Genomic DNA, 56,180 nt, shown 5'->3' with positions numbered 1-56,180 from the left:
ACGTCATGGCGGCATGCGGTTGGGATGGGCTTTGACGTCCACCGGCTGATCCCCGGCGACGGCGTGTGGCTGGGCGGGGTGCTGATCCCGCATGACCGCAAGCTCGAAGGGCATAGCGATGCCGATGTCGTGCTGCACGCGATCACCGATGCGCTGCTGGGGGCGATCGGCGAGGGGGATATCGGCCAGCATTTCCCGCCGAGCGATCCGCAATGGCGCGGGGCGGCGTCCGACCAGTTTCTCGCCCATGCGCGGGGGCTGGCGGAGGGCAAGGGCGGGCGGATCGACCATGTCGACTGCACGGTGATCTGCGAGGCGCCCAAGGTGGGGCCGCACCGCGAGGCGATCCGCGCGCGGGTGGCGGAGATACTGGCGCTTGACGTGGATCAGGTCTCGATCAAGGCAACGACGACCGAGAAGCTGGGTTTTACCGGGCGCGGCGAAGGCATCGCCGCGCAGGCGGTTGTGAGCGTGCTGATGCCGCGCAGGATGAGGGACTGAGCATGGCGGATACGGTGTTCGACGATGCGGATGGCGCGCTGTTCGCGCTGGCATCGCGCGTGATCGCCGAGAATTGCCGCGCCGGGCGCTTCGTCACCACTGCGGAAAGCTGCACCGGCGGGATGGTGGCGACCGTCATCACCGATGCGCCGGGCAGCAGCGCAGTGTTCGACCGCGGGTTCGTGACCTATTCCAACGCTGCCAAGACGGCGATGCTGGGCGTGCCGGAGCAGTTGCTCATCGATCATGGCGCGGTGTCCGAGGCGTGCGCGCGGGCGATGGCGCTGGGCGCGCTCGATGCGAGTGCGGCGGATGTCGCGGTGGCGATCTCCGGCGTTGCCGGGCCGGGCGGGGGCAGCGAGGCGAAGCCGGTGGGTATGGTGGTGTTCGGCCGCGCGCTGCGCAGCGACCCGTCCGGCCGGGTGTGGACCACCACGCGACGCTTCGGCAGCGACCTCAGCCGCGCCGAGATCCGCCGTCAGGCCGCGCTGTTTGCGCTGACGCTGCTGCTGCCGGAGAGCGACGCGCTGGCGTAAAGCGCCGCCGCGCGCTCCTCGAAAGCGCCGATCATGCGGCGCAGCGCCTTGTCGAACACTTGCCCCGCGAGCTTTTCGAACAGGCTGTTGCGAAAGGCGAAATCGACGGTGAAATCAACCTCGCAGCCGCCGCCGGGCGCGGGGCGGAAGTGCCATTCGTTGCTGAGATGCTTCAAGGGGCCGTCGAGATAATCGACGCGGATTTCGGCAGGATGGCGCTTGTGGACGCGGCTGGTGAAGCGTTCGCGCAAGCCCTTGAAGCCGACGATGAGGTCGGCGATCATCTCGGCCTCGTTGTTGGCGCGGACGCGCACGCCGGCGACCCAAGGCAGGAATTCGCCGTAGCGGCCGACATCCGCAACCAGATCGAACATCTGGTCGGGCGTGTAGGGCAGATGCCGGATTTCGTGGTGGCGGGGCACCTCTACCCTGCCCTGCCGCCCGCCAGCCGTGCCTCTCGCGCCGCGCGCATCTGCGCAAAATCCTCTCCGGCGTGGTAGCTGGAGCGGGTCAGCGGCGACGATGCGACTTGCAGGAAGCCCTTGGCGCGGGCGATCTGGGCATAGGCGTCGAAGGATTGGGGCGTGACGAAATCCACGACCTTGGCATGGCGGGGGGTGGGCTGGAGATATTGGCCCATCGTCAGGAAATCGATGTCGGCGGAGCGCATGTCGTCCATCACCTGATGCACCTCCATCCGCTCTTCGCCCAGGCCGAGCATGATGCCCGATTTGGTGAAGATCGACGGATCGAGCCGCTTGACCGTCTCCAGGAGGCGCAGCGAGGCATAGTAGCGCGCACCGGGGCGGATGGTGGGATAGAGCCGGGGGACAGTCTCCAGATTATGGTTATAGACGTCCGGTCGCGCCGCGACGATCGCCTCGATCGCCGCCATCGGCTTGTTGCGGAAATCGGGGGTGAGGATTTCGATGGTGGTGGCCGGCGTGGTGCGGCGCAGCGCCTCGATCACACGCACGAACTGGCTGGCGCCACCGTCGGGCAGATCATCGCGGTCGACCGAGGTGATGACGATATGTTCGAGACCGAGCCGTGCGGCGGCGGTGGCGAGATTTTCGGGCTCCTGACGGTCGACCGCGCGCGGCATGCCGGTCTTGACGTTGCAGAAGGCGCAGGCGCGGGTGCAGGTGTCGCCCAGGATCATCACCGTGGCGTGCTTCTTGGTCCAGCATTCGCCGATATTCGGGCAGGCTGCTTCTTCGCACACCGTGTTGAGATTGAGGTCGCGCATCAGGCGGCGGGTTTCGGCAAAGCCGGTGCTGGTCGGGGCCTTCACCCTGATCCAGTCGGGCTTGCGGGTGCGGGGTTCACGCGGGCGTGCGGGGTCTGCTTCGGCCATGTGCGCGCACATAGGCGCTTGGCCCACGATTGTCATCATCGCCTGCTTGCGATAGCGGGAGCCCATGCCAGAGTTCAAAGCCCTGCTGGAAGGCTATCACCGTTTCCGCTCAAACGGTTACGTCGACCAGAAAGCCCGTTTCGATGCGCTGTCCTCCGAAGGGCAGGCACCGCCGGTGATGATCATTTCCTGCTGCGACAGCCGGGTCGACCCGGCCACCGTCTTCGACACAGTGCCGGGACAGGTGTTCGCGCTGCGCAATGTCGCCAATCTGGTGCCGCCCTATGAGACCGGCGGCGGCCTGCATGGTGCGTCTGCCGCAATCGAATTCGGCGTGCTCGGCCTGGGCGTCAAGCATATCGTCGTGCTGGGGCATGGCCAGTGCGGCGGCATCAAGGCGGCACTGGAGGGTGGCGATCTGGGCACCGAAGGGCCGAGTTTTGTCGACAAATGGATGACCATTGTCAGCGATGCGCGCGACCGGGTGCTGAGCGCGTGCGATGGCGACTGCCAGCTGGCGCTCGAGCAGGAAGCAATCAAGGTCAGCCTCGCCAATTTGCGCACTTTCCCCTTCATCGCCGCGCGCGAGGCAGCGGGGCAGATCAAGCTGCATGGCGCCTGGTTCGCGATCGTCTCGGGCGAGATGCATGTGCTGGACGAATCCAGCGGCCTGTTCTCCCCGGCGTGACGATGGACGCCGCGCTCCTGGCCGCGCTCGACAGCGCCTGGGCACTGCTGGCGGAAGGCGCGCGCAACCGGCGCAGCCCGGTGCACGTGCCAGTGGTGGCCAGTATCGACGGCGGTGGATTGCCGACGCAGCGCGTGCTGGTGCTACGCGAGGCCGACAGGGCGCGGGCAATGCTGCGTTTCCATACCGACGCGCGCTCGCCCAAGACCGGCGAGCTTGCCGACGGCGCGGCGGTGCATGTGCTGGCCTATCATCCCGAGGAAAAGGTGCAGTTGCGGCTGGGCGGCACCGCGCAGGTGGTGCGGGATGGGGCTGAGGTCGATGCCATCTGGGCTGAATCGACGCGCTTTGCCCGGCGCTGCTATCTGGCGGAGGCGGCTCCGGGAACCCGGCTGGCCGGACCGGCGTCGGGACTGCCGGCAGCGGTCGAAGGGCGTGAACCGGATGAAGCGGAACTGGTGCCGGCGCGGGTAAATTTCGCCCTGCTGAAGATTAGCATCAGCCGCGTCGACTGGCTGTACCTGGCCAACAGCGGGCATCGACGAGCGGTGTTCGAGCGGGACGGCGACGCGTGGCTCGGGCGGTGGGTGGTGCCTTAGGGCTTTGAATTTGAGCGGCACGTCAAGCCGATGAGGACAGGGTCGGGCACCCATTCTGCGCCTCTGCGCCTCTGCGTGAAAACATCTGACTTTCCCCCTGAGCGCCTTCCTGCCGAACCACCGTCGAAGAATCTCAAACAAAGGCACGAAGGCACGAAGCCACGAAGAATGAAATGGGCTTCACGCAGAGGCGCGGAGGCGCTGAGGATGTGCTATCGAATGTAAAGCGGCGCTCCCAAGCCAAGGTTGGGGTTGTGGACCCGCTGATTCAGATGACACCCTGCACTATCGGTCGCTTTGATGGCCGCCCACCATGTGGTATGATATTGGCATGAACATCGCACGCAAATGGGATGGCCCGCGTCAGGTGCTGCTGACCATCGAGGACTATATGTTGCTCGAACGATCGGGCGAGCTGGCCGAATATGGCCGCACCGAGCTGATCGAAGGGGTGATACTGGCGATGAACGCACAGTTTCGGCCGCATGCGCGGGTGAAGGGTGAGTTGGCTTTTCGTTTTCGCCTTTTGCTCGATGCTCGGACCGATGGCCTGGCGGTGCTGACCGAGGCATCGGTTGCAGTTCCGCCGCGGAGCATGCCCGAGCCGGACGTTGTCTTGACGACCGAACCCAATGGCGACGGCCCTATCCCTGTCGAGTCGGTGCGGCTAATTGTCGAAATCTCCAACGACACGCTGACGTTCGATCTGGGCGACAAGGCGGCATTGTACGCTGGTGCAGGGATTCCGGAATATTGGGTGGTGGACATCGACGGCCAGCGGGTGACGATCCAATCCGGTCCTGCATCGGACGGCTATGCTCTGAAGCGAGAAGTGCGCTTTGGCGAGTTGCTGGTGTCAGATACGATTGAAGGATTGGCCATAGCGAGCGAGGGCTTGCGCTGAGCAGGCAGTGGGCGGGATGCAAGAGTCCTTACGCTGCAAACGGTAGCCGGTCGACGGATTGCTCCGCTAAGGCAACGCAATGCGTGCGATCCCTGACAGTTTTCCAGCCGAACCGCTCGCGCAGGTCGATGCGCTGCTCGATTGTGTCGAGCGGGACCATGATGCCACGATATTGATCGCCATCGAAAGTGGCAGCAGGGCATGGGGCTTCCCCTCGCCAGACAGCGACTTCGATTGCAGGTTCATCTATGTGCGGCGACCGGACGACTATCTCTCACCATGGGCACCGCGCGACGTCATAGAGATGCCGATGATCGGTGACATGGATGTCAACGGATGGGATTTGGGCAAAGCGCTCAAGCTGATGCTCAAAGGCAATGCGGTCATAATCGAATGGTTGATGTCACCCATCGTCTATCGGGGCAACCGGGACTTCCGCAATGACCTGCTATCGTTGGCGCATGCCCACGCCGACCGCGAGTCCATTGCGCGGCACTACCTCCATCTCGGCGTCAGGCAGAGGAACACCTATTTTGCCGACGGCAAGGAGGTGGCACTCAAGAAGATATTCTATGCCCTCAGGCCAGCTGCCGCGTTGCGGTGGATGCGGCTGCACCCGGCCGCCACGCTCCCACCGATGCACTTTCCCACTTTGCTGGCCGAGAGTGAGCCGCCCGCCGGGATCGTTCCGATTGTCGAGGACTTGCTTGCGCGCAAGGCGACGACCAAGGAACTCGGCACCGGACCCTTGCCCCCGCCGATCAAGCTCTTCATCGATGCGGAATTCGACGCCGCGGCGTCGGCCTTTGTGCGATCGCCGACGCGCTCGTCAGCGGCGGCGCGGTCGGAGATGGCGCACTTCTTTGCGAAGTGGGTCTCCGGCCGTCCGGGCTGACAACACAAGGTCTTATCGCGTCAGCCGCTTGTACGTCCCCCTGCCCGGCTTGAGCGCGTCGTCGCCGAGGCGGCGGACCTTGTCTTCCTCATAGCTCTGGAAATTGCCTTCGAACCATTCGACATGGCCGTCGCCTTCGAAGGCGAGGATGTGGGTGGCGAGGCGATCGAGGAAGAAGCGGTCGTGGCTGATGACCACGGCGCAGCCGGCGAAGCTTTCCAGCGCTTCTTCGAGTGCGGCCAGCGTTTCGGTGTCGAGATCGTTGGTCGGCTCGTCGAGCAGCAGCACATTGCCGCCTTCCTTGAGCATCTTGGCCATGTGGACGCGGTTGCGTTCACCGCCCGAGAGCAGGCCGACCTTCTTCTGCTGATCGCCGCCCTTGAAGTTGAACGCGCCGACATAGGCGCGGGTCTGCATCTCCTGCTTGCCGATGGTCATGAGTTCGTGCTTGCCCGAGATTTCTTCCCAGACATTGTTGTTGGGGTCGAGCGCGTCGCGGCTCTGGTCGACATAGCCCAGGCGCACGGTCGGGCCGATGTCGATGCTGCCGGTATCGGGCTGTTCCTTGCCGGTGATCAGCTTGAACAGCGTGGTCTTGCCCGCGCCATTGGGGCCGATGACGCCGACGATGCCGCCGGGCGGGATGGTGAAGCTGAGATTCTCGAACAATGTCTTGTCGCCATAGGATTTGGAGACATTGTTGACCTCGATCACCTTGCCGCCGAGGCGTTCAGGGATCTGGATGAGGATCTGCGCCTTGCCGATGGTGCGGTTTTCCTGGCTCGCGACCAGCTCGTCGAACGCGCGGATACGGGCCTTCGATTTGGCCTGGCGGGCCTTGGGCGACTGGCGGATCCACTCCAGCTCGTCCTTGATCGCCTTCTGGCGACCCGCATCTTCGCGCGATTCCTGTTCGAGGCGCTTGGCCTTCTTCTCGAGGTAGGTCGAGTAGTTGCCCTCGTACGGATAGTAGCGACCGCGATCGAGCTCGAGGATCCAGTTGACGACATTGTCGAGGAAGTAGCGGTCGTGGGTGATCATCAGCACGTTGCCGGGATAATCGACCAGATGCTTCTCCAGCCACGCGACGGACTCGGCATCGAGGTGGTTGGTCGGTTCGTCGAGCAGCAGGATGCTTGGCTTTTCGAGCAGCAGGCGGGTCAGCGCGATGCGGCGGCGCTCACCGCCCGACAGGTCGGTGACCGGCCAGTCGCCGGGCGGGCAGTTCAATGCTTCCATCGCGATTTCGAGCTGGTTGTCGAGCGTCCAGCCGTCGACCGCGTCGATCTTGTCCTGCAGCTCGGCCATTTCCGCGCCGAGCGCGTCGAAATCGGCGTCTTCCTCGGCCATTTCCATGCCGATCTGGTTGAAGCGTTCGACCATGTCGGCGACGGCACGGACGCCGTCCATGACATTTTCCTTGACGGTCTTGGTCGGGTCGAGCTCGGGCTCCTGTGCCAGATAGCCGACGGTGATCCCCTCACCTGCCCAGGCTTCTCCGGTGAATTCGGTATCCATGCCGGCCATGATCTTCATCAGCGTCGACTTGCCGACGCCGTTGGGGCCGACGATGCCGATCTTGGCATCCGGGTAGAATTGCAGGTTGATGTTGCTGAGCACCGGCTTGGGCGCGCCGGGGAAAGTCTTGGTCATGTTCTTCATGACGAAGCTGTATTGGGCGGCCATGGTCATCCTTTCGGCGTAGATCGGGAGAAGCGCGCGGGGCGCGCTCGAAGGTTGGCGGAGCCGTTAGCCGAGGGGCACGGGCAAGGCAACGGGCGCGGATGCACGCGCCATGGGTCGACGCGGCCGGATGCGGGCGAGCGCTAGCCGGCGATGTCGAGCCGGTGCACGTCGATGCCGATGGCAAACACCCGCGTGACGCCGCCCGAGCGGACCACGCGGATCTTGTTGACCGCGCGGCCGATGGCTGCCGGCTGCCAGCTCTGCCCGCCATCCAGCGTTTCGAACCCGCCGGCGACGCTGCCGACCCAGCCGCGGTTCTCATCGAGGAAGCCGATGCCGAATTCGCGGATGTCGGCGCCCTCGGCGAGCGGCAATTCCTGCCAGCTGCGACCGCCGTCGACCGTCTTGACGATCACCCGGCGCGGGTTGGCGGGATCGTAGCTCTGGACGGTGGCATAGCCGATGGTGGCGCTGGGCCAGGCCATCTTCCAGATATTCTCGAGCGGGCGGCCGGACTGGTAGACCATCGTCCAGGTTGCGCCGCCGTCTTCGGTGGCGAGGATGGCGGCTTGCGCCTGCTGAATGTCGGGCGAGGTCGCCGCGGCGATGAAGCCGCGCTGTTCGTCGAGGAACTTGATGTCGAGGATCATGCCGATGCGGTCGGAAAGATCGGTGAGCGCCCAGCTTTCCCCGCCGTCGCTCGACGACAGCACCATGGCATTGCCGCCGACCCGGCCGGCGGCGTGGATGACGTGGCCGGTGCGCAGCTCGCCCTGATAGATGCGGCGGACCGGCAGGATATCAATCGCGCAGACGCCCTTCATCCGCTCGATGCCCGCAACCCGGACCGGCTGCCAGGTCACGCCGCCATCGTTGGTGCGGTAGAGCGGGTTGGTGTCGGTGACGCCGGGATAATAGTCGGTGCCGACATTGCCGATATAGCCATGATCGGCATCGACGAAGCCGACCGCGCGGACGAATGTGCCCGGCTGGTCGTGGACCAGCGTCCAGCTCTCCCCGCCGTCGGTCGTGCGGTAGAGTTTGCCGGCGCCGTTGCCGTACCAGCCGACATCGGGCGATACGAAGCTGATATCGTCCTGCTTGCCGCGATAAGGCTCGGTCGGCAGCTTGCGCCAACCCGGCGCCGCCTGCGCGCGCGCGGCGGAGGGCAGCAGGGTCGTGGCGGCGGCGCCGGCGGCCAGAAAAGTGAAGGTGCGGCGGTCGATCTGGCTGGTGGTGGGCATGGTCGCGGACAGTCCGGTCTTGGGGGGAGATCGGTGCGCATCTGTTTCGAAAAACAGCGCAATTGGCAAGAGCATCGAACGACGATAGGAGCTTGCCGCATGATCAAATCGCCATGGACGCTGCCCGCCGCAGCCATCGCCCTTGCCCTCACTGCTCCGGCCTTTGCCCAGGATGCGGCGGCGCTTGCCCAGGCCCGCGATGCTGCGCTCGCCGATACGGTGGCGCTGGATTTCGTCGAGGATCTGACCACCGAGGTCGGTCCGCGCCAGGGCGGCACCGAGGCCGAGGCGCGGGCACGCGACTGGGCGGTGGCGCGGCTCCGCGCGATGGGCTTTGCCAATGTCCGCGCCGAGCCGTTCATGATGCCGACCTGGGTGCGCGGCGAGGAGCGGGCGAGCATCATCGCCCCCTATCGACAGCCGCTGGCGATCACCGCGCTCGGCAACAGCGGCGCCACGCCCGCGGCCGGCATGGAGGGCGAGGTGGTCGGCTTCCGCAGCCTCGCCGAGTTCGACGCGGCGCCGGACAGCGCCATCCGCGGCAAGATCGTCTACATCGGCCATGCCATGCGCGCGACACAGGATGGATCGAGCTATGGCGCATTCGGTCCGGTGCGGTTCAACGGGCCCGACCGGGCCGCGCGGCGGGGCGCGGCGGCGATCGTCATCCGGTCGGTCGGCACCGACAGCCATCGCAATCCGCACACCGGCAACACCAATTTCGGTGAAGGCGTGACGCCGATTCCGTCGGGCGCCATCTCCAACCCGGATGCCGACAATCTCGAACGCATGCTCGACCGCGCGACAAGCCCGGTGCGGATGCGCCTGCTGCTGACGCCGCGCAACATCGGCCAGCAGCCGTCGGGCAATGTCATCGCCGAGATTCCCGGCAGCGATCCGTCCGCCGGGGTGGTGGTCGCCGCCTGCCACCTCGATAGCTGGGATCTGGGCACCGGCGCGATCGACGATGGCGCGGGTTGCGCGATCATCGCGGCTGCCGCCAAGCGGGTCGAGGCGATGGGCCAGCCGCGCCGTACCATCCGCCTGCTGATGGCGGGTGCCGAAGAGGTCGGCGTGTGGGGCGGCCGCGCCTATGGCGAGGCGCACGGCGCGGAGCATCATGCAGCGGCGCTCGAATCCGATTTCGGGGCCGGACGCATCTGGCGCGTGGATTTCCGCTTGCCCGGGGCGGCCAGCGCGCTTTCTGACCGCATTGCCACCGCACTGGCGCCGATCGGCATCGCCCGCGGGCGGGAAGCGGCGAGCGGCGGCGCGGACGTCGGCGCGCTCGCCCGGCTGGGCGTGCCGCTGATCGACCTGCAGCAGGACGGCAGTGACTATTTCAACCTGCACCACACGCCCGACGATACGTTCGACAAGATCGTGCCCGCCGATCTTGCCCAGAATGTCGCGGCATGGACGGTGACACTGGCGTTGCTGGCCAACGCGCCCGAAACGCTGGACCGCGAGGCGCAATGAAGCGCGTCGTCCTCGCGGCGGCGTTGCTGGCGGTTGCAGCCTGCTCGGGGCAGCCTGACGAGGCCGAGGTCGCCGATCCTTCCAAGCTGAGCGAGGATCTGGAGGCGCGCGCCAAGGAGATCGAGGCGCGCGCCGATGAGGCAGTGCGCGAGGTCGAGACTGAGGCAGAAGAAGAGATAACCGCAGCGGCCGAAGCCGAAGACGCCGAAGACGGCGAAGACGGCGAAGACGGCGAAGACGGCGATGAGGCGGCGCAAGCTGCGCGCTAGTCATCCGCAAGCGAGATTCGCTGCGTTGACGTGATCCCCTCTCGTCGCCCCGTGCTTGACACGGGGCAAGGCTTTCTCTGGCGCCGTTGCCGAGGAAGCCAAGCCCCGCATCACGTGCGGGGCGACGGTGGTTGTGATGCGTTTTTCAGGTCCAGGGGCCTAGGCGCGATGGCCTATGTTTGGAAGAGCTGTGGCACTCCCTCGAAAGCAGGTATCCGGCTGCGGGAAAAGTACCGCGCCAACCGCCCCTGGATTCCCGCTTACGCGGGAATGACAATGTGGTTGGATCGATGAGCCGTCATCCGACACATCACGCTCCAAGCTGCCGGTGCATGAACTTCCGATTGCAACCGCCGGCCACTGCTCCTAAGGCCCGCTGCGTCGGGGAGTAGCGCAGCCTGGTAGCGCATCTGTTTTGGGAACAGAGGGTCGCAGGTTCGAATCCTGTCTCCCCGACCATCCTTGCATCGTCCGAAGAGCAGACCGCCGGCCCGGGCCGTCAGCCGGCGAAGGCGCGTGCCCGGGCGAGCAGCCGTTCGGCCTGCACCAGATGCGGGCGATCGACCATTTTGCCGTCGATGCCGACGGTGCCGACATTGCCCGCGGTTTCGAACGCCGCGACGATGCGGTGCGCGAAGGCGACCTCGGCCTCGGTCGGCAGGAAGGCTGCATTGATGATCGGGACCTGCGCCGGGTGGATGGCGAGGCGGCCGGTGAAGCCCTCGGCGCGGGCGCGTTCGCTGGAGTCGCGCAGGCCGGCGTCATCGCGGAAATCGGCGTGTAGCGTGTCGATGGCCTGGACGCCGGCAGCGTGCGCGGCGAACAGCGCCAGGGTGCGTGCATGGAAAAAGGCGTCATGAAAGCGGCCATCGGCGTGGCGGTTGCCGGTGGCGCCGATCGCCGTGGCGAGATCTTCCGCGCCCCAGCTGATCGCCGAGAGCCGTGCCGGGCGCCGATCGGCAAAACCCGCCAGCCTGAAGACGGCACGCGGCGTTTCCGTGGCGATAGCGTGGATGGCAATGGCGCTGTTGCCGCCGGCGGCATCGATCATCGCGGCAAGGCGCTCGACATCCTCGGGCCCTTCGGCCTTGGGCAGCACGAGCCCGGCGGGGCGGCAGCCGACGATGCTGGCGACATCCTCTGCCGCATAAGCGCCGTCGAGCGGATTGATGCGTACCCAGAGCGCCGGGCCATCCGCCGGTGCTGCGCCGAGAAAGGCCGCGGTGAGATCGCGGGCGGCAGCCTTGTTGGCAGGCGCGACCGAATCCTCGAGATCGATGATGACGGCATCGGCGCCGCAGGCTGCGATCTTGCCCAGCTTCTTCTCGCTGTCGCCCGGAATGAACAGCCAGCTGCGCGGTTCGATCATGCTCGGGCCTTTCGTGCGACAGGCGACCGTGGTGGGCCCGGCAGGACTCGAACCCGCAACCTAGCCGTTATGAGCGGCCAGCTCTAACCATTGAGCTACAGGCCCCGCCCGGTCAGGCGGCTGCCCTAGCGGAGCGAGCGGGCGATTGGCAAGCAGCCGCGTCATCGTGCCGCTGGCGTGTCGCCGCGATGATGGTGTCGACATCGACCGGCCGGATACCCCGCCGCGCGCAATGATCGAAGACGATGTCGAACCAGCGATAGAAACCGTCGAGATCCGCCTGGCTGCGGACATAGGGGGTGTGCCCGACCGCCAGAGAGGGCGAATGGAAGCTCATCGTCAGCAAAGGCAAGCCGAGCGAGAGGGCGACATCGATGGCATCACACGCCTTGCGGGCCGGCACGCCTTCGGGTGTCAGCGGCACCCGCTCCATCCAGCCGGCGTGGGACAGGAAGGAGCGGAAACTCGGCAGCTGATCGAGCCTGGGATAGGTGGCGCGCGCTATGCGGCGCAGCCGGCCGGTGAACATGGTGGTCAAGGGGATCTGGACGATTGCGTTGCCGGGGCCGCAGCGCCGCGGGAAGCTGCCGTCGCGGCGGAAATCGGGGCCGCCATCGCTGCGATAGTCGAAATGGCTGCGGACCGAGCTGTCGATCGCAAACCCTTCTTCCGCCAGCAGTTCCAGCGTGTTCGGCCCGATGCCGTAGCGCCCTGCGCGATAGCAGACCGGCGCATGGCCAGTCCGCTCGGCAATGGCGGCGCGGATATGCCGGAGCTTTGCCTGTTCGACGCTGCGCGGCAGGTTGCCGACATAGGAATTATGGCGGTTGACCGCCTCGACGAACGGCGGCGTGACCCAGGGGTGGAGGTGGGCACCGACATCCCCCTGCCCAGTCGTCAGCACCGTACCCAGAAAATCGGCTGCCGCATCATCGTCGATGACCGGCTGGTCGACATAATAGAGGGGCTTGACCCCGGCCTGTTCGAAATAGCGCTGGCCGGTGATCAGCGCCCGGGTCGCTTGCGTCGACGTGCTACGCCGGTCGAGATCCGCTGCCCAGTCGAATTCCTCTTCGGTATCGACCGTTACCGAGAAGCGGGTGCCGAACGTGTCGGGAAAGGCGATGGTCGATTGTGTCACGCTGTGCCGCTCAAATCATGTCCCCGTCCTGCCCCGGGCCCGGCACTCGCGGGCAACGGCAGGCACGCCTGATGCGACTAGACCGCCGCCTCCGCCGCCTGTCTTGCCACCGCCATGTTTAAACTTGCTGAATCGCCGACAAATTCAAGTGTCATGTCATGACATTGCGCGAGCTGCATGGCCAGCGACCGGTTGGCGGTTCTGCTCGCGTCGTACGCCCGCTCTCCATCGGCGGCGTCGACCCGCATTTCCAGGGTGCAACGGCCGGGGTCTGCCTGGGCCGCCAGCCGCAGCCGCAGCGGCGCCTCGTCATCGCCGCGCAGGGCCCGGGCGATCTGGTCGAGCAGCAGCATGCACTGGGATTGCTCCATCGGCAGCAGCAGATTGGGGTCGAACGGATCGAGCCACACCTCGGGATGGCGCGACGCGAACGCTTCCATCACCGACAGCGCCGGGGTGATCGCGTCGACGGCGGTGTACGTCCCGCTTTCCAGCTCCGCGGCGAGCGCCAGATCCTCTATCCCCCGGGCGAGTTGCTGTGTGTCGCGCAGGATGACCTGGTTGAGGCGATGATAGGGCGTGGGGACCGGACCGAAATATTGCCCGTCGATGAGTTGCGCGAAACCGGACATCGCGTTGAGCGGGGAGCGCAGCTCATGCAGCATCTGGCGGACAGTGTCCGACCGCTCCGACGAGCGCAGGTCCGGCGTCAGGCTGGTATGGGGGTCGGCCAGCGACAGGGTGCCGGCATAGCCGGTGAACCGCCCGCTCAGTCGATCGAACACCGGCTGCGCGTCGATGGCCCAGACGCCGCTCCACGGGCTGCCGGCGCTGACGCCGAGCCGCCCCTGACGGATGTGGCTGCGCTTGGCAAAGGCGCGCGCGACGCCCGCGTCGACACCGGCGCTGCCCGGTTCGGCGACATGCGCCAGCGACATGCCGACGAAGGCCGCGCGCGGGACGCCGTCGATGGCCCGGACAAGTCCATCACCATCGGTGACGAACTGGATGGCCATTGCATCGTCATGCGCCAAGGCGGCAACCGGTGCGTCTTCGACCGGGCGACGGCTGCGCCAGCTTTCGATGCGCTGGACGAGTCGGGCGATCTCGCTGCCATTTGCGATTGGCGGATCGGCGGGCGGCGGGGGCTGTGCTGGCGATGGCGCGGCAATGTCTGCCGCCTGACCGGTGGCCGGGATCGGTTGGGCGGCGGAGCCGATGGCAAAGTCCGTGCGGCCCATCCGGGCGAGCAGATTTCCAAGCAGCGGCGAGATGTCGCTACGCTGCCGCAGGCGGCTGCGCGCCAGCGGCCCGATGTCGGCCACAATCTCTGTCCAGTCCTGATCGGAGAGCGTGACGCGATCGAAGAATGCAGTGACGACCGGCGCCGGTTCCGAGGCGAGCAGCACGGCCAAGGGCGCGAAACGGCACCGGCCGGCGATGGCGCGCGCCGAGGCAGCGCGCGCCGCGATCGAGACATCGGCACGCAGCAGAGACAGGGCGGCAAGCCCGCGTGCGGCAACGGCAGGCGGCATCGCTGCACCATCCTGCGCCAGCAGATCGGCGATCTGCATCCAAGTGGCGGCCGATCCGGTTCCAGGCGCACCATTGCGGCCGAGAATGGTCGCCAGCCGGTCGTCGAAGCGCAAGGAGGATCCGCCTGTTTCCATGGCGCAGCGTTATCGTGAATCGGGGATTTAGGATAGCGCCGCAATCGCCGCGTCACACTATGGGACAATTGCATCGCGCGGAAATATTATTATGATCGGTGCGGCGATCAGGACCGGAAATTAGCAATGACAGCAAGCAAATTCGACGACATCGATGTGGCGATCCTGCGCGAGTTGCAGTCCGATGGCCGCATGACCAACGTCGAGCTGGCGCAGCGCGTGGGGCTGACCGCCCCGCCCTGCCTGCGCCGGGTCCGCGCGCTGGAGGAAGCGGGGGTCATCCGCAGCTATCATGCCGCGCTCGATGCGGCCGAGCTCGGGTTCAGCATCACTGTATTCGCCATGGTCAGCCTGCGCAGCCAGGCCGAGAGCGATCTCGAAGCGTTCGAAGCGCATGTCGCCGGACTCGATGAAGTGCGCGAATGCTATATGCTCAACGGCGAGATCGACTTCATCCTGAAGATCGTGGCGCGCGATCTGCAGAGCTTCCAGCGATTCCTCACGTCGCGCCTCACTTCCGCGCCGAACGTCTCCAGCGTGAAGACCTCGCTCACCATCCGCCAGTCGAAGCATGTCGTCGGCGTGCCGGTGACCGGTTTTTGATCCACCAGTGAAAAATCGCGCCGGGGCGGGCAACGCCCCGGCGCGATTCATGAACGTCCCGCAGATAGCTTAGCTGGCGGTCGGTGCCGGCGCAGCAGCGGGTGCAGCGGCTGCGGGGGCCGGGCTCTGTGCCTGGATGTACGCGGCCCACAGCTTGGCCAGCGGTGCCCGAACGCCTTGTACTTGCGCGAGCGCTTCGAGCGCGCCTGCTATATTGCCTTGCCGCAATCGCGCCTGTCCGAGTCGTAGGTTGATAAGGTCAGCGTCTGCGTCCGGCTTGGCCAGCGCGACCATCAACAGCTCTTCAGCTTTTGCAAAGTTGCCGTAGGTGTAGTAGCTGTGAGCAACACGGCTAGCGAGCCGCGACCCCGGATTGGTTCTGGCGCGCGCCTCGGATGTACCGAGGGAGGTTCGATCCTCTCCGATATTGTCACGAGCATTCTGTTCTATTTCGCAAAAATTGCGATCATTACCGCATAATGTGGCATCAGTTGCGGCGCCCGTGGGCGCGGCCGAAATCAAGTTGGCAGAGCGACCGGCCTCGATTGCCGCAAGCGCCTCGTTGGGCAATGCTTCCTGTGCCAGGCTCGAGACATATTCGACATAGAATCGACGCTCATTCATTGCCCCAGCCAGCGCCATCAGGCGAAGCGTATCGATGCTGATGCCGCGTTGCACATCTTCCTCGATAGTGGCCGGAAGGTTGTTCAGAAAGATGAGAGCGTTGTTGCGCAAATTTGCGGCAGTTGGATAAGCCTGGTACCGGAGCGTCAACCACTCCAGCACCTCGGCGTCGCGCCCAGCTTCCTGAAATCCTGCTGCAAGCTGGGTATAGATAAGTTCCGGGACCCTACCGTTGGTCGCCTGCGCGGCCGCGATGATGGCGCGAGCATCCGCGACGGCGGCATCAAGCTGACCTGACCGGACTTGGGCATCGACAGCGATGATCTTTATGTTGTCGTCTGTCGATCCCAGTTCCAGCGCGCGCTTTGCCCGAGTGGCGGCAACACCATATTGTTCTTCGCCGTATGCCAGTTGTGCGGCCACGGCATAAATGGTTCGCTGTTCGGTAGGGGTAATGCCATTGGAGTCTATCATGGCGGTCGCGGCTGCGGCGCGACGCGACGTGTTGTTTAGACCGGTCGCAATCAAATAATCAGCGCGGGCAACGAGATACTTTTCGTAGGGACTGACTGCTATTGCCTGCACAGGTGCAAGCAGAGGGTCGGCTGCCGCCCAAGCCGAGGCCGAAAGCTGCGCCTGCAACGGCTGGTAAGCTGTAGCAAATTCGCGGCTGACGGGCGGTGTCGCCGGCTGTTCGGCCTGCTGCTCGCGATCGCGGTTCCGGCGCTGTGCGTCTGCTGAAGTGGCTGCGAGCGCCAGAACGGACAGCGACCCGGCGGCCAAAGCCAAATGCGCGAAACTTCTCATGATAACCGTAAACTCCTTCCACGCGGGGCGCACCCGCCTCTCCTCTGGCACCGCCATACCCTTGCCGAGCGGGCGATGCCAGCCTTTCGGCGGCCTTTGGCGGTCGGGGGCTGAATGGCGATTGAACCGGACACGCAGCCGCAATTCAGGCGGCATGGATTTGCGCGCTTTCCATGATATGCTCCGCTTATGGTTAAGCAACGCAAGATCGTGGGTATCTGGCCCGAGCAATCGTCCGAAAGCCCTGACGCGCAGGATGCGCCGCTGGAGTTGACCGCGGCATCGATACTGCCCGAGCCCGACAATGGCGCCGAGGCGCGAACGCCTGCCCCGCAACCCGTGGTCGATCCGCGCGACTGGGTGCGCGGGGGCGGGATGACCGAGGACGGGCCGGTGGCAGGGAGGCGCGGCCGCACGGTGCCCTGGCTTGCCGGATTGCTGGCGATGCTTGGCCTCGCATGGCTGTTCGCGGTGGCCTGGGTGATGAGCGGGCGCGGAGCGGCGTTGCCCGATGCGGCCACCGCTGTGCAGTGGACGGCCGTTGCCGCCATGCCGCTGGCCTTGCTGCTGCTGGTCTGGCTCGCCATCGAAAGGGGCAGCAGCCGCTCGGTCGCCCGCCATCTGCAGTTGCTTGGCGCGTTGCGCGAGGAGCAGGATCGGCTGGGTGCGCGGTTGCAGGCGGTCGATGCGCAATGGCGATCCGCCCAGCAGCTGCTCGACGTGCGCGCAGCGTCGACCGGGGCGGCGGTGTCGGCCAATGCCGAGGCCATCGAAGCCGCCGCGATGCGGCTCGACGGCGGGCTGCGCGAAACGGTGGGCACGGCGGCGCAGCTGCTCGCCCAGGTCGAGCAGGCCACCCGGCAATTCGACGGGCTGACGGTTGCGCTGCCCAAGTCCGAGGATGTTGCGCGCCGCATCGCCGAGACGCTGCAGGGCGCAGCGCATTCGGCCTATCAGCAAGGCGGGCGGCTCGAAGAACAGCTCGCCGCCGTGCGCCAGGAACTGGGCGACGTCGAGCGGCGGGCGGATGAGGCGCTGGCTGCCGTCGCTGCGCGCCTCGCCGAGGTGACGGGCAGCGGATCGGCGGCCGAAGAAAGCTCGCGCAAGGCCGTGGCAGAGCTATCCAAGGCGATCGACGATCAGCGCGTTGCGGCGCTGGCGATGCTGGCCGATCTCGCCGCGAGCATCGAGACGTCGACCGCCTCGGTGGAGGCACGGCTGACCGACGCGCGCACGCTGGTCGACCAGGCGGGCCAGGCGCAGCTCGGCGCGCTGGAAAAGCGCATAGCGGGTGCCAGCACGCAGGCAGCAGCGCTCGAGGCGGTCATCGACCGGGCGACGCTAGGCAGCGGATCGCTGGGCGCGGCCCTGGGCGAGCAATTGGGGTCTGTCGAGACGCGGCTTGCAAGCTTTGCCAGCGATGCCGAAGCGCGTTTGGCAGCCGTATCGGGAAGCATTGAGCAGACGACGCGCAGCCTCGACGGCCTGACCGCCGCCGGAGAGCGCAACGGCGAGACGCTGGCTGCCATCCGCGAGCGGATCGACGCCGCGCGCGGCCAGTTCGAGGCGATGGAGACCCAGTTCCAGGCGGCATTGCCGCAGGCGTTGACCGATCTCGACGAGCGCGTGGCGGCGGTGCGCGGCCGGGTCGACGCGCTGCCGGCGCTGGTCGAACAGGGGGCCGCAGGCGCGGCGACGCTGCTGGCGCAGATCGGCGAGGCCGAGCAGTTGCTCGACCAGCAGGCGCGGCAGCTCGCGGCACTGAGCGCGGCCGGCGAAGGCCAGTTGCAGGCACAGGGCAGCCGCATTGCCGAGCTGGGCGCGGCCATGGACGCGGTGGCGGCATCGATTGCCGCGGTCAAGGAGTCCGCCCTGCCCGCCCTCGCCGCCGCCGTCGACACGCAGGCTGCGGCTGCCGGCCAGACCGTTGCGGCGGTCGAGGCGCGCATCGCCGATGCGGCGGCCACCGTCGGCCAGCAGAGCGAGCGCATCATCGCCGCTGCCATCGACAAGGCGCTGGGCGACACTACCGCCGAGCGACTGGCGGCACTGACCGAGCGCGCCGGGCAGGCGACGGCCGCAGCGGAGAACGCCTCCGACCGGATTGCCCGGCAATTGGCCGCTATCGGCGACAGCAGCAACGCGGTGGAGGCGCGGGCCGCGGCCTTTGCCGAGACTATCAACCGTCGCAACGGCGAGAGCCTGGCGCGACAGATGACGCTGGCGAGCGAGGCGCTGCACTCGCTATCGGTCGATCTGGCCCGGGTGCTCGATAGCGAGATTGCAGACCATGCCTGGCAGGCGTGGTTCAAGGGGGATCGGAGCGTGTTCGCGCGGCGGACGGTGCGCCTGCTGACCAATGCCGAGGCGCGCGAGGTGCATCGGCGCTATGACAGCGACGAGGCCTTCCGTGGCCTCGTCAATCGCTACATCCACGATTTCGAGGCAATGCTGCGCCGTCTGGTCGACGCGCCCGAAGGCGACGCGTTGACGGTGACCTTGCTGTCTTCCGATATCGGGAAGATCTATGTCGCGCTGGCGCAGGCGATAGAGCGGTTGCGGAATTAGGTCGTAAACTCATAAAATGCACGTTCGAGGCGGTGAAATGGCGGAGCCGAAGGCCAGCGTAGCTGAACATATCGGGTTCAGGTGGCCGCCGCGGGTGGTGGTTCCACCTGCAAGGCCGCGTGGGCCCGAGATCGAAGCCATTTCGCCGCCCCGAAGGGGTTCGACCCATTTTGTCCATGGCTGCGTCGGCAAGTCTTCAAATATCGACATATTCCTTCGCCTTGCCTCCTTGCCCTGAACAAAATGGCCTCGAACCTCGAACGCGCATTTTATGAGTTTACGACCTAGAGCGTGATGACGTTAGTTTGACCCACCGTGATTGCCCTGTGCCGCTCGTCGGCAAGGAACGGCGCGCTGCGCGGGCCGGTTGCCCGTGCAAGCGACGTGACGCAGTCCGGCGGGCGGCTCAGGGCAACCCCAAAGGGGCGGGCGGCTTTTGGCGCAAGGCGGCGTTGCTCGTCAGTCGCGGGGGCAAAGCCCCGCTCCGTTCCTCGCGCCTTGCCTTGCACCAAAATCCACTCCGTCACGGTGGGTCAAACTAACGTCATCACGCTCTAAGGCGGCGGATTGCCCGCAGCCCTGAGCTTGTCGAAGGGCGTTTCGCAGTGTCGAGAAACGCCCTTCGACAAGCTCAGGGCTACGGGTATTTCTGCAATCGGGCCGCTTACCGCCGCATTGCCGGATCGCGCTCCACCTGCACCCCGCCTTTGATCACGGCATCGACGCTTTCGAGTTCGCGCACATTGCTGAGCGGATCGCCGTCGACCGCGATGATGTCCGCGTAGCGGCCGACGGCGATTACACCGACATCGGCTTCACGCCCAAGCGCCTGCGCGGCGTTGACGGTGGCGGCCTGGATCGCCTGCAGCGGGGTCATGCCATATTCGACCATGACGCGGAATTGCCCGCCGGCCGAGGCATGGGGCATCACGCCAGCGTCCGATCCGAACACCATGCGCACACCGGCGGCGTGGGCCGCGCGGAAATTGTCGCGCTGGATCTGCGCGACTTCGCGGTCCTTGCGCAGATTGTCTTCCATCACGCCGTTTCGCGCGCCTTCGGCCTGCGTGTAATCGGTGTTGAAAATGTCCATCGAGAACCAGACAGGGCGTTCGCGGCGCGCCGCAGCGCGGATGCCCTCCGCATCGACCAGGCTGGCATGTTCGATGGTGTCGATGCCCGCGGCGATGGCCGCATGGATGCCGTCGGCGCCGTGCGCATGTGCGGCGACACGCATGCCCCACATATGCGCCTCATCGGCAATCGCGCGCAGTTCCTCCTCACGCAATTGCTGCTGGCCGGGTTCGGTGTTGCGGCTGAACACGCCGCCGGTGGCGCAGACCTTGATCACCTCTGCCCCCATGCGGCGCATTTCGCGCACCCGCGTGCGCAACTGGTCGGGGCCGTTGCCGATGCTGGGCGGCGGCGAATAGAGCGAGGGCGGCAGGAAGGTCTCGTCGCAATGGCCACCGGTGGCGCCGAGCGCATAGGCTGCGGGAACGATGCGCGGGCCAATGGCATAGCCGGCGTCGATCGCCTGCTCGAGCCCGACGTCGTTGAGATCGTCTGAACCGACGTTGCGGACGGTGGTGAAACCGGCGTCGAGCATGGCGCGGGCGTTGCGCGCGGCGATGAAGGCCCAGAAACGGTCGGTATATTGCAGGCCGCTGTAGCCGCCGATCTCCGGCACGCCATCGAGATGGACGTGCATGTCGATGAGGCCGGGCAAAAGTGTGCGCTCGCCCAGATCGATGTGGGTGACGTCGCTGCTCCAGCGGACGGTGCGGGCATCGGCGATTGAGGTGATGCGGCCATCGTCGCCGACAAAAATCGCCGGATAGTCGACGACGCGCCCGGTCTGGACATCGACCATATGCGCCGCCGTGATAACCGTCTCGGCGGCGGCGGGCACAGAGCCGAGACTGGCGAAGGCGAGCGCAGCCAGCGAGGCGGCGCGCAAATTTGCAAGATTTATCCGAGAACCCATTGCCCTACCCCGATGCAGATCGCGCCCCTGGCGCATGCTTCAGACCGAGCGTGGCAGGGGATCCCGTTCATATCAAGCACTTCGGCCAGCGGCCTACAAAGTGAATTGACGGAGATAGTCATAATGGGGCTGGCATTCGCCAAGGATCGGCAGGGCTTCCTGTGGGAGATCGACCGGCTTTTCCTCTGGCGCATCGAAGCCGGTCGAGGCGGTAACGCGGTTGTACCAGTGGCTGGCCCAGATACCGTCGGTGGTGCGAGGCCCGGTGGCCCAGCGCAGCATAGCGGGATCCCAGGCGATGCCGAGTGCGGTGCAGAGGCGTGACAGGGTGCCGGCCGGGTCGCTCAGCACATCTCCGCTGTCGATCACCGGCGGGGCATGGCCGAGGCGGTCGGCCTGACGGTCGAAGAATGCGCGCTGGGTGCGCAGGCCGAGCTCGTCGGCGGCAACCAGTTCGCGCTTGGCGAGATAGCTGGCGATCATGCGCGCCGGATCGCGGATCAGGAAGGCGTGGGTGACGCCCGCCAGATCGTCGGGCTGGACGGGGCCGACCATATGGTGGGTCATATGCTTCTGGTACCAGATCGCCTGCCCCTGCGGCGGGTCCCCGGCGAGGGTGGCGGCAACGCTCGACCAGTCGCAGTCCATGTCGGCGATGACCTCTGCCGCCATCGGATGCGGCGCGCCGCTGTCCTTGAGGAAGGCGCCGTAGAAGGGCTCGTCGCTGACGAAAGTGTCGGCGCGGGCACCGAAGCTGCGCATCATCGCGGTGGAGATGTTGCGCGGGCCGGACCACATGGCGATGCGGACGGTCATGGGCGAGTTATTCTTAACGACGTCATTGCGAGCGCAGCGAAGCAATCGAGGGGCGGTTTAAGCCGACTCTGGATTGCTTCGCTGCGCTCGCAAAGACGGTTATGCTTCACGGCCGCCCCCGTCCCGCCACATCGCGCTCGATCAGCGCGCGGTAGAGCGTTTGCAGCCGTTCGACCATCGGTCCCCTGCCCTCGGTCAACTGCCGCCCGTCGACGGTGTGGGCGGGGACGACGCCGGCGAAGGTGCCGGTGACGAACGCCTCATCCGCGCCATAGACATCTGTGAGAGAGAAATTGCGCTCGAACACAGGGATGCCATTTTCCCGGCACAGCGCGATGACGTTGGCGCGGGTGATGCCGCCGAGGCAGTAGTCGCCGGTCGAGGTCCACACCTCACCGCGCCGGACGATGAAGAAATGGGTAGAGTTGCAGGTGGCGACGAAGCCGTGCGGATCGAGCATCAGCGCCTCGTCCGCGCCCGCCTGTGCCGCTTGGATGCAGGCGGTGATGCAGTTGAGTTTGGAGTGCGAGTTGAGCTTGGGGTCCTGCACCGCCGGATCGCCGCGCCGGACGTGGACGGTGAACAGGCTTAGGCCGCGTTCGACGGTGGCGGGAAGCGGGTCCTTGTGCTCGGCGATGATGACGATGGTGGCGGGCGAGACGACGACGCGCGGGTCCTGATAGGGGGTCGAGCGGATGCCGCGGGTGACCATCAGGCGGATGTGGCAACTGTCCATGCCATTGGCGTCGATGGTCGCATACAGCCGCTGCTCGAGCTCCTCACGCGAGATGCCGATGTCCATGGCAATGGCTTTCGAGCCCTCCGCCAGACGATCGAGATGCTGGTCGAGGAAGGCAATGCGGCCCTGGTGAACGCGCAACCCCTCCCACACGCCATCGCCGAGCATGAAGCCGGAATCGAAGACCGAGACTGCAGCTTCCGCGCGCGGGGTCAGCCTGCCGTTGACGTTGATGAGGATCGCGTCGTTGCGCGGATCGGGTGCGAAATCGTGGGTGCCGAGAGCCATGCGGTCTCGTATCACGATGATAAGCAATTGCACGTCTCATTATGCCAAAATATCAATGCAAGCCGCCTGCTGGAGGAAACAATATATGCTGCGCAACCGCCTGCTTCCCGTGATCGGAGCTGCACTGATTTTCGCAAGTGCGACTGCCCAGGCTTGCTCTGTTGTGCCCGGCTACCAAGTCCCGACTGCGCTCGAACTGACGGAACGAGCCGACGCCATCATCCTCGCCCGCGTCGGCGACCATATACCGGGGACGGAAAGCTATGATTTGGGGCGTGTGGTGCTGGAACCGGAAACACTGATTGCTGGTGATACGCTGCCGACCGACCTGACACTTTCTGGGTTTCACAGCAATGATCAGTTTCGAGCCCAGCCAAGCAATCCCAATGACTTGAGAAACGCCAACCCGGACGCATTTGCGGGGGGGTGCAGCCGTTATGTTTTCGATAGGGGAATGCTGCTCTTGCTGTTCGTCACGCGCGATGCGGACGGGCGCTGGGCCATTATCGATTCAGCATTTGCGCGCACTCTTGAGGACGTTCCCAATGCCGACGCACTATGGGTTCGGGCAGTGCGCTATTACGCCTCTGTTGCACGATTGCCGCGTAGCGAGCGGAACGCCCTGATGCGGGCAGAGCAACGCCGGTTGATTGCGACGGGCGACCCGCAGGATGCCCTCTTGGCAGCCGACATCCGACGGCAAATCAAAGGTCGACGCACGCAGAACTTCGATTAGGTGGAGGGATACCCTCCTCTGCGCTCAGTCGCAAATGGGCGACACCTTCTCTCACATATGCAGCATCTTGCCGTACGCCCCCAGCACGCTCTCGTGCATCATTTCGCTGAGTGTCGGGTGCGGGAAGACGGTGTGCATGAAGTCGGCCTCGACCAGCTCGGCGGTCTTGCCGATGGTGTACCCTTGGATCAGTTCGGTGACTTCCGCGCCGATCATGTGCGCGCCGAGCAGCTCGCCGGTTTTCGCGTCGAAAATGGTCTTGATGAAGCCCTCGGCTTCGCCCAGCGCGATGGCCTTGCCGTTGCCGATGAAGGGGAAGGTGCCGACCTTGAGATCGTAGCCCGCCTCTTTCGCCTTGGCTTCTGTCAGGCCGACGCTGGCGACTTGCGGGTGGCAATAGGTGCAGCCGGGGATGTTGCGCGGGTCCATCGCGTGCGGGTGGACGTCTGTGTTGCCCAATTCGGCGGCGATGGCTTCGGCGGCGATGACGCCTTCGTGGCTGGCCTTGTGCGCCAGCCAAGGCGGGGCGGTGATGTCGCCGATCGCCCACAGGCCGGGGACATTGGTGCGGCACATCGGATCGGTCTTGAGGAAGCCGCGGTCGGTGGTGACGCCGAGCGCCTCCAGCCCGATATTCTCGGTGTTGGGGACGATGCCGATGGCGACGATGCAGTGGCTGAAGTCGCTGGCGGTGACCGTGCCGTCCTTGGCCTTGATCGCGGCGGAGACGCCGGTGGCTGTGGCCTTCAGGCTCTCGACGCCTGCGCCGGTCATGATGGTCATGCCCTGCTTCTTCAGCGCCTTTTCGAGGAATGCGGAGACGTCGGCGTCCTCGACCGGCACGATGCGGTCGAGCATTTCGACGACGGTCACCTCCGCGCCCATGTCATTGTAGAAGCTGGCGAATTCGATGCCGATCGCGCCCGAGCCGATGACCAGCAGCTTGCTCGGCATTTCCGGCGGCACCATGGCGTGGCGGTAGGTCCAGATGCGTTTGCCGTCGGCAGGCGCGAAGGGCAGATCGCGGGCGCGGGCTCCGGTGGCGAGGATGATGTGCCTCGCGGTGAGGTCCTCGCTCTTGCCGTCTTTGGTGACGGTGAGCGTGTTGGCGGATTTGAGAACGCCATCGCCCATGTGGACGGCGATCTTGTTCTTCTTCATCAGGTGGGTGACCCCCTGATTGAGCTGCTTGGCAACGCCGCGGCTGCGCTTGACCACCGCGTCGATGTCCGCGCTGATGTTGCTCGCGGTCAGGCCGTAGGCGCCGGCGTGCTGCATGTAATGGTAGATTTCCGCCGAACGCAGCAACGCCTTGGTGGGGATGCAGCCCCAGTTGAGGCAGATGCCGCCGAGATTCTCGCGCTCGACAATCGCGGTCTTGAGCCCGAGTTGCGCTGCGCGGATTGCGGCGACATAGCCGCCGGGGCCGGAGCCGAGGACGATGAGGTCGTATTGGACGATGGTCATGATTGCGTCTCCGGCTCAATCTTCAAAATCTCATCGCTTGCGAACCCACGCCGCTTCAACTCGTCAGCCAAAATTCCCCATCCAGCGAGCACACCAAAGCCAAACACAAACAGAGTAGCAAAAAATAGTCCTGTCCAGAATCCTATAGGATCCCTATCGTAAAATGATTCATTTGAAAACGTATCATCTAAGGACGTGACATTGAGTCCGGGCTTCCGGGCAACCAATTCAAAAATTGTCCCAACGTCATGCACCAACCATAATCTATGACGCTCTCTGGAATTTAAAACTTCGTAACTAACAACTATTCCATTGCTATTACGAGATATCGAAAGGCCTTCATCGGTGCCACCCGGCGCTGAAGCGGTACCATAAGCCAATATTGGATTTTGCTGCAACGTTCTATACCGCGGTCGAACGGAGACACGCTGATCGGTTAGCGGCTCACTCCCTGCGTTCTCGATATCAACAAACGTAATACCAACTTGCTCACTGTACTCAGACGAATTTAAGAGCGCTTGATGCAAAGTTGACTTGTCTATGTTGACATCTCTCTCATAAGTGCGAGTCTCAAGTGTAAATTTTGTCTGAGTACGCTGTGTGTCAAACCAATCCTGAATGTAGACTGTCAAGAATACAGTTAATATTGTGCCGACTAGGCCAATGAAAAGTTTTCGCATTTTACGCCACCAACCCCAACGGGTTCTCCACCAACCCCTTGAACGCCGCCATCAACTGCGCCCCATCCGCGCCATCAATCGCGCGATGATCGAAGCTGCCAGTGGCGGTCATCACGGTGGCAATCGCCAGCGCATCATCGACCACATAGGGCCGCTTTTCGCCTGCGCCGATGGCCATGATCATGCCCTGCGGCGGGTTGATGACGGCGGTGAACTGTTTGATGCCCATCATCCCCATGTTGGAGATGGAGGCGGTGCCGCCCTGATATTCATGCGGCTGCAGCTTGCCGGCCTTGGCCTTCTCCGCCAGCGCGGCCATTTCGGTGGAGATGGCGGACACCGATTTGGAGCCGGCGTCGGTGATGATCGGGGTGATCAGGCCGGTGGGGATGCTGACCGCGACCGAGATGTCAGCGCGATGGTAGCTGATCATCTGGTCTCCGGCGAAGCTGACATTGCATTTCGGGACCTGAATCAGTGCCTTGGCCAGCGCCTTGATGAGCAGGTCGTTGACCGAGAGCTTGATGCCCTGCCCTTCGAGGGCCTTGTTGAGCTCCCCGCGCAGCTTCAAGAGCGCGTCGAGGCGGATGTCGACGCTGAGGTAGATGTGCGGCGCGTCCTGCATCGACTGGCTGAGGCGGCGGGCGATGGTCTTGCGCATCCCGCTGAGCTTTTCGGCGGTGTGCGGGATGTCGGTGGTGAAAGGCTTGGCGGCCTCTGCGGCAGGCGCTGGCGCTGCAGCAGCGGGCGCGGCGACGGGGGCTGCGGCCGGTGCCGGAGCGGCGGCTGGTGCTGCGCCGGGCTTTGCGCCCTCGACATCGGCCTTGACGATGCGGCCGTTGGGGCCGGTGCCGGTGAGCGTGGAAAGGTCGACACCACGTTCGGCGGCGATGCGCTTGGCGAGCGGGGAGGCAATGATGCGCGCGCCGCTTGAACCCGAACCCGTTAGCCCTGGCTCCCGACGGGTCGCTGTCGAAGGGCGGCTCTCGGTCGGGAGGCGTGCTTCGACAGGCTCAGCACTTGCGGGTTGGGTTGTTGATGCGGGCGCTGCATCCCCGGTCGCCGGTGCCGTGACCGCCCCCACATCCTCTCCCTCACCACCGATGATGGCGATGACGGTGCCGACCTTCACATTCTCCGTTCCCGCAGGAACCAGAATCTTGCCGATGACGCCCTCGTCGATCGACTCGAATTCCATTGTCGCCTTGTCGGTCTCGATCTCGGCGAGCAGATCGCCGGAAGCGACGCTGTCACCTTCCTTGACCAGCCAGCGGGCGAGCGTGCCTTCCTCCATCGTGGGCGAGAGGGCGGGCATCTTGAGTTCGATCGCCATGACGGGCTGCTGTCCTTCGCTGCTGCGCGCTTGGCCCCGGCGGCTCCCCTCCGGCGCGGCGCTCCCTGCACGTTTCTGTCCCCATTTCCGTTAGGGCGGTCAAGTTGTTTAAACCGGCCCGCATGAGCGCATGCTTGCGTTTATACGAATGCTGGCCCAGCATCGCCGCGGGGGAAGCAGCAAGGGCAGCGTCATGCGCACATATCTGGTCGTGATCGACGATAGCGAGGAATCGCGGCTGGCGCAGCGCTTTGCCTCACGCCGCGCGGCGCGTACCGGTGGCAATGTCCATTTCGTCGTGGCGCTGGAGAAGCCGGCGTTCGTCGCCTGGGGCGGGGTGCAGGCGACGATCGAGGCCGAGGCGCGCGAGAAGGCCGAAGCGGTGGCGGCCGCTGCCGCTGCGCAGGTGCATGAATTGTGCGGCATCCACCCCAGCGTCACCGTGGCGCAGGGCGATGCCGCCGAGATCATCCGCGAGATATTGCTGACCGACCACAGCATCGCCGCGCTGGTGCTGGGCGCCGCCGAGGAAGGCCCGCCGGGTCCGCTGGTATCGCATTTTGCCGGCGCGGACGCCGGCAAGCTGCCCGTGCCGGTGATGATCGTGCCGGGGAGTTTGAGTGTCGAGCAGCTGGACCGGCTGAGTTAGCGCCTGTCCTGATTTGTTTGAACCGTCGTGCCGGGAAGGACCCTATCGTGACCGATGGCGGATGTTCGGAGGCCTTCCGCGCCGGTTGAGCGGCCGCGGGCCGCCCGGCTTGGCGCCGGGCCGGACGCGGCCGCTGCGACCGGCGGGGCCCCTGCCCTGTTCCGGCGGCGCATCGGGGAGCGCAAAGGCGAGGCTGCCGGTCAGCGGATTGGCTTCGGTCAGCCTGAGGTCGAGCCGCTGCCCGGACTGGAAACGCATGCCGCTATGCTCGCCGATGAGTGACTGGGTCGCCTCGTCATAGCGGAAATATTCGTCGCCCAGCGTCGCGGCGGGGACCAGGCCGTCGCCGCCGAGGCCATCGACCTGCGCGAAGAAGCCGAACGGCTGCACCCCGGTGATGCGCGTCGGCAGCACCTCGCCGACCTTTTCGGACAGATAGGCGGCGACATAGCGGTCGATGGTTTCGCGCTCGGCCTCCATCGCGCGGCGTTCGGCGGCGGAGATCACCTCTCCCGTGCGGGCGAACTGGGCGCCATCCTCTTTCGACAGCGCGGTGACCGGCGGGATCGCCCTGTCCTTCGGTTTCGGGGCCTCAAGGCCATAAGCGGCGACCAGTGCGCGGTGGACGAGCAGATCGGCATAGCGGCGGATCGGCGAGGTGAAATGGCCGTAGGAGCCGAGCGCGAGGCCGAAGTGGCCGGCATTGACCGGCGAATAATAGGCCTGGGTCTGGGTGCGCAGCAGCTGTTCCATCATCCGCTGCCGTGCCTCAGGCTCGTCGAAGGCGGACAGCAGCCGGTTGAAGGTGGCGGGGGTGATGACCTGGCCGAGCGCGAAATTCATGTCGTAGGTGGACAGGAATTCCTTGAGCGCGACGAGCTTCTCCCGCGCCGGCGGCTCGTGGACACGGTACATGACCGGCGATTTCTTCGCCTCCAGCGCCTTCGCGGCGGCGACGTTGGCAGCGATCATGAAATCCTCGACGACGCGGTGCGCATCGAGCCGGTCGCGCACCTTGACTTCGGCGATGCGGCCCTTTTCGTCGAGCATCACCTGGCGTTCGGGCAGGTCGAGATCGAGCGGCGCACGCGCGGCGCGGGCTTTGGCGAGGAGCTTCCAGGCAGCCCAGAGGTGCTGGAGGGGCTCTAAATGCCCCTCCCCTTCAGCGGAGGGGGGAAAAACGCCATCCACCATCGCCTGCGCATCCTCATAGGCGATGTTCGCCACGAGCCGGACGCGGGCGCGGGTGAAGCGCCAGTCGCTGACCTTGCCAGCCTTGTCGATGCGCAGATGGCAGGCGAGCGCGGCGCGGTCTTCCCCCTGCTTGAGCGAGCAGACGCCCGAGGACAGGACATGCGGCAGCATCGGCACGACCTGATCCGGGAAATAGACGCTATTGCCGCGCCGCCGCGCCTCGCGGTCCAGCGCGCCGCCCGGGCGGACGTAGAAGCTGACGTCGGCGATGGCGACAATCGCGCGGTAGCCGCCGGGATTGGCGGGATCGTCGTCGGGCGTGGCCCAGATGGCATCGTCATGATCGCGCGCATCGCGCGGGTCGATGGCGATGATCGGTATGTGGGTCAGGTCCTCGCGCTTGTCATCCTCGAGCGACAGCTTTGCCACCCGCTCGGCTTCGGCAAGCGTCTCCTCGCTGAAGACATGCGGCAGATCATATTTGTGGATGGCGATCAGGCTGAGCGCGCGCGGGGCGAAGGGGTCGCCGAGCCGTTCGGTCACTTCGGCACGCTGGCGCGGAGCCTTTCCGGTAAGCCGGGCGAGCACCAGATCGCCCTCGCCTGCCGCGCCAGCTTCTGCGACCGGCCATTCGCGGCGGTTGCGCTTGTCGACCGAGCGCAGCCACAGCAGCGGCTTGCCACCGGGGCCGACCTCAGAGGCGAGCACGCCGATCACTTCCTCGGCGCTTGCTTCGAGCTTGCGGATGGGATGAGCCACCTGGCCCGAGCCGGCGTCCTCGATGCGGGCAAGGATGCGATCGCCCACGCCGAGCGCGCCGCGGCGGCCCTTTTCGATCACCCGCACACGTGGCGGCGGCGTACCCGCCTCCCAGCGCTCGGGCACCGCGAGCGGGGCGCTGCCTTCGATATCGGCGATGCGCAGCACGGTGACCTTGGGCAGGCCGCCCATGCGGTGATAGGCGGTCTTGCTGCCGTCGATCAGCCCTTCCTCCGCCATGTCCTTGAGCAGCTTCTTGAGCTGCACCTTGTCCGGCCCGCGCACCCCGAACGCCTTGGCAATCTCCCGCTTGCCGGCGGGTTCACGGGACTTCTGGATGAAATCCAGGATGGCTTCGCGGGTGGGGAGGCCGGGGTGGGTGGCTTTACGAGGCATTGGAGGAATTTTTGTTCGCGCCAAGTCGCCAAGACGCCAAGGGAACAGTGTTGTTGATCAGGCGCTTGATACCATCTTTGAACATCGGTGCTCCAAAATTGATGACGAAACCGAGCGGGAAATGACCCAGCTTCAGATAGGTCAACACCTGCTTAGCATGGGCTGGCGAAGGGTGTTCGACCGACTTTATCTCGATGACGACGGCTGGTTCGACGAGCAGATCAACGCGATACGCTGCCGGAAGATCGATGTCCTCAAACCGAGCGTCAATCGGCACTTGCCGTTCGACATGCAGCCCCAACGAAGCCAGTTTTGCCGACAATAATGCTTCGTATGCGGATTCCAGAAGGCCGGGACCAAGGTCCCGGTGCAATCTGAAAGCAGTGTCCACCACCGTTCGCGCAATCGCATCGAGCTCTGCGTCAGGCTCCATCATCTCGGCGTCTTGGCGACTTGGCGCGAACAATATTTCATGGAGTGGCCCGCGGCAAAGGCAGGAAAGCGCCGCCGGGGACTGCGGAGGCGACGGGGCTTTCGATGTCGTCGACCGACAGCGAGGACACGCCGAACACCAGATCGTCGACGCGCACGCCCTGCAAGGTGACCGAGAGTTGGCCATTGTCGCCAATGGCGTCGCCCGGCACGTCGATCGGCTGGGTCCAGTCGCGGGTGTCGGTGGCGCGGCGGTAGATGCGGTAGCTGGCGGCACCGCGCACCGGCTGCCACGCCAGCGTGGTGTCGGCGGAGACCGCCCCCTGCACTGTCGGCGCCGGCGGCATGGCCGTGCGGGCGAGCGTGGCGAGCGCGCGGACGTTGAGCGCGGTGACACGGGCCAGATAGGGAAAGTCCATCTGGTCGATGGTGTCGCCATAGACCACGCCGTTTTCGGTACGCAGGTCCTGATGCTGGTGGTTGTAATTTTCGATGCCGACCGAAAAGCGGATCGCCGGATAGCCCGCCTCATGCTGCGGCAACTGGTCACCGCCGCGGCCGAACCGGTCCGAGCGCCATATCTGGCGGACGTCGAGCGTGCCGGGGCGGCTGTCGGCGAGGGCATCGAGCCAGCGCGAGAGGTTGCGCGACGGGCTGTCATTCTCCCCGCCTTCGCGCCGGGCGCGGGCGCGCAGGGCATCGTCTGCATCGGCGCGCGGTCCCTGGCTGAAGACGCGCACGGTGGTGTCATCGACGAGCCCGTCCGAACCGCGCGAGCCGCCGATAATATCATTGTTGAGCACCGCCTTGACCGTCCAGCCCTGTGCCGCGGCATGGCGGGCGAGCAGTTGGCCGCCGTACAGCCCCTGCTCCTCTCCGGAGAGCACGGCATAGACGATGGTGGTGGGGAAACGGTGGCGCGAGAGCGCGCGTGCCGCCTCGATCACCGCTGCGGTACCCGAGGCATCGTCATTGGCGCCGGGCGCGTCGCTGGTCGCGTCCATCGGATCGGACACGCGGCTGTCGATGTGCGCGGAGATGATCACCACTTCGTCCGGGCGCTCGCTGCCGGGCTGGATGGCGAGGACGTTGACGAGGCGGGTGGGCACGGGAACGCGGTTGCCCTGGATCATCTCCTCGGGCAGCTGGATGGTCAGGCAGCCGCCGCAGCTATCGGAAATGCGACGGAATTCCGCCTCCGCCCAGCGCCGCGCAGCGCCGATCCCGCGGGTCGGGTGCTCCTGATCCGACAGCGTATGGCGCGTGCCGAAGCCGACCAGCGTCTCGACATCGGCACGCAGCCGCGCCTCCGAGACATGCGCCTCAGGCGCCGCAGCCTCCGGACGGGCCGATTGCTGCGCTGTCGCAGGGGTGGTGAGGATCAGGGCGGTGGCGAGAAGAAGCGAACGGGTCATGCGCCCTTGTCAGACGGCTGGCGATGGAGGGCAAGGGTAAAGTGGGGGTGACTTGCGTTAGCCCGCGGACGGCACGTCAGATGCTCTTGCAATGACCCCAACGAACCGAGAGCACCTTGTCTTCGCCGCCGGCCCACGCAAAGCCGGAATGGTAAAATTCCCGGTTCCCATCCGCATGTGGGCGGACCGTCGTCGCGCCAAGCACAAAGTAGGCCTCAGGGTCGTCGAGGGCCGATCTGAATGAGCCGTTCGTGCCCGAGTAAGTGCCATGTATTACACTGTTCTGTGTGCCCCAATCGGTCTGATCCCGATCAGACCCGTCATAAGGCAGCTCAATCAGCCGCAAGGTTCGATCCTGCCCTGCCGAGATGCCGATTTTGAATCGGGTCGGGGGTGGTGTCCCGAACCTCGGTTCGGAAGTAGCCTCGGGTGGTCCTGCATTTTCCAGATGAAGCCGCTCAATGGCTGCTCTCTCGACGACCGTGCAAAGATACTCGCCGATAAACTCGTTATCGACGCTTACAGTAGCCGCCGATTTCAAAGAGCTATTGGCTAGGGCCACGGAAACTGCAGTAGGGGAGTCACAACCTCCCAGAGCCGCGCAAAAAACAAAGGCAGTGGCTATCCGCATGAATACTGGTTTATCAGTCTGACATTCCGTGCGCTGCCCCTGACCGTCATCCAATCGAAATCATCATGCCAATACCATCTAATTTGGCAAATCTGGTCCACCTCAGGCTTAGCTTGCCCGACATACAGATATGGCATGTAGAAGGTGGAGAGGCCGTCCTCGGTGACACCGGAAACGACTACAGCGGTTGCGACCACACCGGACACCGCCAATGGATCCGCAGATACGGCGGCTATTTGAACTTCATCGGTTACAATCAGTCGATCAAAGACACGGGATTGGCCGGTTTGGGACCATAGGAAAGCCGCAAACAAGGCGAGACCAATAGCCAACTTGCTCATGTCGAGATGCTGACATGCGAGCAGGACATCCGCAAGCCGATTTTCAGCGACAGGATGTGACGCGGGCTGTGGCAAATCGATAGCGGCCCCGGATCAAGTCCGGGGCGACGGGTTGTTGTCAATCCGCAAACAGCAACACCGGCGTCTCTACCAGCTTCTTTAGCGCCTGCACGAAACTCGCCGCATCCCAGCCGTCGACGACGCGGTGGTCGCAGCTTATCGACAGGTTCATCAGCTTGGCGCGGCGGATGTCGTCGCCGTCGAAGACGGGACGCTCGACGATCTTGTTGGGGCCGATGATCGCGACTTCGGGCCGGTTGATCACCGGCGTCGTCGCGATGCCGCCGAGCGGGCCGAGCGAGGTGATGGTGAGGGTGGAGCCGGAGAGTTCCTCCGACCTGGCCTTGCCGGTGCGGGCGGCCTCGGCCAGCCGGGTGATTTCGCTGGCGAGTTGCCAGACGTTCTTTGCCTGTGCGTCGCGGATCACCGGCACCATCAGGCCGGCGTCGGTCTGTGTCGCCATGCCCAGATGCACGGCGCCGTGCCGCGTCACCACGCCCGCCTCGTCATCGTAGCGGGCGTTGATCATCGGGAATTGCGGCAGCGTGCGGCAGATGGCGACTATCAGGAAAGGCAGCATGGTCAGCTTGGGGCGCCCGCCGCGGTTGGCGTTGAGATCGGCGCGCATGCTTTCCAGCGCGGTGACCTCCATCTCCTCGACATAGGTGAAGTGCGGGATGGCGCGTTTCGATGCCGCCATATTCTCCGCGATGCGGCGGCGCATGCCGATGACGCGGACAGCCTCATCGGCGCGCAGGGCGGTGGCGGCGCTGTAACCGCCGCCGCTGTTGTAACGCAGATACGCATCGAGATCGGCGTGGCGGATGCGGCCGTCCTCGCCGGGTTTGACGTGGGCAAGGTCTATGTGGAGCGCGCGGGCGCGATCGCGCACGGCGGGGGATGCGAGGGTGCGCATAGGCTCCCTCTCCCCTTCAGGGGAGAGGGTTGGGGAGAGGGGCAGTGGCGCGGGGGCGGCACTTACGCTCGCTTCGCTTCGCTCTGGCCCCTCTCCCAACCCTCTCCCCTGAAGGGGAGAGGGCTTTTCAGGCTCGCTTGCGCCTGCCCCAGTGATTTCTACCGCACCCGCTGTCTCATCCTCAACCGTCGCAATCGGAACGGCCTCTTCAAGTGCCTCCCCCGCGACCGCGTCCGTCTCCACCACCATCAGCGTCGAGCCGATGGCGACGACGTCGCCGACGTCTCCGGCGATCTCCACCACCACGCCGGAGACCGGCGATTCCATCTCGACGGTGGCCTTGTCGGTCATCATGTCGGCGACCGGCTGGTCTTCCTCGACGCGTTCGCCGACCTTGATGTGCAGCGCGACAATCTCTGCCTCGGCGATGCCTTCGCCGATGTCGGGAAGGCGGAAGGTGAACCTGGCCATGGCTTAATCCTTCAAAATCTGGTCGAGCGCGGTGGCGATGCGCACGGGGCCGGGGAAATAGGCCCATTCGAGGCTGTGGGGATAAGGCGTGTCGAAGCCGGTGACGCGGCCGATGGGCGCTTCGAGATGGTAGAAGCAGCGTTCCTGCACGCTCGCCGCCAGTTCCGCGCCGAAGCCGGAAGTGCGGGTGGCCTCGTGGACGATGAGGCAACGCCCGGTTTTCTTCACCGACGCTTCGATGGTTGGCATGTCGAGCGGCACCAGCGTGCGCAGGTCGACGATCTCGGCATCCACGCCCATTTCGTCGACCACGGTCTGCACGACATGGACCATGGTGCCGTAACAGAGGATAGTCACCGCCTCCCCTGCCCGCGCAATGCGCGCGGTGCCGAGGTCGATGCGGTAATAGCCCCCTGGCACCTCGCAGCCGGCATGCTTGTTCCACGGCTCGACCGGGCGGTCGTAATAGCCCGAGAAAGGCCCGTTGTAGATGCGCTTGGGCTCAAAGAAGATGGTCGGATCATTGTCCTCGATCGCCGCGATCAGCAGGCCCTTGGCGTCGTAAGGCGTCGAGGGGATGACGGTTTTGAGGCCGGAGACATGGGTGAAGATGCCCTCAGGGCTCTGGCTGTGCGTCTGGCCGCCGAAGATGCCGCCGCCGAACGGCGAGCGCACGGTGAGCGGGCTGATGAAATCCCCGGCCGAGCGATAGCGCAACCGCGCCGCCTCGCTGACCAGTTGGTCGAGCGCGGGGTAGATGTAATCGGCGAACTGGATCTCCGGGACGGGCCTCAGGCCATAGGCGCCCATGCCGACGGCGACGCCGATGATGCCGCATTCGGTGATCGGCGTGTCGAACACGCGGGTCTTGCCATGCTTTTTCTGCAGGCCAGCCGTGGCGCGGAAGACGCCGCCGAAATAGCCGACATCCTCCCCCATCACCACGACCGAGGGGTCGCGCTCCAGCATGACATCCATCGCGTCATTGATCGCCTCGATCATGTTGAGGCGGCGGGTGCCGGCGTCGGCCGCGCTGTCCATGGTTGCGGCGGCGCTCATTGGGGCTTCCAATCGGGTCCGAATTTGCGGGTCTGTTCGGCGATCATCTGCGCCTGCTGCTCGGCGAGGTGCGGAGGCATATGTTCGAACACATCCTCGAACATGCTTTCGAACGGCTGGTGCATGCCGTGGCCGAGGATGCCGTTCTTTTCCGCTTCCTTCTGCGCCGCCTTGACCGCATCGGTAAGCTCGGCCGCGAGCGCAGTGTGGCGCTCCTCGTCCCATTCGCCCAGCCCGATCAGGTGAGCCTTTAGCCGCAACACCGGGTCGCCCAGCGGCCAGGCGGCATATTCCTCCCGCGCGCGATAGGCGGATGGGTCATCCGAGGTGCTGTGCCCTTCGGCGCGATAGGTGAAATGCTCGATCAGCGTCGGGCCGTTGTTGGTGCGGGCGCGGTCGGCGGCCCACTGGGTGGCGGCATAGACGGCGAGCGGGTCGTTGCCGTCCACCCGCAGCCCGGCGATGCCGTAACCCACGGCACGCGCGGCGAAAGTGGTACGTTCGCCGCCAGCGAAACCGGAGAAGCTGGAGATCGCCCACTGGTTGTTGACGACATTCATCACCACCGGCGCGTTATAGACCGCGGCGAAAGTCATCGCGCTGTGGAAATCGCCCTCGGCTGTGCTGCCCTCGCCGCACCAGACGGCGGCGATGCGGGTGTCGCCCTTGGCAGCGCTGGCCATCGCCCAGCCGACCGCTTGCGGATATTGGGTGGCGAGGTTGCCGGAGATCGAGAAGAAGCCGTAATCCCTGCTCGAATACATGATGGGGAGCTGCCGCCCCTTCAGCGCGTCGCCGCGGTTCGAGTAGATCTGGTTCATCATCTCGACCATCGGATAATCGCGGGTCAGGAGGATGCCTTGCTGGCGGTAGCTCGGGAAGCACATGTCGTCGCGGTACAGCGCCATGGTGGCGGCGACCGACACGGCCTCCTCGCCCGTCGATTTCATGTAGAAGCTGGTCTTGCCCTGACGCTGGGCGCGGAACATGCGGTCGTCGAAGGCGCGCAGCAGCAACATGTAGCGCAGCATGGCGCGCAGCCGGTCTGGCGACAGGCGCGGGTCCCACGGGCCGGTGGCTGTCCCCTCGTCATCGAGGACGCGGATCAGGCCATAGGCGTGGCCGGCGATGTCGGCGGGCCTGCTGTCCTCTGACGGACGCGGGCTGGCGCCGGCGGGCGGCACATCGATGTTGGAAAAGTCGGGTGTATCGCCGGGTCGGAAGCGCGGTTCGGGGACGTGCAGGGTGAGCGGCGGCAGATTGTCCGATCGGCGGATGTGCGAGTCAGGCATCGCGCTCACCTCTTCCCAAGCTATGATTATTTATTGCGTCTGGTTGTTATGATATTTCGCATGACAGGGCAAGGGGTTCAGACCGCCACCGGCGCTGCAATATGCGCCTGCGGGGCATAATCCCGGACCTCGAAATCCGCGATTGTATAGCCATCGATGCTGTCCGGCTTGCGCAGGATTGCGAAGCGGGGATCACCGGCGGGTTGGCGGGACAGTTGTTCTTCGACCAGCGCGGCATGATTGAGATAGAGATGGACATCGCCGCCGCTCCACACCAGTTCGCGCGGCGCAAGGCCGGTCTGCTGGGCGAGCATGGCGGTCAGCATCGCCGCCCCGAACAGGTTGAACGGCAGCCCCAGCGCGACATCGCAACTGCGCTGGAACAGCAGGCAGGAGAGGCCGCCGTCGCCCGAAACGTGGAACTGATAGGTCATGTGGCAGGGCGGCAGCGCCATGCCGTCGAGTTCGGCCACGTTCCAGCCGGTGAAGATATGACGGCGTGAAGCGGGATTGCGGCGCAGCGAATCGACCAACTGCGCAATCTGGTCGATGCCATCCGGATTGCGGCGCCACAGGCCGTCGCCTGCTGGCTCGAACTGCGGCCAGCGGCGCCACTGCACGCCGTAGACCGGCCCCAGATCGCCCCATTTCAGAGCAAATTCCTCGTCGGCGATGATCCGCGCCTCGAAGGCGTCGCGATCGATATCTTCGCCGGTGGCTCGGCGGTAGCTGTCGAGCGGCCAGTCGGTCCAGATATGCACGCCCTGCTCCACCAGCGGGCGGATGTTGCTGTCGCCAGTGAGGAACCACAGCATCTCCCGCGCCGCCGCTTTCCAGTAGACACGCTTGGTCGTCAGCAGCGGAATCCGGCCATCCCTGAGGTCGAAGCGGAGCTGCTCGCCGAACAGGCTGCGCGTGCCGACCCCGGTGCGGTCGATGCGCTCGTCCCCTTCGGACCAGATGCGGCGCATCAGGTCGAGATACTGCATTTCATAATGTGAGCGCGATGTATGCAGCAAGCCAAACCTCGATTGCGTAAATAATTATTTCGTGTTATCTACAATAGCTATTGAGCAATTCTTCGATGTTACCGCCATTTGGGCGCTTGATCGGGCAAGAATCGGATAGCGATAGCATCACCACGCAGGTTGGTGTGCCATGCAATCCCCGCGATGTGAAGTCTGCCGCCCTGTCTTTGCAAGTGCGTCATTGGACGCGTCGAACAACGGCTTGGCGCTCGCCGACTTGTTTCAACCCTATTTTGACGGCGAGACCTGCGAATGGTTCATTGCTGCCGGCATGGACACACGTGCCCGATTGGTAGCGATGACTGCAGCTAGAGATCATCCCAACTCGAACAGGTTCGTTATTCATTGCATTCGCCGCGTTTTGCGGAATCTGGATGTCGCCATGATCGTTATCGCCCACAACCATCCGCTCGGCCCTGCCCTACCCTCACATGCTGATCTCAGCGCAACCCGCCAAGTGGCCGCACTGTGCCGCCTCGCCAACGCCAGACTGCTCGATCACCTAATCTACGCGCCGCCGACCACGATCAGCCTGCGCGCACTCGGCCACATCGTCTGACCCAGATTGCCGCTTGCCACTCTAACAACCGCTGACTATAGCGCCCGCCTGCCCCACGCCGGGGTGCCCGCCCGCGGGCGCAACAGGCGTAACGGTCGGGGAGTAGCTCAGCCTGGTAGAGCACTGTCTTCGGGAGGCAGGGGCCGGAGGTTCGAATCCTCTCTCCCCGACCAGCTTTTTTCGCGCATTTCCGTGATCGGCGGGGCGCTTGTGAACAGTGGCGCAAGGTTCATTGTGAACCTCGCGCCGCTTGGGGCGGTCCCTCGATAGCCTCGACAACGCTGCGCAGATAGCCGGGCGAATATCGCGCGTAGTGCCGCTGCGTCGTTCGGTCGTCGTCATGCCCCATCATTTGAGCCAATTCCGCCATGGGAATCCCGCCCTCGGCGGCCCACACCGCGCCAGTGTGGCGCAGCGTGTACGGGGTCGCATGGACACCGCTCCTTTGGCTGGCGGCCTGAAACGCTTTCTTGATGTTGCCGACCTTCCGCCCGCCGCGCTCGACCACATAGACGCTAGTCCGGGCCGAGTGCGCCCGCTGCAATGCCTGCAGCAGCCGGTCGCCAATGGGCAGCACCGGGCGGCGCTTGGCCGTCTGCGCTCGACCTGGGGGGTTGAAGTCGATCAGCCGGCGCATGAAGTCTACCCGGTCCCAAGTGAGATCGAGAATCGCGCCGGGGCGGGCCATCGTGTACAGGCCAATCATCGCATAGACGCGCGCGTGCTCGGCCATCATCGCGGCGTAGAACGCCTCGAATTCCTTGCGGGTTAGGTGCCGGGTTTTGCGGTCTGGCAGCGGCGGGAGCCAGATCGGGCGGCGCGTGGGCACGTGGCGTTGCGCGACGGCCCAATTGATCGCCGTCGATATCAGCATCAGCTCTAGCCGCGCGGTCGCGTCGCCAACACGGCGCGTCGCTCGATAGGCGCGGCACATAGGCTCATCTATCAGCAGCGGGTCGACCGCCTCCCAATAGCCGCGCGCGGCCTTCCACGCGTCGACTCGGCGGCGGTGCGAGGGCTTGCCGGTGATCGTCTCTAGATATGCCGTGACGATCCTGCCCACGGTCCAAGGGCTACTGTCTCCGGCCTCCCAGCGGGCGCGCGCTTCCGCTTCGGCGCTGGGCCGATTGTCCGCGACGAGGGTATGGCGGTGGCGCTTGCCGGTCTCGTCTCTCCACACGATGGCGAATCCCTGTCGGAATCGCTGCACGGTGTATTCGCCTTGGGCTGGCATGCTTCGAACCTCTCGACTTCCATTGCAGACACCCGGACTAGAGCGCCAACGTTGAAGCTGCGCAACCGGCCCTGCCGGATCAGCTTGCGCACAACGCTTTCGCTGCAACCCCATCGCGCCGCTAGGCAGCGGGTCGAATAGGGTCGCGGGGCATGCTCAGAAAGCGCGGCCGCCGTCACAGGCTCGCCTGTTGCCGGGGGTTCCAGCCTTCGACCTGGCGCACCTCGTCGGGGTCCAGAACATTGTTGGTGAGGGCGATGGCATGGGCTTGCCAGCGCGTCGCCGGATCCCCGCGAAGGAAGCCGGTTAGATCCAGCTCCAATTCATGGGGGCCATTCGTCGGGAAAACCGAGCGGGCAAACTCGCCCTCGATCTTGCGCGCCCACGGGGCCAGACAGAACATGGCAAACCATCGGCCCGCCGTCTCGCTGTTGGTGAACGTGTTGTGCGAATAATCCTGCACCAGCGGCGGGGGCACCTGAAACAGTCGGCAGATTTCTTCGACGCCGAATTTGCGGGTTTCCAGTAGCTGTGCGTCCTCTGGCGACACTTGCCGGGCAACCCAGTCTAGCCCGCCGTCCAGCACCAGTGCGCGCCCTGCATTGCCAGCGCCGGAATGCCGCTCATCGAACTGCGCACGCAACCCGGCCACTTGCTCCGGTGTCAGTGACGTGGCGGATTTAATCACGCCGGAAGGTGACGCGCCATTGCGCACAAACTGGCGCGCAAATGTCTCGGCTGCGCCGATGCCCTCGACAGCGCCAGCGGCGCGCGACAGTCGTGATCGGCCAATCAAGCCATCGTCGGTGCGGTCGCGCAGATGGATAACCTCGCCTTCCAGCAGCCGCCGCACGGGCCCGCGCCTTTCCCTCACGTCGAAGGCGAGCCGCCCGCTCGGAAGATAGACAACCGTCACCTCATACCAAGGGATAAATCGAAGGCCGGTGATCCTGCCCTTGGTATCGCGCAGCACTTCGGCCAGCGCGTTGCCGGTCAGCAGCACCGACGACATCATATGTTCGATGAACTCCGGCCAGCTCATATTGGCATTCACGCCGGCGCGAGTCAGCTTCGCCAGCGGATGCGCCGGCGCTTCGGTGCGGTTGCCATCTTTGTCGCGCTGATAGACCAGCGCCGGAATGCTCGACAGCGCCGACGAAACTGCGCCGACACAGGCAAGCACAGTGGTCAGATTCTCTGCACCACGTGCAGACAGCATGGCACCATAGCCCGTGGCGGGGGCGATGGCGGACCAGCTCGGATCGGGGGCGCTGCGGCGCTCGTATCCAGCCAGTCGGGCGAAGCGGTCGATCATCCGCATGATAATGCCCTCGCCACTGCCACTGCCCGCTCGCGGCGGGCGCGGTCGCCAGTCGCCGCGCGGCTGCGCAACGCAAGGCTGGTATCGGGATAGGCTGGCCATGCCGACACAACGGATATTTCGCGCAGATCGACGGCGCGCAGCGTCCGCCGCTCGCCGTCCCATTCCTCGCCGCCATCCGGCACCATGAAGCCGAACGACATGCCGCCAAGGTCGCCGCGCTCGGCCAGCGCCACCACATCGCGGCCCGCCGCCGTGTCGGGCAGATCGAGCGAGAAGGCCAGCCCGCGACTGTCTTCCGTCAAGCGCAGCGTGCCGGATCGGGTGCGGCCTAGAACGCGCGACGGGTCATGATCGAGCAAGGCCAGCACGTCACCGCCGATGGCCGCCCGAAACGCACCTGGCGCAATCACTTCCGTGATTGCGCCAAGGGTCGCGGCGGCACCGAACGTAGCGGCATAGCCTTCCAGTTTCCGCCCGCCTGCGGCGGTGCGCACTTCGGTAAAGGTGCGCCGCTCCAATTCGATGCCGTCCGCCATATCAGGCCACCGCCAAGCCGGTTGCGGACACGAACGAGGCTGCATGCCGCAAGGCAACATCGGTCGTCGCGATAGCGCGCAGACTGACATTGCCCTTGCTGTATGCCGTCGATTCGTAGGGGTTCACCAGCACGTCGATTTCGGTCCACACGCCAATGAGCAATTCCGACCAGTCGCCGTAGATCAGGCCATGCTTGTTCGCGCTCGGGTTGAGCGTTTTCGGCACAAGATTGCTGAACTGGTAGCGCTCGCCGTGGAACTGGTCGGCAACCGGGATAGGCAGGCCGGTGGTGTCCTTCGTCAGCATCGCGATTTGCCCGACTTCCGGTGTCGAGAGGAAGGCGCGCGACATGCCGACATTGGCGATATTCGCCTTGGCAATCATCTTGGCCGCCACGTCCATCAGCGGCGCGACATAGGCTTCTGTCTGAATGCCACTCGTCGCCAGAATGCCGACAGGTTCGTTGGTGCCGCCGCCGCGAATGGCTGCGCGGTCGATTGCCAGCGCAAGATCGCGAGCGAATATGTTGCGCATCAGGCCCTCGATTTGCGGGCTGGACTGCAGCAGCATGTTGCGCGACCATTCGGTGATCGCGCCGACATGGCGCGGCTGCAGCGTCACTTGATCGAATGAGCCATCGCCGGTCGGGATGGCGGCATTGTCTGCAAACCAGCCAACAGAAGGCGCGCCGGTCTCGCGGGGGATTTCGACATTGCCGCTCAGGCCGGTCAGCACCGTGGCGCCTAGCGAACGCACGACGCTCGCAGCGGTCAGTGCGGAGATATACATATCGCCGCGATGGTCGGTCGGGATAACACCGGTACCGCCGCTGGCTGAAGTCATGACGCGCGTTTCAAGCGCTTCGGTCGGGATATACACGCCCTGCGCGGCCTTGCCCGCGCGCGTCGCCAGCTCGGCTTGCAGCTCGCGTTCGCGGCCCCATTCGACATTCAGGCCCGCCGCCCCGGCGATGGCGGCGCGGATCGAGAAGGCGCGCAGCTCGGTATGCAGCTTCGCGTCGCGGGTGCCGCCGCCGATGACTTCGCCGTCAGATGCTCTTTCTGTGGCGGCGACAAGCTCCGCCCGCTTTACGCGCATGTTCAGGTCCGCCCATTCGGATTGAGCGTCATCGAACGCTTGGCCGCCCGCATCTTCAAGTGTTGCCATCTTTTCAGCGGCTGCTGCGCGGCGCTCCAGCAGCTCGGCATGCTTCTTGTTCATCGTCTTTCTTCCTTCAAACTGGCCGGGGCGATGATCGCCCCGGCACGGTGAAACCGACTGTCTCTCGACGTTGGAAAACTGTGCGCCGTTGCCCGCTGCGAACCGTCCTCATGGGTGACTAAACCCCTGCTGCCACGGCGCGGACTGCCTTTTCTCGGACGCGGCGCGCGCCCTCGGAGATGGCAGCAGCTCATTCGCCGCGCTCGCGGCGTTGAAGATCGTCGGCGGCGCGCAAGTGGGCGCGGCTATCGCCGACAACAATCAACAATCCTAGGCCGTCACAGACGGCACTGGCGACTTTGAGAAGGTCGATTGTGATGGCTGCGTCGCCAATCTCTTCGGCGATTACTTCGGGATGGTGCGAACGGGCGATGACTACTTCGCCCGTCGCGTCGCGGGCAATGTGAATAAACAGGCCGTGCCCGCCGAGATCGCGAAGGGCGCGCGCAAAGATTGTGTTGAGATGACGCCGCAAAGTCTTGCTGCACAGCTCGCCAATTTCCCAGCCCTCAGCTGGCGACATGCCAAGCCGCACTATGCGCGACATGATCGCCAAGGTCAGGGTGGTTGCGACAGAAAAGCGGAACTTGCTCCGACCGACGCCGCAATCGTCGGGTTTAACAATTCCACGATCAAGCCAGCGGCGGCCGTCGCGCTCCGACACGCCAGCGGCGGCGAATGCTACCGGCGTCGAATATCGCGGCTCGGTGAAGCGGGCATCTTGGGCGGCCAGCATATCGCGGCCCATCTCAAGCAGCTCGTCGGGAAAGGTTGGGGGTCGGCTCATTGGGCACCTCGATCAATCGCTGCGCTGCCGATACACCGCAAGTGAGGCATGGTCAACCTCACTTGCGGCTCGGCGTCACATGTCAGTCGTGGTGAAGGCGATAGCCTCGATGGCATCGAATTCCCGATGGATCATCCAAAGTATATCGGTCACGTCAGAATGCTGCCCTTTGATCTCGGCAAGTAACGCAACGACAGTTTTCATGTCCTTGGCGCGACTCCATATCGCGGCCAGTCTGTCCGACTCATCGTCAGCCATTACGCGCACAATATCGGCGACAGGCGATACAGGGGTGCGGTGCGCAAAATTGTGAACTTGGTTCATGATCGGTCTCTTTAGATTGGCTTTCTACGGCCATGACGCGACCGGCGCGTCGCCGGGGGGTAGAAACCTGCTAAAGACAGGCCGACGGTTTTTAAGCTTTCGCTCTGGACATAGCGCGTCGCCCCCGGCATTGAGCCAAGGTCGCAGCGCGTCGCCAAACGCCTGCCATGTTTCGACGGATACCGCGCCAACGGGTCCGCCGCTTTAGTCCGGGTTTCTACGCCCACGGACACACTGCCGCTAAATCGCTGCCTGCGCAACCCTGCCCTTCGGGGCGGGACTAGAGCCATGTGATGCCACTGCCCTTATACACTTCGGGGCCGGTGTCGCGCGCAGCCAGCCCGCACGCCATGATTAGCGCGACCATCGGGTCGATGCGGTCGATGGACCGGCCCTTGCTCGGCTTGCGCGCGCCCGCCGGGTCGGTCTCGAATATCAGGTTGCCCGCGCTCCATCGCAACACGGGGTGCATTCCGTGCGCCAGCTGGCCGCGCAGCATGGCGGTCTCGAATGCGTCAACCGCCGGTCCCATGTCGCGGAAGCCCTGCCCCCATTCGGTCAACGGTAGATCGATGCCTTCGGCTATCAGGATCGCCTTAAGGTCGTTCATCAGCCAGCGGTCAAAGGCGATGCCTCGCACGTCGAACTGGTCGATCGCGCGCGCCAGCTCGGCGGCGATGAAATGTTTGTCGATCGCGCGGCCCGGTGTCGGGATGATGTGCCCTTGGTTCGCCCAGGTGCGATAGGGCACCCGGTCCACTTCCTCGCGGTCGGCAAGGTTATCCTTGGGGCACCATGTGAACGTCAGCACCGCGCCCTCATCCTGCGGGAAGTAGAGCACGAGGGCGGACAGATCGCGCGTGCTCGACAGGTCCAGTCCGCCAAAGCAGGGCCGTCCGGCCAGCGTCGCCAGATCGATCTTGCGCCCGCACGCTTCCCATTCCGCCGGATTGATCGCCTTCGGCTCGGCATCGACGCGCTGGTTAAGGTAAAGGTTGCGGAAGCTCGGCTCGAATGTCGGCATGCGCCGCGCGCGCTCGGCTTCCTCGGCCAGCTCCCGCGCGCTGCGGAACACGCCCAGCGCGGGATTCGCCAGCGGCCAGTTGTCCGGGTCGTACGGATCGGCATCATCGGGCACGGCATAGACCGCGCCGTGAAAGCTGTGATCGACCAGCTCGCCGGATGCGATGCGACCGGCATAGTCGACCAGCTCGCTCATGACGTTTTCGGCTCGGGGGGATTGCGTGCCAATGACCAGCAGCAGCGGCTCCCGGCGCTTGCCGGTCGACGTGCGCAGCACGTCGAACAGCTCCCGCCGCTTCCACTGCGCCAGCTCGTCGCAGACGATGAACGACGAGGCCAAGCCATGCTGCGCGCCGCCGTCGCTCGCCAGCGCCCGGTAGATCGAGCCGTTGATTTGATCCTCAATCTCTTTGTGAAACCGCTTCAGGTTGAGCCGCGCCGCCATCCACGGCGTCGCCAGCACAATCGCTTCCATTTCGGAATAGATCAGCGCGGCCTGCTCCCGCGTCGCCCCTGCGCTGTAGCACTCGCCGCGCGGCTCGGATTCCGGGCCGCACAGATGGCACAGCGCCAGCGTGGCGCACAGCACCGTCTTGCCATTGCCGCGCGCCACGGAAAGCAGCGCGGTGCGCACCTGGCGCTCGCCTGCCCCGTCCTCGACGTAGATCGCCTCAATCCATTCCCGCTGGAATCCCTCGAGCTGGATCGGCTCGCCAGCGCCAAAGCCCTTCGTGATCGGCAGGCTCTCGATGAAGGCCAGCACGCGCTCTGCGCGGGTCAGTCCGGGGGCCTCCCAAGGGTGCGGCTTTGCCGGTGGCGCGAACGGCTCGAACAGCGTTCCGGCCAGCGACACAGGCGCGCCCATCGCCACTTCGCGCCGCCTGCCAGCTCCCGGCCCTCGCAATCCCATCTTTGTCTCCTTTCGAGCGGGATTTTTCCCGCAAATTTCCCGCAAAACTCAACTAACTAAATTCTGCCTTGGGGCCGCGGTGGGATTATTCCCGCTCTGAGCGATTTCCCGCGGGAAAAATCCCGCTCTATCGGCGCGCGGCTTCGGTTTTGGGGCCGGTGAGGGAAGCATTGAGGGTGGCAGCATGCCATGGATGCCGCCTATCGAGCGGGCTGCCATCGGGGCTGCAACCCTTTCGCGGCTTGCTTGATCGAGCCGCGCCCGCTTCGTCACCGCGCGCCGTCTTTGCCGAGTGACAGGGAGGGCACAGGCTAGCCAGATCGGCCAAAGGCGGGAGCGCCGCGCCGCCTTGGGAGACCGCCTTGCGGTGATCGACCACGCTTGCAGACACAAGGCGGCCCATTGCCTCGCAATCCTCGCATAGCGGATCGGTTGCCAGCTTGAGGCGGCGAAGCTTCCGCCAGTGCGATGTTCCGTAAAGCTTGTCTGTCATGACCAATGGAACCTTTGTTGCCTCTCGGAAGGGAGATGGAATGATTATGGAACCGTAAACGTAAGGATTCCCGCGCCTTTGGGAGCATCGGAAGCATACGCGCCCAATTTCCCATGCGCGCGCATGCGTGTGTCTGCGCGCGCCCGCGCATGCGGGAAACTTGTTCGGAAAGGTTCCGATGCTCCCAAAGGCGCGGGAAAGCTGGCGAAAAGGTTCCGCCTACGCTTCCGCAATGCTTCCGGGCGGAAGGGTTTCATGGTTCGCCACCGATGGCCGGAGGGGGTGCGGGGGCAATCATCCGCTCGACCAGCGCGAGCCGGGCCATGATGGCGCGCAGCTCGGCTGCAGGATCGAACGGCGGCGCGGCCGCCTCGCCGTCCGCAATCCACGTCACGTCGCAGTAGCGCGCCCCGTTGCTGTAGATGCGCCGATGCCCGCGCTCTTCCATCGCTGCGCGCAGTTGCTTGAACGAAAGGCTCCCAAAGCCGTGATCGAGCGCGAATCGCATGTACGCCTCGCGCAGCTCCGTCGCGGTCAACCGCGCGCCGAGATCGGGGCGCAGCCTGGCTGAATAGAATTGCTCGAATTGAAGCTGCGCCGATGATCGCACCGGGTGCAGGAAAAGCTCTGCCTGATTGCCTGCCATATTCCCTCTATTCCTCTTTCTCCGGACAGTATGTTCAACCTTAGGTAAGTACGCGCGCAGGCGCACGACCGTGCGCCAGCTTCGGCATTTCAGTGTCCAACTGTCCGTGATGCGCTGAAAAGCGATATTCTGACTGTCCGGATAGCTGTCCGGGCGGCTGTCCGACGAACTGTCCGGGCGGGCGATTTTGGGGTCCGATTGCGTCGGTAGAGGCGACGGGATCGCCGCTCCGGACAGTAGTCCGGACAGTTGCTCGGACAGTTGGAATGAAAGGGGGTCGGTACTGTAGACACCCTTTGCCCGCCCGACCGGCGGGGCCATTGGAAAATGCTTCCAAACGGAAGGGTGCGCAGCCGCTTCGCGGCATGCAGGCCGGAACTATCCGGGTCTGTCTGCGTAGATCGGCGCGGCTCCCTGCCCTCTGCATGGACAGGGGTTGTTGGTTCAATCTGAACCTCTTACCGTGAACGGCAAGCGAACATGGCGCACCGGGTGACACCGCTCGGGCACCATATGACAACGGAAAACTGGCGGAAATGCGAGGTGCGCAATCTTCGGGAGGCAGGGGCCGGAGGTTCGAATCCTCTCTCCCCGACCATTTTCTTTTTGGCGCCAGGCTCGCGACGATGCGATGGTGCGCCAAGCGCTACGCGCCGTTAACGGTCGATCCTATATTTTCGCTGCGCTCCGCGCGCGCCCCACTGGCGCGCCGGCATAATCAGGACGCCCGACCATGACCAAAGCCTTTCCCGTTCTTGTCACCGGCGGTGCCGGCTACATCGGCAGCCACGCTGTGCTGGCGCTGCGCGATGCCGGGTGGGACGTGGTGGTGATCGACAATCTGGTGACCGGTTTCGACTGGGCGGTGCCCGACGGCGTACCGCTGGTCGTCGGCAATATTGCCGATCAGGCGCTGGTGCGACAGACGATTGCCGAGCATGGCATCGGCGCGATCATGCATTTTGCCGGATCGGTGGTGGTGCCGGAATCGGTGGTCGATCCGCTCAAATATTATCGCAACAACACCGTCGCGACGCAGGCGCTGCTGGAAAGTGCGGTCGCGCAAGGCGTGCGGCATTTCATCTTCTCCTCCACCGCCGCCACCTACGGCATTCCGGACGAGGTGCCGGTGCGCGAGGACAGCCCGAAGCGGCCGATCAACCCCTATGGCATGTCCAAGCTGATGACCGAGGGGATGCTGGCCGATGTCGCAGCAGCGCATCCGATGAATTACTGTGCGCTGCGCTATTTCAACGTCGCCGGGGCCGACCCGCAGGGACGCAGCGGCCAGTCGACCGCAGGCGCGACCCACCTGATCAAGGTGGCGGTAGAGGCGGCGACCGGCAAGCGGGACAAGGTCAGCGTGTTCGGAACCGACTTCGCGACGCCCGACGGCACCGGCGTGCGCGACTATATCCATGTCAGCGATCTCGCTGCCGCGCATGTCCACGCGCTCGACCGGCTGATGTCCGAACCGACCGCCAGCCACATCATGAACTGCGGCTATTCGCGCGGATATTCTGTGTTGGAAGTGTTCGATGCGGTCGACCGGGTGACCAACCGGAAGTTGGTGCGCACCCTGGAAGGGCGGCGCGCGGGCGATCCCGACGCGCTGGTAGCCGACAACAGCCGGATCCTCGCCACCCTGCCCTGGCGGCCGCAGCATGACGATCTCGACCGGATCGTCGCCGATGCGCTGGCCTGGGAACGGAAGCTTGCCGAACGCTTCGGTTGAGTCGCAGCTTTTGCCGGTCAGATCAGTCCGGCGAGCAGCCCGCGCAGGCGCAGCAATGCCTCCCGCTTGATCTGGCAGACACGCGCCGGCCCGACAGCGAGGCGGCGCGCGATGGCGTCGAGGCTTTGGCCGTGGGCGAAGTAGAGGTCGAGCACGAGCGCCTCGCGTTCGGGTAGACGCGCCATGGCGCTGCGCAGGCAGGCTGCGCGCTGCGCTTCGGTGATCTGCTCTTCGGCAGCCGGTGCCGCGTCGGTAAAGCCTGCCGCCTTGTCGTCATAAGCGGTATCGAGGCCGAGGTGCGTGACCGGCTGACAGGCATCGACCAGCTTGTGATAGTCCGCAACCGACAGACCCATGGCGTCCGCCATCTCGATCGCCGATGCGGCCCTGCCGAGCGCGGTTTCGACCGCATGGCGGGTAGCGGCAAGGTCCCGCCGCTGGCGTGCAGCCGAGCGTGCGGCGCCCGACGACCGGCGCAGATGATCGATCATGGCGCCGCGGATACGGACGCTGGCGTAACTGGAAAACGCATGACCCCGATCCTGATAGGTATTCGCGGCCTCGACCAGCGCCGTCATCCCGATCTGCACGAGATCGGCGCGCTCGATATTGCTGCGTGTGCGGCTGTGGAGCTGCGATGCGATACGCATGGCCAGCGCCATGTGATCGTGGATCAGGCGATGCCGCCGCAGCACGTCGTTCGTTTCGGTGCCGTCGGCGGCCGACAAGCCGCTCCGACGGCCTGCAGCGGGATTGGTGCGGAAGAAGGTGATGGCGTTCATGGCCAGCACGTCGCAAACACCGTGCCAGCGCCAAGGCTGCGGCACTCCCCCTGCCCAACCCGTCGAATTTGGCGCAAAACTCCGGTGCAGTACTTGGGAGGGCCGCTGTACCGGTGACGGAATACCGTCATCGGCGCGACGGCTTTCCGTTACCGTCAACGGTTAGGTCAAGGTGACTTTTGTCACGTTGCAAGCATGTCGATTTGCTTCATCCTGCCGAGGGCGAAACAATCGGGGACCAGCCATGACAACGGACATCAGCAGCAAGACCATCGATGGCATCACCGATCTTGTGGTTGTCGCTCCGATCAGGGAGGGGTTCATCAATGCGTATGAGAACATCACATATGCGACCAGGCTGCAAATTGTTGCAGAAGCGCTGAACCGCATTCGCGTCAGCGCGCGCGAGCATGAATTCACGGTGCCGTTTTCCGACGTGACCGAACGGATCATGACCCTGCTCGATTTCCGGATCGGCTTGCTCGACAAAGACCTGTTTGCGCAGCGTAAAGACGGTTCTGGAGAGTCCCTCACCTACACCATCGAACCCCGCCGCTTTCTGTATCTGACAGCGACATTCGATTCCGCGTGGGAGCCGTACATGCGGCTCATCTGGGATCCGCTCGGCCCGTTTCTCGACCTGATCTTCTGTAATTGCGAGGGCTATGTTCCGGCCGGCGACAACAGCTGCGAGGACTTCCTCAACTGGGTGCGCGAGCATCAGGTGGACAGCGCCATCTTCTACGCGACCAGCGGGGCCAGCATTCGTGATGACCGCTATCATGGCAAGATCGACCGGCTGCTGCGCGAGACGGACGTCGACGCAGACGCCCGCCAGCTGGCGATCCTGCGCCATGTGATTGTCGATCCGCAGGAGGAGGCAAGCGCCACTCGTGGAGCAGCGCTTGCGTCTGCACAGCAGAATGATCTCCGGGCGATGGCGAAAATGCACGAGCTGGCACTCGAAGTGCTGACCGTCTTGTTCCGCCTGGCCGATTTCTACCCGCCGGAATGGCTGTTTCCGCTCAAGGACGCCTTGCTGAAAGAGCGCGCCACGACGGATGACGAACGGGATCCGCCTGTGGAAGAGGGCAAGTACCTAGCGCGGGTCGCCTACAGCATTTTGCTAGGCTGGCCACGGGATCTGCTGAGGCCAGATATCGCAGCACTCTACCGCGAGCCGCTGGACTGGTTTGACAGCGCTGCCAAGGCGACTGCCGAATCGCCGAAGCCCAAGGATATGAACCGGCCGGTTGCACAGGACCCGACCCATGAGCCGACCGAGGTGCAGGGCGGCATTCTTGGCCCACAGGATGCCGGCCGAACGCCCATTCTTACCGGCGCACTGCTGCTGCTGACCGTCACCGATGCCAATGGCGCGCGGGCATTCCTGCGTGGGCTGAAAATTCACTTTCATGGCGATGAGCCTGAGAACGGTTTCTACCGCACCGTCGGCTTCACCGCCGAAGGGCTGAAGCGGCTTGCGGTGTACAAGGCCACCATCGACGGCATGCCCAAGGAATTCCGCGAAGGCATGGCGGAGCGATCGGGCCATTTGGGCGACATGCGCGAGCTGCATCCGAGGCGCTGGACGCTGCCACCACGCAACTGGCCGCCGCATGACGGCCCGGCCCGGCCGCCGGTAGACCTCAACGAGATCGACATCGTCATCCAGCTGCGGCACGCGCCGGCCGATGGCAAGCCCGATGAAGCTGGCCTCATGGCCGAGATCGCACGGCTGGCGGCCGAGGCCGAGGCCTCGGGCGCGCAACTGCTGTCCTATGAGATGATGAACCGCCTGCCCCGCCCTGACGGTGGCTTCACCGATCATTTCGGCTTTGCCGACGGCCTCAGCCAACCTGAAATCCGCGAGCCCGGGGCACCTGGCAACCGTGAGGGACCATGGAACAACAGCGTCGCGCGCGGCGATGTGTTGCTGGGCTATGGCAACGACCGCGATGACTATGGCTATTCGGGCGAGCTCCGGGGTGCCAGGAAGCTAATGAAGGATGGCAGCTTTCTGGTGGTGCGGAAACTTGAGCAGCGTGTCGACGCCTTCAACCGGGAGATGGAGGACCAGGCGCGATGGCTGCGCAGCCATGGCCATGTCATCACCGCTGATGAACTGGCCTATCAGATCATCGGGCGGAGGCGCGACGGCACTCCGTTGGTGCCGCTCAGCGGAGATGCTCCGAACGATTTTTCCTACGACGGCGACAAGCAGGGTCAGCGCTGCCCGTTCGCCTCGCACATCCGCCGCACCAACCCGCGCATCCGTGAGCATGGCCGCCCGACGCCGCGGATCGTCAGGCGTGGCATGTCCTATGGCCCGCGGTTTGTGCCAGGCGTCAACGAAGCCGCGCCGCGCGGGCTGATGTTCATGTCCTACCAGTCCAGCATTGCCGAGCAGTATGAGGTGATCCAGCGCTGGATCAATGGCGGCAACAGCACCGGTATCGCGTCGAGCCAGAATGATCCTTTGCTCGGCGTCGCGCCCAAGGCCGGGTCGTCGCGCTTCGGTCTGGATCGCGGAGAACCACGGCTGTTCCAGTTCGAATGGCAGGGACGGGTTGCCCGGGTCGCGTTCGACGAGCCATTTGTCGAACTGAAGTGGGGCCTCTATCTGTTTGTACCGTCCCGCAGCGGGCTCACCCAATTGAGCAAACAATTGCGGTCTCGCGATTTGAACGATGCCATCCCCGATTTCCCTGAGCTGCTCGAAAATGGCGGGCGGGAGAAGATTGATAAGGTCGAGAGTTTGCCAGCAGAAATCGCGGCAAAGGAATGGAAGCGACTGCTGGAGGATTTCTACGCCAAAGATCCGGGCGAGCTGGCCATCACCCAGAATATCTGGTCGGCGATCCGTTGGTATGAAGGCGGTGCGTACCGGTTGGGGGTCCGGGAGGACACAGCTCGATCGGGTGGCATGACCACCGTCAGCTATCCCAAAGGCGCTTTTGGGATAGTCGTACCAGCTACCGACGATACGTCAGCAGTCGCAGATATCCTCGCTAACCTTGGCGCACCGGCTGCAGACCCTAACGACCGGCCGACCATCATCGTCGCGAACCCCAAGAACGTCAGCTATGTGTTGGCGAACTGGCGCACCTATTCGGTCGAGGAGCAGCTCAACCGGATCGAGAAGACCAGCGGGGCAATCTATGTCACCCAGCAGCCGGATGACCGGTACACCACCTATCCCGACCTCAACGGCAAGTTCAACTATGCCAAGGAGTCCTACGAAACCAACCGCATCCTGCTGGACTATGGTGAGGCTCTGGCGTTCGATGTCGGTTACGCGGCGGGCAAGAAGCTGCTCGATGCGGCTCGACAGCGCGCACGAGACAACCGCTTCCCCTATTTCAAGCTGGAGTTGCGCCGCCAATATTTGATGCCGGCGCTCGGAGAAGTGTGCCGGTCCTGGTTCGGCATTCCGGGTCCGCTGCCAGGCGAGCCCGATCCGCTCGGGCTGCGAGATATCATGGAGAATGGCGGATGGAATTGGCGACAGGCCACAGATCCGGAAAACCCTGAAAAGGAGCTGCGCAAGGCACGCTGCCCCGGCGATTGCCTGTCTCCGTCACGCGGCGCTTTCTACCCGCGCCCGACGCCGAGCATCAGGGCCTTTGCCGCCGATCACGGCCCGGCCATCCGCAAGGCTGGCGAGAAATTCATCGACCGCTTCTTTGGCGAGGACGAGCCGCCGGGCTGGGTCAGCAGTCGTATGTTCAAGGCGATGCCCGACGATAAGGAATCGCTCGCCCGCAATCTGATCGGCATCATGGTCGGCGCCATGCCGCCGATGGACGGCAATCTGCGCGGCATTTTGGTGGAATGGCTGGGCGAAAAGACGCTGTGGCGCAATCAGGCGGCGCTGGAACGCGCGCTCCGCAACCACCCGACCGACTATGACGCAGCCAAAGCGGCGCTGTGGACGCCGATGACCCGCGCCATGTGCAAGCGACCGGCACCCGATCTGCTGCATCGCCTAGCGCTTGAGGACGATATTCTGAACGATGATGGCGCGGGCGGCGCAAAGCCTGTGCCGGTCAGAAAAGGCGATATGGTGATCGTCAGCCTTGTGTCTGCATCGCAGCAGTCCTTGTTCAAAAACCCTTCGGGGCCGGGCGATGTCTCATTGATCTTCGGCGGCAATCGCACACAGCCGGCGACAGGCTACAACCGTGACGATCCATCTGCCGAGGCCCCGATCGACCCGCAGCAGCCGGTGCATGCCTGCCCGGCGCAAAAGATGGCGATGGGGGCAATGCTAGGGATATTGACCGCCCTTCTGAAATCTGGCCGTATCGAAGCCCTGCCGGCATCGCTGATCGTCAAGATTTCCGGGGAGCCGCTGGAAAAGCATCCGTCTGCGTAAGCTGGTTCAGCCGGTGCTGCATATCCAGCGCCTTAAAACCGGCGATGGCCTGTTGCCGCACCACCTGCGCCTGATCCAGGTTGCCGAGGAGGCGATGGACATCGGCGGCGCAAAGATCGGTTTCATAATGTTCGCGTGGAGACTGGCGCAGTCGGGCCGAGGCATAAGCACGTTCGAGGAAAGCAAGCGGATCTGCCGTCACTCTGCCTTCCGCGGCGAGCCGCGCCATCGCCCGGCAGGCTATAGTCTCACCCAGCCGGTCTCCGGCATCGGCGCGAGCACAGGCGGCGCGGAAATGGTGGTCAGCTCCAGCCGCATCGCCGCGTCGCGCGAACATCTCCGCCAGCCAGCCATGATTGTTCGACAGGCGCTGGCGGCTGCCTGACCCGAGCAGCCATTCGACGCGCGACACCAGTGCCTCGACATGCCGGTCGTCGCCGGTTTGCAGCCATTGCGCATAGTCTTCGACCGCACGGCATGACACGACAAGATAGCGCGCCCTGGCTGACAGGCTGATGGCTATTGCTTCACGGATCAGCGCATGACATCGGTCGACCTGCCCTTCGACGAGGCAGGACAAGGCCCGCAGCGAGGTGACCGAGCCGCGCACCGGGTGGTCGATGCCGTCGAGCGTGGCGAAAGCGGCGTCGAAATCGCGATAGGCATCGGCAAAATGCCCCTGCACCGCGAGTACATAGCCGCGACTACCGAAGCTGTAGGCATGGCCCGGGTTGCCACGCCCGCGCTTGGGCTCGGCGAGGCGCCGATCGATGGCCTGGCCGAGGTAGTCGCGCGCCTGGGCGAAATTGCCGGCAATGGCATGCGACTGCCCGAGATTGGAAAGCAGTTGCCCGTCGAATCCCGGCCTTTTTCCGGGCACCGCGAGCGTCCGCGCAAGCTCGATGTTCGCGAGCGATTCTCGCGCATTGCCCAGCCCGTACTGAATCGCCCCCGCCCAATAGCTGGCGAACATCATGGCCTCACGATTACCGGTTTCCTCACCCAGTCGCCGCGCGTTTTCGAGCACGGGCAGTTGTTCGAGCGACGGATCGATGACCGCGGCGCGTCCGTATTTCACCACCAGATCGACCAGATCGTCGGCCGCGGGTTCCGTTTGGACGAGATGGGTCAACGCATAGCGATAATGGCCTTGAGCGCGATCGAGCGCTGCCAAAGCCATTGCCCGGTCCCCCGCCTTGATCGAGTAAGCGCAGGCCCGACGCACATCGCCGCATGCCGCGTGATGATAGGCCAAGGCATCGAGATAATCGGCCTCGCCATCCAGTTCGGCGAAGCCAGCCAGTTCCTTGGCTACAAGCGCGTGCAGGCGGCGGCGTTCGTCCAGCCCAACCACTCGATAGATGGCGTCGCGCGTCAGCACGTGCTTGAATCGCAACGTACCCTCGACTTCACCGGCATAGAGAAAATCTGCGGCCTGCAACGCAGCGATGCGGGGGTCGTCGGTGCCGACGGAGGCAACGGTCGAAAAAAGCCGGGTTGGCAGGATATGGCCAATTACCGAGGCTATACGCAGCAGGCGCGCCTGATCGTTGGGCAGATCGAGAAAGCGCGTCTGAATAAGACCGTCGAGCCACGCACTCGGGCTTGCTGCCGCCGCATTGTCTGCCAGCAGCGCATCATCGGCGTGGCACAATTCCTCGATATACAGCGGGCTGCCGCCAGCCATGTCGCAAATGCGCTGGACCCTGAAGGGATCGGCGCGGAGCATCAGCCCCCGGACGGCCTGCTCGGACGCCGATGCCGACAATGGCCTGAGCACGATGCTGGCACCATCCGCAACTTCGGCGGCATGCCCGGTGTCTGGCCGGCTGGCGAGCAGGATCAGCAGATTGCTTCCGCGCAGGCGAGCGACATCGTCGAGCAGGCTGTGGGTAGCATCGTCCGCCCACTGCCAGTCATCAATCGCCAATATGGTAGGTCGATCCGCTCCGCCGTTCGCCCAGCTTTGCATGCGGCCGACAATGTCCGGTTCCGCTGCGATATCCGCGCCGGCATGCGCGGCGGCGATCGAGTCAGCGATCTGCTCGAATGCCTGCAACGGCTTTGCACCCAGATAGGCTTCGCAATAGCCCCGGTGCACCGCCACACCCTTGGCGACGGCCTCATCGAGAAATTCGGACATCAGCCGGGTCTTACCAATACCCGGCTCACCGACGATGGTCAGCCGCTCAACGCTGCCCCGACCCGCCATGTCAAGTCGCAGGCGGAGCTGTGCCAAGGCGTCGTCCCGGCCACTGAACGGCGCGATCCCGCGTTTTGAGCGGGCAACAAAGCGGTTGGGCACTTCCGCACGGCCGGAAATCACCAAGGCAGGGATCGGATTTGCCCGTCCACGCAATTCGACAGCCTCGCTGCGTGCAGTTTCAAAGAAGTGGCGGTCTGCACCCAGGCATGTTTCGCTGACGACAATCTCATCCGGACCAGCATGATCGCACAGCCGCGCAGCGATATTGGTGGCATCGCCCAGCATTTCGATGCGCCCACGAACCAGATCGCCCTCGCGCACCAGCACCAGTCCGGAATGGATGCCGCTGTGCAGGCGAATGGGCATGTCAGGGACGGCAAAGGAGTGATCGA

The 56,180-nt window shown here is 64.7% G+C and carries 49 protein-coding genes and 3 tRNA genes (2 of these 52 running past the window's edge); 17 read left to right on the top strand and 35 right to left on the bottom strand.

Annotation, left to right across the window (positions count from 1 at the left end):
• Both ispF and AC0QC4_RS09025 read left to right on the top strand, forming a co-directional pair.
• Positions 1 to 501, top strand: the final stretch of a protein-coding gene (gene ispF, locus AC0QC4_RS09030) for a 2-C-methyl-D-erythritol 2,4-cyclodiphosphate synthase (RefSeq protein WP_483659538.1). Its footprint begins 792 nt before the window's first position; 501 of the gene's 1,293 nt are visible here — the last part of the coding sequence; its start codon lies off the left edge, out of view; it ends in the stop codon at positions 499 to 501.
• Between the two features lie 2 nt (positions 502 to 503).
• Positions 504 to 1,037 carry a CinA family protein gene (locus AC0QC4_RS09025; RefSeq protein WP_483659536.1) on the top strand — a complete coding sequence of 178 codons (534 nt, stop codon included), beginning with the start codon at positions 504 to 506 and terminating at the stop codon, positions 1,035 to 1,037.
• Here the strand turns inward: AC0QC4_RS09025 and AC0QC4_RS09020 are convergent.
• Positions 980 to 1,459: a type II toxin-antitoxin system RatA family toxin gene (locus AC0QC4_RS09020; RefSeq protein WP_483659534.1), complete on the bottom strand. Its 480-nt coding sequence runs from the start codon at positions 1,457 to 1,459 to the stop codon at positions 980 to 982. The two genes, AC0QC4_RS09025 and AC0QC4_RS09020, sit on opposite strands and share 58 nt — an antisense overlap.
• Positions 1,460 to 1,461: 2 nt before the next feature.
• Positions 1,462 to 2,394: a lipoyl synthase gene (lipA, locus tag AC0QC4_RS09015; RefSeq protein WP_483659532.1), complete on the bottom strand. Its 933-nt coding sequence runs from the start codon at positions 2,392 to 2,394 to the stop codon at positions 1,462 to 1,464.
• A 64-nt stretch (positions 2,395 to 2,458) separates the two neighbouring features.
• On the opposite strand from lipA, the gene AC0QC4_RS09010 reads away from it, so the two are divergent.
• The 3 genes from AC0QC4_RS09010 (at position 2,459) to AC0QC4_RS09000 (ending at position 4,585) form a co-directional block, all read left to right on the top strand.
• A complete protein-coding gene (locus AC0QC4_RS09010) occupies positions 2,459 to 3,082 on the top strand; it encodes a carbonic anhydrase (protein WP_483659530.1) in 624 nt (207 codons plus the stop codon).
• Positions 3,083 to 3,084: 2 nt separating this feature from the next.
• Positions 3,085 to 3,681, top strand: coding sequence for a pyridoxamine 5'-phosphate oxidase family protein (locus AC0QC4_RS09005; RefSeq protein ID WP_483659528.1), 597 nt, complete (start codon positions 3,085 to 3,087; stop codon positions 3,679 to 3,681).
• 331 nt (positions 3,682 to 4,012) lie between these two features.
• On the top strand, positions 4,013 to 4,585 hold the full coding sequence (locus tag AC0QC4_RS09000; RefSeq protein ID WP_483659526.1) for a Uma2 family endonuclease: 573 nt from the start codon (positions 4,013 to 4,015) through the stop codon (positions 4,583 to 4,585).
• Between the two features lie 28 nt (positions 4,586 to 4,613).
• On the opposite strand, the gene AC0QC4_RS08995 is transcribed toward AC0QC4_RS09000, so the two are convergent.
• Positions 4,614 to 4,745 (bottom strand): hypothetical protein, encoded by a 132-nt coding sequence (locus AC0QC4_RS08995; protein WP_483659524.1) that lies wholly within the window; start codon positions 4,743 to 4,745, stop codon positions 4,614 to 4,616.
• A gap of 12 nt (positions 4,746 to 4,757) precedes the next feature.
• Here AC0QC4_RS08995 and AC0QC4_RS08990 point away from each other — a divergent pair, with 12 nt between their 5' ends.
• A complete protein-coding gene (locus AC0QC4_RS08990; protein WP_483659522.1) occupies positions 4,758 to 5,480 on the top strand; it encodes a nucleotidyltransferase domain-containing protein in 723 nt (240 codons plus the stop codon).
• A gap of 12 nt (positions 5,481 to 5,492) precedes the next feature.
• On the opposite strand, the gene ettA is transcribed toward AC0QC4_RS08990, so the two are convergent.
• On the bottom strand, positions 5,493 to 7,166 hold the full coding sequence (gene ettA / locus AC0QC4_RS08985) for an energy-dependent translational throttle protein EttA (RefSeq protein ID WP_483659520.1): 1,674 nt from the start codon (positions 7,164 to 7,166) through the stop codon (positions 5,493 to 5,495).
• A gap of 140 nt (positions 7,167 to 7,306) precedes the next feature.
• The gene (locus AC0QC4_RS08980; protein WP_483659519.1) at positions 7,307 to 8,410 is read right to left on the bottom strand and encodes a WD40/YVTN/BNR-like repeat-containing protein; all 1,104 of its coding nucleotides are present in this window, start codon (positions 8,408 to 8,410) and stop codon (positions 7,307 to 7,309) included.
• Positions 8,411 to 8,509: 99 nt separating this feature from the next.
• Between AC0QC4_RS08980 and AC0QC4_RS08975 the strand changes: the two genes are divergently transcribed.
• The 3 genes from AC0QC4_RS08975 to AC0QC4_RS08965 all read left to right on the top strand — a co-directional run bounded on the left by AC0QC4_RS08975 (position 8,510) and on the right by AC0QC4_RS08965 (position 10,617).
• A complete protein-coding gene (locus tag AC0QC4_RS08975) occupies positions 8,510 to 9,889 on the top strand; it encodes a M28 family peptidase (RefSeq protein WP_483659517.1) in 1,380 nt (459 codons plus the stop codon).
• The gene (locus tag AC0QC4_RS08970; protein WP_483659515.1) at positions 9,886 to 10,158 is read left to right on the top strand and encodes a hypothetical protein; all 273 of its coding nucleotides are present in this window, start codon (positions 9,886 to 9,888) and stop codon (positions 10,156 to 10,158) included. Before AC0QC4_RS08975 ends, AC0QC4_RS08970 begins: the two co-directional genes overlap by 4 nt.
• A gap of 382 nt (positions 10,159 to 10,540) precedes the next feature.
• Positions 10,541 to 10,617: transfer RNA gene (locus AC0QC4_RS08965), tRNA-Pro, on the top strand.
• 40 nt (positions 10,618 to 10,657) lie between these two features.
• Here the strand turns inward: AC0QC4_RS08965 and AC0QC4_RS08960 are convergent.
• The 4 genes from AC0QC4_RS08960 to AC0QC4_RS08945 all read right to left on the bottom strand — a co-directional run bounded on the left by AC0QC4_RS08960 (position 10,658) and on the right by AC0QC4_RS08945 (position 14,338).
• Positions 10,658 to 11,527: an HpcH/HpaI aldolase/citrate lyase family protein gene (locus tag AC0QC4_RS08960; RefSeq protein WP_483659513.1), complete on the bottom strand. Its 870-nt coding sequence runs from the start codon at positions 11,525 to 11,527 to the stop codon at positions 10,658 to 10,660.
• A gap of 29 nt (positions 11,528 to 11,556) precedes the next feature.
• Positions 11,557 to 11,632 (bottom strand) — tRNA-Ile (locus AC0QC4_RS08955).
• A 7-nt stretch (positions 11,633 to 11,639) separates the two neighbouring features.
• A complete protein-coding gene (locus tag AC0QC4_RS08950) occupies positions 11,640 to 12,668 on the bottom strand; it encodes a polysaccharide deacetylase family protein (RefSeq protein WP_483659511.1) in 1,029 nt (342 codons plus the stop codon).
• A 77-nt stretch (positions 12,669 to 12,745) separates the two neighbouring features.
• Entirely contained in the window at positions 12,746 to 14,338 is a 1,593-nt protein-coding gene (locus AC0QC4_RS08945) for a histidine kinase dimerization/phospho-acceptor domain-containing protein (protein ID WP_483659509.1), read from the bottom strand.
• 126 nt (positions 14,339 to 14,464) lie between these two features.
• Here AC0QC4_RS08945 and AC0QC4_RS08940 point away from each other — a divergent pair, with 126 nt between their 5' ends.
• On the top strand, positions 14,465 to 14,941 hold the full coding sequence (locus AC0QC4_RS08940) for an Lrp/AsnC family transcriptional regulator (protein ID WP_483659507.1): 477 nt from the start codon (positions 14,465 to 14,467) through the stop codon (positions 14,939 to 14,941).
• A 69-nt stretch (positions 14,942 to 15,010) separates the two neighbouring features.
• Here AC0QC4_RS08940 and AC0QC4_RS08935 read toward each other — a convergent pair whose 3' ends face one another.
• Positions 15,011 to 16,528 carry a hypothetical protein gene (locus AC0QC4_RS08935; protein ID WP_483659505.1) on the bottom strand — a complete coding sequence of 506 codons (1,518 nt, stop codon included), beginning with the start codon at positions 16,526 to 16,528 and terminating at the stop codon, positions 15,011 to 15,013.
• 33 nt (positions 16,529 to 16,561) lie between these two features.
• Between AC0QC4_RS08935 and AC0QC4_RS08930 the strand changes: the two genes are divergently transcribed.
• On the top strand, positions 16,562 to 18,940 hold the full coding sequence (locus tag AC0QC4_RS08930; RefSeq protein WP_483659503.1) for a coiled-coil domain-containing protein: 2,379 nt from the start codon (positions 16,562 to 16,564) through the stop codon (positions 18,938 to 18,940).
• A gap of 664 nt (positions 18,941 to 19,604) precedes the next feature.
• On the opposite strand, the gene AC0QC4_RS08925 is transcribed toward AC0QC4_RS08930, so the two are convergent.
• The 3 genes from AC0QC4_RS08925 to AC0QC4_RS08915 form a co-directional block, all read right to left on the bottom strand.
• Complete coding sequence (locus AC0QC4_RS08925; RefSeq protein ID WP_483659501.1) at positions 19,605 to 20,927, bottom strand: Xaa-Pro dipeptidase; 1,323 nt, start codon at positions 20,925 to 20,927, stop codon at positions 19,605 to 19,607.
• Positions 20,928 to 21,020: 93 nt separating this feature from the next.
• Positions 21,021 to 21,743 carry a sulfotransferase-like domain-containing protein gene (locus AC0QC4_RS08920; RefSeq protein WP_483659498.1) on the bottom strand — a complete coding sequence of 241 codons (723 nt, stop codon included), beginning with the start codon at positions 21,741 to 21,743 and terminating at the stop codon, positions 21,021 to 21,023.
• Between the two features lie 106 nt (positions 21,744 to 21,849).
• Positions 21,850 to 22,770, bottom strand: a complete 921-nt coding sequence (locus AC0QC4_RS08915; protein WP_483659496.1) for an aminotransferase class IV — start codon at positions 22,768 to 22,770, stop codon at positions 21,850 to 21,852.
• 85 nt (positions 22,771 to 22,855) lie between these two features.
• On the opposite strand from AC0QC4_RS08915, the gene AC0QC4_RS08910 reads away from it, so the two are divergent.
• Positions 22,856 to 23,506: a hypothetical protein gene (locus tag AC0QC4_RS08910; RefSeq protein ID WP_483659494.1), complete on the top strand. Its 651-nt coding sequence runs from the start codon at positions 22,856 to 22,858 to the stop codon at positions 23,504 to 23,506.
• 51 nt (positions 23,507 to 23,557) lie between these two features.
• On the opposite strand, the gene lpdA is transcribed toward AC0QC4_RS08910, so the two are convergent.
• From lpdA to AC0QC4_RS08895, 3 genes are read right to left on the bottom strand one after another with little or no spacing between them, the layout of a single operon-like run.
• Entirely contained in the window at positions 23,558 to 24,973 is a 1,416-nt protein-coding gene (lpdA, locus tag AC0QC4_RS08905) for a dihydrolipoyl dehydrogenase (RefSeq protein ID WP_483659492.1), read from the bottom strand.
• A complete protein-coding gene (locus AC0QC4_RS08900) occupies positions 24,970 to 25,605 on the bottom strand; it encodes a hypothetical protein (protein ID WP_483659490.1) in 636 nt (211 codons plus the stop codon). The genes lpdA and AC0QC4_RS08900 overlap by 4 nt, the downstream gene beginning before the upstream one ends.
• A gap of 49 nt (positions 25,606 to 25,654) precedes the next feature.
• Entirely contained in the window at positions 25,655 to 26,986 is a 1,332-nt protein-coding gene (locus tag AC0QC4_RS08895) for a pyruvate dehydrogenase complex dihydrolipoamide acetyltransferase (RefSeq protein ID WP_483659488.1), read from the bottom strand.
• A 193-nt stretch (positions 26,987 to 27,179) separates the two neighbouring features.
• On the opposite strand from AC0QC4_RS08895, the gene AC0QC4_RS08890 reads away from it, so the two are divergent.
• On the top strand, positions 27,180 to 27,635 hold the full coding sequence (locus AC0QC4_RS08890; protein WP_483659486.1) for a universal stress protein: 456 nt from the start codon (positions 27,180 to 27,182) through the stop codon (positions 27,633 to 27,635).
• Between the two features lie 42 nt (positions 27,636 to 27,677).
• On the opposite strand, the gene AC0QC4_RS08885 is transcribed toward AC0QC4_RS08890, so the two are convergent.
• The 8 genes from AC0QC4_RS08885 to thyA all read right to left on the bottom strand — a co-directional run bounded on the left by AC0QC4_RS08885 (position 27,678) and on the right by thyA (position 37,590).
• Positions 27,678 to 29,984, bottom strand: a complete 2,307-nt coding sequence (locus AC0QC4_RS08885; protein ID WP_483659484.1) for a ribonuclease R family protein — start codon at positions 29,982 to 29,984, stop codon at positions 27,678 to 27,680.
• Complete coding sequence (locus AC0QC4_RS08880; RefSeq protein WP_483659482.1) at positions 29,974 to 30,450, bottom strand: GxxExxY protein; 477 nt, start codon at positions 30,448 to 30,450, stop codon at positions 29,974 to 29,976. The genes AC0QC4_RS08885 and AC0QC4_RS08880 overlap by 11 nt, the downstream gene beginning before the upstream one ends.
• 4 nt (positions 30,451 to 30,454) lie before the next feature.
• Positions 30,455 to 31,831: a M20/M25/M40 family metallo-hydrolase gene (locus tag AC0QC4_RS08875; protein WP_483659480.1), complete on the bottom strand. Its 1,377-nt coding sequence runs from the start codon at positions 31,829 to 31,831 to the stop codon at positions 30,455 to 30,457.
• Positions 31,832 to 32,452: 621 nt separating this feature from the next.
• Positions 32,453 to 32,803: a hypothetical protein gene (locus AC0QC4_RS08870; RefSeq protein ID WP_483659478.1), complete on the bottom strand. Its 351-nt coding sequence runs from the start codon at positions 32,801 to 32,803 to the stop codon at positions 32,453 to 32,455.
• A gap of 118 nt (positions 32,804 to 32,921) precedes the next feature.
• Positions 32,922 to 34,250, bottom strand: coding sequence for a dihydrolipoamide acetyltransferase family protein (locus AC0QC4_RS08865; RefSeq protein ID WP_483659476.1), 1,329 nt, complete (start codon positions 34,248 to 34,250; stop codon positions 32,922 to 32,924).
• A gap of 3 nt (positions 34,251 to 34,253) precedes the next feature.
• On the bottom strand, positions 34,254 to 35,309 hold the full coding sequence (locus AC0QC4_RS08860; RefSeq protein WP_483659474.1) for an alpha-ketoacid dehydrogenase subunit beta: 1,056 nt from the start codon (positions 35,307 to 35,309) through the stop codon (positions 34,254 to 34,256).
• A complete protein-coding gene (locus tag AC0QC4_RS08855) occupies positions 35,306 to 36,601 on the bottom strand; it encodes a thiamine pyrophosphate-dependent enzyme (protein ID WP_483659472.1) in 1,296 nt (431 codons plus the stop codon). Before AC0QC4_RS08855 ends, AC0QC4_RS08860 begins: the two co-directional genes overlap by 4 nt.
• Positions 36,602 to 36,678: 77 nt before the next feature.
• Positions 36,679 to 37,590, bottom strand: coding sequence for a thymidylate synthase (gene thyA / locus AC0QC4_RS08850; protein ID WP_483659470.1), 912 nt, complete (start codon positions 37,588 to 37,590; stop codon positions 36,679 to 36,681).
• 241 nt (positions 37,591 to 37,831) lie between these two features.
• Here thyA and AC0QC4_RS08845 point away from each other — a divergent pair, with 241 nt between their 5' ends.
• A complete protein-coding gene (locus AC0QC4_RS08845) occupies positions 37,832 to 38,188 on the top strand; it encodes a JAB domain-containing protein (protein WP_483659469.1) in 357 nt (118 codons plus the stop codon).
• A gap of 96 nt (positions 38,189 to 38,284) precedes the next feature.
• Positions 38,285 to 38,361 (top strand) — tRNA-Pro (locus AC0QC4_RS08840).
• A 56-nt stretch (positions 38,362 to 38,417) separates the two neighbouring features.
• Here AC0QC4_RS08840 and AC0QC4_RS08835 read toward each other — a convergent pair.
• From AC0QC4_RS08835 to AC0QC4_RS08795, 9 genes are all read right to left on the bottom strand, one after another.
• On the bottom strand, positions 38,418 to 39,422 hold the full coding sequence (locus AC0QC4_RS08835; RefSeq protein ID WP_483659467.1) for a tyrosine-type recombinase/integrase: 1,005 nt from the start codon (positions 39,420 to 39,422) through the stop codon (positions 38,418 to 38,420).
• Positions 39,423 to 39,597: 175 nt separating this feature from the next.
• Entirely contained in the window at positions 39,598 to 40,743 is a 1,146-nt protein-coding gene (locus tag AC0QC4_RS08830; RefSeq protein WP_483659465.1) for a phage portal protein, read from the bottom strand.
• Positions 40,734 to 41,282 carry an HK97 family phage prohead protease gene (locus AC0QC4_RS08825; protein ID WP_483659463.1) on the bottom strand — a complete coding sequence of 183 codons (549 nt, stop codon included), beginning with the start codon at positions 41,280 to 41,282 and terminating at the stop codon, positions 40,734 to 40,736. Before AC0QC4_RS08825 ends, AC0QC4_RS08830 begins: the two co-directional genes overlap by 10 nt.
• Position 41,283: 1 nt before the next feature.
• The gene (locus AC0QC4_RS08820; RefSeq protein ID WP_483659461.1) at positions 41,284 to 42,504 is read right to left on the bottom strand and encodes a phage major capsid protein; all 1,221 of its coding nucleotides are present in this window, start codon (positions 42,502 to 42,504) and stop codon (positions 41,284 to 41,286) included.
• Between the two features lie 190 nt (positions 42,505 to 42,694).
• The gene (locus tag AC0QC4_RS08815) at positions 42,695 to 43,291 is read right to left on the bottom strand and encodes a hypothetical protein (protein WP_483659459.1); all 597 of its coding nucleotides are present in this window, start codon (positions 43,289 to 43,291) and stop codon (positions 42,695 to 42,697) included.
• Positions 43,292 to 43,366: 75 nt separating this feature from the next.
• Entirely contained in the window at positions 43,367 to 43,615 is a 249-nt protein-coding gene (locus AC0QC4_RS08810) for a hypothetical protein (RefSeq protein WP_483659457.1), read from the bottom strand.
• A 280-nt stretch (positions 43,616 to 43,895) separates the two neighbouring features.
• Complete coding sequence (locus AC0QC4_RS08805; RefSeq protein WP_483659455.1) at positions 43,896 to 45,548, bottom strand: terminase large subunit; 1,653 nt, start codon at positions 45,546 to 45,548, stop codon at positions 43,896 to 43,898.
• A 127-nt stretch (positions 45,549 to 45,675) separates the two neighbouring features.
• Positions 45,676 to 46,041 (bottom strand): HNH endonuclease signature motif containing protein, encoded by a 366-nt coding sequence (locus AC0QC4_RS08800; protein ID WP_483659453.1) that lies wholly within the window; start codon positions 46,039 to 46,041, stop codon positions 45,676 to 45,678.
• 253 nt (positions 46,042 to 46,294) lie between these two features.
• Positions 46,295 to 47,008 (bottom strand): hypothetical protein, encoded by a 714-nt coding sequence (locus tag AC0QC4_RS08795; protein ID WP_483659451.1) that lies wholly within the window; start codon positions 47,006 to 47,008, stop codon positions 46,295 to 46,297.
• Positions 47,009 to 47,420: 412 nt separating this feature from the next.
• On the opposite strand from AC0QC4_RS08795, the gene galE reads away from it, so the two are divergent.
• Complete coding sequence (galE, locus tag AC0QC4_RS08790) at positions 47,421 to 48,422, top strand: UDP-glucose 4-epimerase GalE (RefSeq protein WP_483659449.1); 1,002 nt, start codon at positions 47,421 to 47,423, stop codon at positions 48,420 to 48,422.
• A 17-nt stretch (positions 48,423 to 48,439) separates the two neighbouring features.
• On the opposite strand, the gene AC0QC4_RS08785 is transcribed toward galE, so the two are convergent.
• On the bottom strand, positions 48,440 to 49,204 hold the full coding sequence (locus tag AC0QC4_RS08785) for a sigma-70 family RNA polymerase sigma factor (RefSeq protein WP_483659447.1): 765 nt from the start codon (positions 49,202 to 49,204) through the stop codon (positions 48,440 to 48,442).
• A gap of 244 nt (positions 49,205 to 49,448) precedes the next feature.
• On the opposite strand from AC0QC4_RS08785, the gene AC0QC4_RS08780 reads away from it, so the two are divergent.
• Positions 49,449 to 53,582 carry a Dyp-type peroxidase gene (locus tag AC0QC4_RS08780; RefSeq protein WP_483659445.1) on the top strand — a complete coding sequence of 1,378 codons (4,134 nt, stop codon included), beginning with the start codon at positions 49,449 to 49,451 and terminating at the stop codon, positions 53,580 to 53,582.
• Here AC0QC4_RS08780 and AC0QC4_RS08775 read toward each other — a convergent pair.
• Positions 53,539 to 56,180: the 3' portion of an AAA family ATPase gene (locus tag AC0QC4_RS08775; RefSeq protein ID WP_483659444.1), read on the bottom strand. It continues 286 nt past the right edge of the window; the window shows 2,642 of its 2,928 coding nt (coding positions 287-2,928); its start codon lies off the right edge, out of view; it ends in the stop codon at positions 53,539 to 53,541. The two genes, AC0QC4_RS08780 and AC0QC4_RS08775, sit on opposite strands and share 44 nt — an antisense overlap.

The sequence above is a fragment of the Sphingomonas sp. jy18 genome, assembly GCF_056931895.1.
The sequence above is the reverse complement of the archived record's forward strand: the minus strand, read 5'-3'. Positions and strand labels throughout refer to the sequence as shown.

What these genes read in the sequence shown, in the direction of transcription:
- AC0QC4_RS08930 (WP_483659503.1), top strand. Translation starts at nt 16,562, where the DNA reads ATGGTTAAGCAACGCAAGATCGTGGGTATCTGGCCCGAGCAATCGTCC.
- AC0QC4_RS08915 (WP_483659496.1), bottom strand. Translation starts at nt 22,770, where the DNA reads ATGGCTCTCGGCACCCACGATTTCGCACCCGATCCGCGCAACGACGCG.
- AC0QC4_RS08810 (WP_483659457.1), bottom strand. Translation starts at nt 43,615, where the DNA reads ATGAACCAAGTTCACAATTTTGCGCACCGCACCCCTGTATCGCCTGTC.
- AC0QC4_RS08885 (WP_483659484.1), bottom strand. Translation starts at nt 29,984, where the DNA reads ATGCCTCGTAAAGCCACCCACCCCGGCCTCCCCACCCGCGAAGCCATC.
- AC0QC4_RS08855 (WP_483659472.1), bottom strand. Translation starts at nt 36,601, where the DNA reads ATGCCTGACTCGCACATCCGCCGATCGGACAATCTGCCGCCGCTCACC.
- AC0QC4_RS09000 (WP_483659526.1), top strand. Translation starts at nt 4,013, where the DNA reads ATGAACATCGCACGCAAATGGGATGGCCCGCGTCAGGTGCTGCTGACC.
- AC0QC4_RS09010 (WP_483659530.1), top strand. Translation starts at nt 2,459, where the DNA reads ATGCCAGAGTTCAAAGCCCTGCTGGAAGGCTATCACCGTTTCCGCTCA.
- AC0QC4_RS09005 (WP_483659528.1), top strand. Translation starts at nt 3,085, where the DNA reads ATGGACGCCGCGCTCCTGGCCGCGCTCGACAGCGCCTGGGCACTGCTG.
- AC0QC4_RS08830 (WP_483659465.1), bottom strand. Translation starts at nt 40,743, where the DNA reads ATGCGGATGATCGACCGCTTCGCCCGACTGGCTGGATACGAGCGCCGC.
- AC0QC4_RS08825 (WP_483659463.1), bottom strand. Translation starts at nt 41,282, where the DNA reads ATGGCGGACGGCATCGAATTGGAGCGGCGCACCTTTACCGAAGTGCGC.
- AC0QC4_RS08820 (WP_483659461.1), bottom strand. Translation starts at nt 42,504, where the DNA reads ATGAACAAGAAGCATGCCGAGCTGCTGGAGCGCCGCGCAGCAGCCGCT.
- AC0QC4_RS08870 (WP_483659478.1), bottom strand. Translation starts at nt 32,803, where the DNA reads ATGAGCAAGTTGGCTATTGGTCTCGCCTTGTTTGCGGCTTTCCTATGG.
- AC0QC4_RS08815 (WP_483659459.1), bottom strand. Translation starts at nt 43,291, where the DNA reads ATGAGCCGACCCCCAACCTTTCCCGACGAGCTGCTTGAGATGGGCCGC.
- AC0QC4_RS08875 (WP_483659480.1), bottom strand. Translation starts at nt 31,831, where the DNA reads ATGACCCGTTCGCTTCTTCTCGCCACCGCCCTGATCCTCACCACCCCT.
- AC0QC4_RS08995 (WP_483659524.1), bottom strand. Translation starts at nt 4,745, where the DNA reads ATGGTCCCGCTCGACACAATCGAGCAGCGCATCGACCTGCGCGAGCGG.
- AC0QC4_RS08865 (WP_483659476.1), bottom strand. Translation starts at nt 34,250, where the DNA reads ATGGCCAGGTTCACCTTCCGCCTTCCCGACATCGGCGAAGGCATCGCC.
- AC0QC4_RS08895 (WP_483659488.1), bottom strand. Translation starts at nt 26,986, where the DNA reads ATGGCGATCGAACTCAAGATGCCCGCCCTCTCGCCCACGATGGAGGAA.
- AC0QC4_RS08980 (WP_483659519.1), bottom strand. Translation starts at nt 8,410, where the DNA reads ATGCCCACCACCAGCCAGATCGACCGCCGCACCTTCACTTTTCTGGCC.
- lipA (WP_483659532.1), bottom strand. Translation starts at nt 2,394, where the DNA reads ATGGCCGAAGCAGACCCCGCACGCCCGCGTGAACCCCGCACCCGCAAG.
- AC0QC4_RS08975 (WP_483659517.1), top strand. Translation starts at nt 8,510, where the DNA reads ATGATCAAATCGCCATGGACGCTGCCCGCCGCAGCCATCGCCCTTGCC.
- AC0QC4_RS08970 (WP_483659515.1), top strand. Translation starts at nt 9,886, where the DNA reads ATGAAGCGCGTCGTCCTCGCGGCGGCGTTGCTGGCGGTTGCAGCCTGC.
- AC0QC4_RS08890 (WP_483659486.1), top strand. Translation starts at nt 27,180, where the DNA reads ATGCGCACATATCTGGTCGTGATCGACGATAGCGAGGAATCGCGGCTG.
- AC0QC4_RS08805 (WP_483659455.1), bottom strand. Translation starts at nt 45,548, where the DNA reads ATGGGATTGCGAGGGCCGGGAGCTGGCAGGCGGCGCGAAGTGGCGATG.
- AC0QC4_RS08925 (WP_483659501.1), bottom strand. Translation starts at nt 20,927, where the DNA reads ATGGGTTCTCGGATAAATCTTGCAAATTTGCGCGCCGCCTCGCTGGCT.
- AC0QC4_RS08800 (WP_483659453.1), bottom strand. Translation starts at nt 46,041, where the DNA reads ATGACAGACAAGCTTTACGGAACATCGCACTGGCGGAAGCTTCGCCGC.
- AC0QC4_RS08960 (WP_483659513.1), bottom strand. Translation starts at nt 11,527, where the DNA reads ATGATCGAACCGCGCAGCTGGCTGTTCATTCCGGGCGACAGCGAGAAG.
- thyA (WP_483659470.1), bottom strand. Translation starts at nt 37,590, where the DNA reads ATGCAGTATCTCGACCTGATGCGCCGCATCTGGTCCGAAGGGGACGAG.
- lpdA (WP_483659492.1), bottom strand. Translation starts at nt 24,973, where the DNA reads ATGACCATCGTCCAATACGACCTCATCGTCCTCGGCTCCGGCCCCGGC.
- AC0QC4_RS08920 (WP_483659498.1), bottom strand. Translation starts at nt 21,743, where the DNA reads ATGACCGTCCGCATCGCCATGTGGTCCGGCCCGCGCAACATCTCCACC.
- AC0QC4_RS08785 (WP_483659447.1), bottom strand. Translation starts at nt 49,204, where the DNA reads ATGAACGCCATCACCTTCTTCCGCACCAATCCCGCTGCAGGCCGTCGG.
- AC0QC4_RS08940 (WP_483659507.1), top strand. Translation starts at nt 14,465, where the DNA reads ATGACAGCAAGCAAATTCGACGACATCGATGTGGCGATCCTGCGCGAG.
- AC0QC4_RS08780 (WP_483659445.1), top strand. Translation starts at nt 49,449, where the DNA reads ATGACAACGGACATCAGCAGCAAGACCATCGATGGCATCACCGATCTT.
- AC0QC4_RS08910 (WP_483659494.1), top strand. Translation starts at nt 22,856, where the DNA reads ATGCTGCGCAACCGCCTGCTTCCCGTGATCGGAGCTGCACTGATTTTC.
- AC0QC4_RS08795 (WP_483659451.1), bottom strand. Translation starts at nt 47,008, where the DNA reads ATGGCCCCGCCGGTCGGGCGGGCAAAGGGTGTCTACAGTACCGACCCC.
- AC0QC4_RS09025 (WP_483659536.1), top strand. Translation starts at nt 504, where the DNA reads ATGGCGGATACGGTGTTCGACGATGCGGATGGCGCGCTGTTCGCGCTG.
- galE (WP_483659449.1), top strand. Translation starts at nt 47,421, where the DNA reads ATGACCAAAGCCTTTCCCGTTCTTGTCACCGGCGGTGCCGGCTACATC.
- ettA (WP_483659520.1), bottom strand. Translation starts at nt 7,166, where the DNA reads ATGGCCGCCCAATACAGCTTCGTCATGAAGAACATGACCAAGACTTTC.
- AC0QC4_RS08860 (WP_483659474.1), bottom strand. Translation starts at nt 35,309, where the DNA reads ATGAGCGCCGCCGCAACCATGGACAGCGCGGCCGACGCCGGCACCCGC.
- AC0QC4_RS08945 (WP_483659509.1), bottom strand. Translation starts at nt 14,338, where the DNA reads ATGGAAACAGGCGGATCCTCCTTGCGCTTCGACGACCGGCTGGCGACC.
- AC0QC4_RS08935 (WP_483659505.1), bottom strand. Translation starts at nt 16,528, where the DNA reads ATGCCGCCTGAATTGCGGCTGCGTGTCCGGTTCAATCGCCATTCAGCC.
- AC0QC4_RS08835 (WP_483659467.1), bottom strand. Translation starts at nt 39,422, where the DNA reads ATGCCAGCCCAAGGCGAATACACCGTGCAGCGATTCCGACAGGGATTC.